Source organism: Solimonas aquatica (genome assembly GCF_900111015.1).
Taxonomy (GTDB): domain Bacteria; phylum Pseudomonadota; class Gammaproteobacteria; order Nevskiales; family Nevskiaceae; genus Solimonas; species Solimonas aquatica.
In genome coordinates, this window is the sequence record NZ_FOFS01000020.1 from 1 (window position 1) to 55,536 (window position 55,536).

Annotated in this window: 44 protein-coding genes and 1 tRNA gene; 15 read left to right on the forward strand and 30 right to left on the reverse strand. The window is 66.2% G+C overall.

The genetic code is table 11. The features are described 5' to 3' along the window. Positions 1-268: 268 nt before the first annotated feature. From cas2 to cas7g, 13 genes are all read right to left on the reverse strand, one after another. On the reverse strand, positions 269-568 hold the full coding sequence (cas2, locus tag BMY12_RS19100) for a CRISPR-associated endonuclease Cas2 (RefSeq protein WP_093289543.1): 300 nt from the start codon (positions 566-568) through the stop codon (positions 269-271). 7 nt (positions 569-575) lie between these two features. Continuing rightward, a complete protein-coding gene (locus BMY12_RS19105) occupies positions 576-2,297 on the reverse strand; it encodes a CRISPR-associated endonuclease Cas4/Cas1 (RefSeq protein WP_093289544.1) in 1,722 nt (573 codons plus the stop codon). A 230-nt stretch (positions 2,298-2,527) separates the two neighbouring features. Further along, positions 2,528-3,601, reverse strand: a complete 1,074-nt coding sequence (gene cmr6, locus BMY12_RS19110; protein WP_177189087.1) for a type III-B CRISPR module RAMP protein Cmr6 — start codon at positions 3,599-3,601, stop codon at positions 2,528-2,530. A 4-nt stretch (positions 3,602-3,605) separates the two neighbouring features. Continuing rightward, positions 3,606-3,995, reverse strand: coding sequence for a type III-B CRISPR module-associated protein Cmr5 (locus BMY12_RS19115; RefSeq protein ID WP_093289547.1), 390 nt, complete (start codon positions 3,993-3,995; stop codon positions 3,606-3,608). After that, complete coding sequence (gene cmr4 / locus BMY12_RS19120) at positions 3,992-4,939, reverse strand: type III-B CRISPR module RAMP protein Cmr4 (protein ID WP_093289549.1); 948 nt, start codon at positions 4,937-4,939, stop codon at positions 3,992-3,994. The genes BMY12_RS19115 and cmr4 overlap by 4 nt, the downstream gene beginning before the upstream one ends. Next, complete coding sequence (locus BMY12_RS19125; protein ID WP_093289550.1) at positions 4,936-6,165, reverse strand: type III-B CRISPR module-associated Cmr3 family protein; 1,230 nt, start codon at positions 6,163-6,165, stop codon at positions 4,936-4,938. The genes cmr4 and BMY12_RS19125 overlap by 4 nt, the downstream gene beginning before the upstream one ends. Then, positions 6,162-9,542, reverse strand: a complete 3,381-nt coding sequence (gene cas10, locus BMY12_RS19130) for a type III-B CRISPR-associated protein Cas10/Cmr2 (protein ID WP_093289551.1) — start codon at positions 9,540-9,542, stop codon at positions 6,162-6,164. Before cas10 ends, BMY12_RS19125 begins: the two co-directional genes overlap by 4 nt. Before the next feature lie 18 nt (positions 9,543-9,560). Then, positions 9,561-10,664: an RAMP superfamily CRISPR-associated protein gene (locus tag BMY12_RS19135; RefSeq protein ID WP_093289553.1), complete on the reverse strand. Its 1,104-nt coding sequence runs from the start codon at positions 10,662-10,664 to the stop codon at positions 9,561-9,563. Positions 10,665-10,678: 14 nt separating this feature from the next. Further along, the gene (locus BMY12_RS19140) at positions 10,679-11,278 is read right to left on the reverse strand and encodes a hypothetical protein (RefSeq protein ID WP_093289554.1); all 600 of its coding nucleotides are present in this window, start codon (positions 11,276-11,278) and stop codon (positions 10,679-10,681) included. A 149-nt stretch (positions 11,279-11,427) separates the two neighbouring features. Then, on the reverse strand, positions 11,428-12,390 hold the full coding sequence (locus BMY12_RS19145; RefSeq protein WP_143069019.1) for a type I-G CRISPR-associated protein, Cas3-extension family: 963 nt from the start codon (positions 12,388-12,390) through the stop codon (positions 11,428-11,430). Continuing rightward, complete coding sequence (gene cas3g / locus BMY12_RS19150) at positions 12,387-15,347, reverse strand: type I-G CRISPR-associated helicase/endonuclease Cas3g (RefSeq protein WP_093289557.1); 2,961 nt, start codon at positions 15,345-15,347, stop codon at positions 12,387-12,389. The genes BMY12_RS19145 and cas3g overlap by 4 nt, the downstream gene beginning before the upstream one ends. Beyond that, entirely contained in the window at positions 15,344-17,089 is a 1,746-nt protein-coding gene (gene csb2 / locus BMY12_RS19155) for a type I-G CRISPR-associated protein Csb2 (protein ID WP_093289559.1), read from the reverse strand. The genes cas3g and csb2 overlap by 4 nt, the downstream gene beginning before the upstream one ends. Then, positions 17,089-18,393: a type I-G CRISPR-associated RAMP protein Csb1/Cas7g gene (cas7g, locus tag BMY12_RS19160; protein ID WP_093289560.1), complete on the reverse strand. Its 1,305-nt coding sequence runs from the start codon at positions 18,391-18,393 to the stop codon at positions 17,089-17,091. The genes csb2 and cas7g overlap by 1 nt, the downstream gene beginning before the upstream one ends. 197 nt (positions 18,394-18,590) lie before the next feature. Between cas7g and BMY12_RS20095 the strand changes: the two genes are divergently transcribed. Beyond that, the gene (locus BMY12_RS20095) at positions 18,591-18,872 is read left to right on the forward strand and encodes a hypothetical protein (RefSeq protein WP_143069020.1); all 282 of its coding nucleotides are present in this window, start codon (positions 18,591-18,593) and stop codon (positions 18,870-18,872) included. A 73-nt stretch (positions 18,873-18,945) separates the two neighbouring features. On the opposite strand, the gene BMY12_RS19170 is transcribed toward BMY12_RS20095, so the two are convergent. Both BMY12_RS19170 and BMY12_RS19175 read right to left on the reverse strand, forming a co-directional pair. Beyond that, the gene (locus BMY12_RS19170; protein WP_218140268.1) at positions 18,946-19,335 is read right to left on the reverse strand and encodes an HIRAN domain-containing protein; all 390 of its coding nucleotides are present in this window, start codon (positions 19,333-19,335) and stop codon (positions 18,946-18,948) included. A gap of 48 nt (positions 19,336-19,383) precedes the next feature. Then, entirely contained in the window at positions 19,384-20,436 is a 1,053-nt protein-coding gene (locus tag BMY12_RS19175) for a helix-turn-helix transcriptional regulator (protein WP_093289565.1), read from the reverse strand. Between the two features lie 224 nt (positions 20,437-20,660). Between BMY12_RS19175 and BMY12_RS19180 the strand changes: the two genes are divergently transcribed. Together BMY12_RS19180 and BMY12_RS19185 are read left to right on the forward strand one after the other, a co-directional pair. Continuing rightward, the gene (locus BMY12_RS19180; RefSeq protein ID WP_093289566.1) at positions 20,661-20,990 is read left to right on the forward strand and encodes a BrnT family toxin; all 330 of its coding nucleotides are present in this window, start codon (positions 20,661-20,663) and stop codon (positions 20,988-20,990) included. Continuing rightward, the gene (locus BMY12_RS19185) at positions 20,914-21,189 is read left to right on the forward strand and encodes a BrnA antitoxin family protein (RefSeq protein WP_093289568.1); all 276 of its coding nucleotides are present in this window, start codon (positions 20,914-20,916) and stop codon (positions 21,187-21,189) included. Before BMY12_RS19180 ends, BMY12_RS19185 begins: the two co-directional genes overlap by 77 nt. Before the next feature lie 87 nt (positions 21,190-21,276). Here BMY12_RS19185 and BMY12_RS19190 read toward each other — a convergent pair. From BMY12_RS19190 to infC, 8 genes are all read right to left on the reverse strand, one after another. Continuing rightward, positions 21,277-21,353, reverse strand: a tRNA-Pro gene (locus BMY12_RS19190). 74 nt (positions 21,354-21,427) lie between these two features. After that, positions 21,428-21,841 carry a MerR family transcriptional regulator gene (locus tag BMY12_RS19195; protein WP_093289569.1) on the reverse strand — a complete coding sequence of 138 codons (414 nt, stop codon included), beginning with the start codon at positions 21,839-21,841 and terminating at the stop codon, positions 21,428-21,430. Beyond that, the gene (locus BMY12_RS19200) at positions 21,825-22,121 is read right to left on the reverse strand and encodes an integration host factor subunit alpha (RefSeq protein WP_093289571.1); all 297 of its coding nucleotides are present in this window, start codon (positions 22,119-22,121) and stop codon (positions 21,825-21,827) included. Before BMY12_RS19200 ends, BMY12_RS19195 begins: the two co-directional genes overlap by 17 nt. 15 nt (positions 22,122-22,136) lie before the next feature. Then, entirely contained in the window at positions 22,137-24,509 is a 2,373-nt protein-coding gene (pheT, locus tag BMY12_RS19205; RefSeq protein WP_093289572.1) for a phenylalanine--tRNA ligase subunit beta, read from the reverse strand. A gap of 21 nt (positions 24,510-24,530) precedes the next feature. Then, complete coding sequence (gene pheS, locus BMY12_RS19210; protein WP_093289574.1) at positions 24,531-25,532, reverse strand: phenylalanine--tRNA ligase subunit alpha; 1,002 nt, start codon at positions 25,530-25,532, stop codon at positions 24,531-24,533. 105 nt (positions 25,533-25,637) lie between these two features. Next, positions 25,638-26,000, reverse strand: coding sequence for a 50S ribosomal protein L20 (gene rplT, locus BMY12_RS19215; RefSeq protein WP_093289575.1), 363 nt, complete (start codon positions 25,998-26,000; stop codon positions 25,638-25,640). A 20-nt stretch (positions 26,001-26,020) separates the two neighbouring features. Then, complete coding sequence (gene rpmI / locus BMY12_RS19220) at positions 26,021-26,218, reverse strand: 50S ribosomal protein L35 (RefSeq protein ID WP_093289577.1); 198 nt, start codon at positions 26,216-26,218, stop codon at positions 26,021-26,023. A 138-nt stretch (positions 26,219-26,356) separates the two neighbouring features. Continuing rightward, positions 26,357-26,875 carry a translation initiation factor IF-3 gene (infC, locus tag BMY12_RS19225; RefSeq protein WP_093289578.1) on the reverse strand — a complete coding sequence of 173 codons (519 nt, stop codon included), beginning with the start codon at positions 26,873-26,875 and terminating at the stop codon, positions 26,357-26,359. A 247-nt stretch (positions 26,876-27,122) separates the two neighbouring features. Here infC and BMY12_RS19230 point away from each other — a divergent pair, with 247 nt between their 5' ends. Beyond that, entirely contained in the window at positions 27,123-27,911 is a 789-nt protein-coding gene (locus tag BMY12_RS19230) for a DODA-type extradiol aromatic ring-opening family dioxygenase (protein WP_093289580.1), read from the forward strand. Here the strand turns inward: BMY12_RS19230 and BMY12_RS19235 are convergent. Both BMY12_RS19235 and BMY12_RS19240 read right to left on the reverse strand, forming a co-directional pair. Further along, positions 27,895-30,285, reverse strand: coding sequence for a bifunctional acetate--CoA ligase family protein/GNAT family N-acetyltransferase (locus BMY12_RS19235; protein ID WP_093289581.1), 2,391 nt, complete (start codon positions 30,283-30,285; stop codon positions 27,895-27,897). The two genes, BMY12_RS19230 and BMY12_RS19235, sit on opposite strands and share 17 nt — an antisense overlap. Then, positions 30,282-31,232: a histone deacetylase family protein gene (locus BMY12_RS19240; protein ID WP_093289608.1), complete on the reverse strand. Its 951-nt coding sequence runs from the start codon at positions 31,230-31,232 to the stop codon at positions 30,282-30,284. The genes BMY12_RS19235 and BMY12_RS19240 overlap by 4 nt, the downstream gene beginning before the upstream one ends. A gap of 160 nt (positions 31,233-31,392) precedes the next feature. Between BMY12_RS19240 and BMY12_RS19245 the strand changes: the two genes are divergently transcribed. Beyond that, positions 31,393-36,216, forward strand: coding sequence for an NAD-glutamate dehydrogenase (locus BMY12_RS19245; protein ID WP_093289583.1), 4,824 nt, complete (start codon positions 31,393-31,395; stop codon positions 36,214-36,216). Positions 36,217-36,341: 125 nt separating this feature from the next. Here BMY12_RS19245 and BMY12_RS19250 read toward each other — a convergent pair whose 3' ends face one another. Beyond that, on the reverse strand, positions 36,342-37,229 hold the full coding sequence (locus BMY12_RS19250) for a fatty acid desaturase family protein (protein WP_093289584.1): 888 nt from the start codon (positions 37,227-37,229) through the stop codon (positions 36,342-36,344). Between the two features lie 137 nt (positions 37,230-37,366). Between BMY12_RS19250 and BMY12_RS19255 the strand changes: the two genes are divergently transcribed. After that, entirely contained in the window at positions 37,367-38,398 is a 1,032-nt protein-coding gene (locus BMY12_RS19255) for an AraC family transcriptional regulator (protein WP_093289586.1), read from the forward strand. A gap of 6 nt (positions 38,399-38,404) precedes the next feature. Here the strand turns inward: BMY12_RS19255 and BMY12_RS19260 are convergent, their stop codons facing one another. Together BMY12_RS19260 and BMY12_RS19265 are read right to left on the reverse strand one after the other, a co-directional pair. After that, positions 38,405-39,427: an AI-2E family transporter gene (locus BMY12_RS19260; RefSeq protein ID WP_093289588.1), complete on the reverse strand. Its 1,023-nt coding sequence runs from the start codon at positions 39,425-39,427 to the stop codon at positions 38,405-38,407. Between the two features lie 45 nt (positions 39,428-39,472). Beyond that, positions 39,473-41,335 (reverse strand): CocE/NonD family hydrolase, encoded by a 1,863-nt coding sequence (locus BMY12_RS19265; RefSeq protein WP_245732639.1) that lies wholly within the window; start codon positions 41,333-41,335, stop codon positions 39,473-39,475. Between the two features lie 99 nt (positions 41,336-41,434). On the opposite strand from BMY12_RS19265, the gene BMY12_RS19270 reads away from it, so the two are divergent. Together BMY12_RS19270 and cysS are read left to right on the forward strand one after the other, a co-directional pair. Continuing rightward, positions 41,435-42,469 (forward strand): aminopeptidase, encoded by a 1,035-nt coding sequence (locus BMY12_RS19270; protein WP_093289591.1) that lies wholly within the window; start codon positions 41,435-41,437, stop codon positions 42,467-42,469. An 89-nt stretch (positions 42,470-42,558) separates the two neighbouring features. Beyond that, on the forward strand, positions 42,559-43,935 hold the full coding sequence (gene cysS, locus BMY12_RS19275; RefSeq protein WP_093289592.1) for a cysteine--tRNA ligase: 1,377 nt from the start codon (positions 42,559-42,561) through the stop codon (positions 43,933-43,935). An 831-nt stretch (positions 43,936-44,766) separates the two neighbouring features. On the opposite strand, the gene BMY12_RS19280 is transcribed toward cysS, so the two are convergent. After that, on the reverse strand, positions 44,767-45,951 hold the full coding sequence (locus BMY12_RS19280; RefSeq protein WP_093289594.1) for an acetyl-CoA C-acyltransferase: 1,185 nt from the start codon (positions 45,949-45,951) through the stop codon (positions 44,767-44,769). A 145-nt stretch (positions 45,952-46,096) separates the two neighbouring features. On the opposite strand from BMY12_RS19280, the gene BMY12_RS19285 reads away from it, so the two are divergent. The 4 genes from BMY12_RS19285 (at position 46,097) to BMY12_RS19300 (ending at position 48,889) form a co-directional block, all read left to right on the forward strand. After that, the gene (locus BMY12_RS19285; RefSeq protein WP_093289595.1) at positions 46,097-46,582 is read left to right on the forward strand and encodes a CinA family protein; all 486 of its coding nucleotides are present in this window, start codon (positions 46,097-46,099) and stop codon (positions 46,580-46,582) included. Positions 46,583-46,585: 3 nt separating this feature from the next. Further along, positions 46,586-47,176 carry an RNA 2',3'-cyclic phosphodiesterase gene (thpR, locus tag BMY12_RS19290; protein WP_093289597.1) on the forward strand — a complete coding sequence of 197 codons (591 nt, stop codon included), beginning with the start codon at positions 46,586-46,588 and terminating at the stop codon, positions 47,174-47,176. Positions 47,177-47,370: 194 nt separating this feature from the next. Then, positions 47,371-48,393 (forward strand): recombinase RecA, encoded by a 1,023-nt coding sequence (recA, locus tag BMY12_RS19295; RefSeq protein WP_093289599.1) that lies wholly within the window; start codon positions 47,371-47,373, stop codon positions 48,391-48,393. Continuing rightward, a complete protein-coding gene (locus BMY12_RS19300) occupies positions 48,371-48,889 on the forward strand; it encodes a regulatory protein RecX (protein WP_245732641.1) in 519 nt (172 codons plus the stop codon). The genes recA and BMY12_RS19300 overlap by 23 nt, the downstream gene beginning before the upstream one ends. Before the next feature lie 371 nt (positions 48,890-49,260). On the opposite strand, the gene BMY12_RS19305 is transcribed toward BMY12_RS19300, so the two are convergent. Further along, complete coding sequence (locus tag BMY12_RS19305; protein ID WP_093289602.1) at positions 49,261-50,196, reverse strand: patatin-like phospholipase family protein; 936 nt, start codon at positions 50,194-50,196, stop codon at positions 49,261-49,263. A 107-nt stretch (positions 50,197-50,303) separates the two neighbouring features. Between BMY12_RS19305 and alaS the strand changes: the two genes are divergently transcribed. The 3 genes from alaS to BMY12_RS19320 all read left to right on the forward strand — a co-directional run bounded on the left by alaS (position 50,304) and on the right by BMY12_RS19320 (position 55,227). Next, on the forward strand, positions 50,304-52,958 hold the full coding sequence (alaS, locus tag BMY12_RS19310) for an alanine--tRNA ligase (protein WP_093289603.1): 2,655 nt from the start codon (positions 50,304-50,306) through the stop codon (positions 52,956-52,958). Positions 52,959-53,063: 105 nt separating this feature from the next. Next, a complete protein-coding gene (locus tag BMY12_RS19315; RefSeq protein ID WP_093289605.1) occupies positions 53,064-54,290 on the forward strand; it encodes an aspartate kinase in 1,227 nt (408 codons plus the stop codon). 151 nt (positions 54,291-54,441) lie between these two features. After that, entirely contained in the window at positions 54,442-55,227 is a 786-nt protein-coding gene (locus BMY12_RS19320) for an SH3 domain-containing protein (RefSeq protein WP_093289606.1), read from the forward strand. The last annotated feature ends 309 nt before the right edge of the window (positions 55,228-55,536 follow it).

The following is a 55,536-nucleotide window of genomic DNA, read 5'->3' on the forward strand; positions in this document are numbered from 1 at the left end:
GGCGCTTCAATGAGGCCGCAGCTCTTCGCTGCGGAAGACGGCCAACTCGCAACTCCATGTTTCACCAGGTGCGCTCATGAATCCTGCGAGCGCTGCCGATTATCGCGAGCGGGCCGGGGGCGGACAAGGGGGAGGCTGGCCTTGCCCGCCGATGTAACTGTCGGATTGTTAAAGAGCAACTGCTGTTGCGAGCGCTCACCGGCTTTTGGCGCGGTATAAGAGCGCTCGCGTGAGCGGGGCGGCGGTGGCCCTTGTCGCCGAGTCCACTTCAGACGATGGTCGGCTCCCGCTGCACCGGGTCGAAACGCTTGCCCAGACTGATCACCCGGGGCGTCACGGAGTCTGCAGGGCCAAGGTCCAGCATCACCACGTGATCGTGCCCGTTCAGAATGATGCCGTCCAGCAAGGACATCAGTTCTGCATGGCGGCGGGCGGAGAGCCGGCACTGGAATACCGATAGCTGCAGCCATTCTCCGTAGCCGTTCATGAGCTTGAATATCCGCCGCCAGCGCTTTGGGTCGGCAATGTCGTAGCTGATAACGTACAGATGCTCCACGTTGCTTTTCATCGCGGTCTCAGCGCGTGGTGAAATTGGGGTTCTCGCCCAGCTCGCCCAGCAGGAAGCGGCCGAGCAGGCGCAGCTGCAGCTCAATCAGGCGCCGGTAGCTCACCTTGTAGCCGAACAGCGGGTGCGTGATCTCGTGCGACAAGCGCCGTTCGAAGGTGGCGATGAATCGCTTGCGGCCTTCTTCGGAGAGGTTCACTCGGCCGGCCCCACCGATGAAATCAGTGGGACGGATCTCGCCGTTGTTGATCGCCTGGATGACGGCCGAGTCCGCGATCAGCGGCCGGAACGGCTCCATCATGTCCAGCGCCAGGGCGGGACGACCATAGCGGGGTTGATGATAGAAGCCGCGATGCGCGTCGAAGCCAACCGTGGCGGCCGCGATCGTGAAGCTGCGGGCCAGCATGCTGTAGGCGTAGGAGAGCAGGGCGTTGACCGGGTCCGCCGGCGGCCGCCGGTTGCGCTGCGTGAAATCAAACGAAAAGCTGCCCTCGTCGGCGCTGCGTTTCAGCAGCTTGCCGAAAGCGCCGAAGTAGATCGAGGCCCCGTTGCCCTCGATGCCCAGCAGCTCGGCCAGGTTCCGGGCGCGCGGCACGGTTTTGATGGCGTGCTCCAGCTGGTCCAGCAGCGGATCGGCGGAATCTTCCGCGCGCCAGTTACGCCGCAGCATCACGCGGGAGTTGATCAGCTTGGCCCGTACCCAGCCCTTGGCGAGCGTCAGACAAACCACCTCATCTTCCGCAGCCCGGTGCTGGGCGATGCGCAGCTCCACGTTCTTGTGCCCAAGGCCGGCCGTGTGCCCAAGATACCAGCCGCCGTAGGACTGCCAGACCACCGGAATCTCGCGCCGCATCAGCTCGTGCAGGGTCGGTGTGGTGACGTAAACATTCCCTTGCAACACCACTTGCGAGATCTCACCCAGGCGTGGCTTGGCGGCCAGCTTGTCGTCCACGGTGATTTCCAGGTTGTCGCCATCCTTGGCCACCTTGGCCTTGTTCGCCTGCACGTACAGCGGCAGCGCCTCGGCAATCCCCACGGCCAGCGGTCGCGGTGCCACCTCCTGGCGCTTGAGAAAATTCACCTCATCCGGCAGACAGATGCTCACCAGCGAGCAGCGCGGACACTTGGGCGAATCATCCAGCGGCGGCGGGATACGCCCGCCCAGCGCGATGCCGCGCAGGCCGTGGATGGCCGATAGCGTCAGGTCCCGCAGCTCCGCATCAAACACCACCGGCACCCGTTCTCGGGATTCGATGAAGTACAACACGCCGCCGTCGCAACGGTAGCCCTGATCTTCGAGCAACAAACCCTGCACGCAGAGCTGCACGCGCTCCGGATCATAAGCGCCGCGCGCCACATGCGGACGTTTGCCGCGCTTGTAATCCACTGGCTGCACGCGGCCATCCTCGATCTCCAGCAAGTCCATCTTCGCCACCAGGCCCAGGCGATTCGAGGAGAGCATGACCGAGCGCGCGTGGATGCGCGGCTGATCCTCTTCAAGCGCATCCGCCGGCGGCAACTCCGCACCCGGCTTATCCACGCGCCGATGCCCATGACGCCCCTCCACCGTATCCCCGGAATCCGCCCACTCACCCTGCACCCATTCCAGATACGCCAGGCGCGGGCAATACACGAACTCGTTGATCATCCGCGCTGGCAGCAGCGGCTGATCGCCGGTGAGCTCGGGGAAGGGCAGGGGGAGTTCGTGTTGGGAGGGGCCTTCTCCGTTCATGCGCTGCACCAATGGTCAGAGGTAGCGTGGAGGAGCGTCACCTACAGCATGAGTGACTGTCGGCGGCAACGCTGCAGTTGAACCCGTCCGATAGCGGGTGAGGTATCTCAGCCTTGACTGCCAGCCACCGCCTGATTTCATTCCGGCTGATGCCAAAAAGTGGAGCAAGACTCTTGCCGTCTGCATAGACAGCCATGCGCATGCGGAGCCATCTGTTATCGCACAGTCGGCTATGTGCCGGCGGCTCTGAGCTTGTCCAGCCACTTCTGGAGGTCCGAGGCCGTTAGTGTCTTGTGCATCTGGGCCTCGAAATAGCGAATCGCCACCTCTCTTTGGTCGACTACCAATCTGGCAAGCCGCTTGGGTATCTGGTCAAGCTCCCCTCTTTTCTGTCCCCTTGCATAGCCCTGCCCGTCGAACCACTTTCTGAATGTCTCGTAGCTGTCGCTCGTCTGGCTTTTTTGAACAGATACTACGGGTGAGCCAGGTGTTGAAGTGGCCTTGAATACCCCGTAGCCGACCGCTGTTTTGGCGCCGATGCCAAGCCGCCCCAATCCTTCCTGCAATAAGATCACCGCGGAATCCAGTTGCTCCTTTGAGTTAGCGCCAATCGAAAAAACAAAGGAAACGACGTCCTCTACCGCCCCGCCCTTTACGGTGAGAAAGAACGCCGGTCGAGGGCTGTCTGTTTCCCGAGGTACATTGCTTGTCCTTGCATAGTAGTCAGGATGATGGTTGTTGATCACGTCAACAGACAGTTTCGGCCATTGCCGTGGAAAGGCGTCGAAGAAGATCAGATCGCCCTGGCGAGCCGGCTCATTCGCGGTGATCCGATCAGGACCGAAGAGCTGTTCGATCTGCATGCTGGGCCAGCCAATGAAAGCGGCGGCTTGGCGGCACAAGCCTTTGACAGCAGAGCCGGCCAGATACGGTGCTCCCGTGAGCGTGTCGAATGCAAAGCCATTGCCTGTGGGGTGATCGTTGCCTAAACCGCAAGCTAGGCGCCACATCAGCTCAAACTCCCGCGTGACAAACAAGCGATATGGACGCTCAATGTGCCGGAGTGCGCGCTCGATGCGCTGCGCTCGTTCTGCCAAATGGTTTTCTGGATACGGAAACTGCTCTGCAAACGTAGTGAGTTCGGGCTGCAAAAAGTCGACACGCTGCGGCTGAACAGGCTGTTCGTCCCAGATTGGCAGATAGCGTTCCCAGACCAAACCCCGGTTGGCATGGTGCCGGCCCTTGCCTTGGAGCAAGGCGTTGACCGCGTTTCGAGCGGGTGCCAAGCAAAAAGTCTTAGCCATAAAGTCAGTCCTTTGCGCGGTGGAGTGCGTCAGCGAAAATCTTGAGCTGCTGCAAAAGCAGGATCGCTTCGCGCTGTGCGGCAGCATATTCCACGCGGGGCGCCTTGCTGCAAGCCTCCAGCAAAGTAAGTGCTGTCGCTCCACCCTCGCCGCGCAGGGCTCGATATGGCGCCGCTGTGAGCAGCCAGTTCGCAAGAAGATCGGCGAGGTGTCGGGTGTAGGTCTTGTCGTCTGCCATCAGCATCGCGAGTGTCACCACCAGTCCCTGCGTGCGGACCTGAACCGGCAGGCCTTTCACGCGCTGCGCGGCCTCCTGACGCCAGGGCTTGCCAGCCCATGCGGCGACCTCGTCATAGCAAAAGCGTGCGCGCGACGCGCGAAGATCGCGGCTCATGGCTGTTTCACCCGGTCAGATTGATGCAGGAGTGTGGTCAGGCAGAGTCCATTGCCGACGGTTTCGTTGCCGCCGATCTGCACCACAGAGAATGCGTCCTTGGCGCCTGCCAGTGTACCGAGAGTGACATCGGCCTCTTTATCTTTGCGGCGATCACGCCGCTCGCCGATCAGTGCGACGAACAGGCAGTCGGAGGGCAGGCGTTCTTCATACCAGAGGCTACCGCTTTCCATTTTGTTGGTGTCCGGGTTTTCCCATTTGTCGGTGGTTTTGCCCCCGGTGAGCTTGATGCGTGCCTGGACCGGAATGACGTATTCCATGAGTGCACCGAAATCCGCGTCCGGAATCACCACCAGGTTCTTGATAAACCGCGCCCGTGTGGCCGCCTCGGATGCAGGAATCAGCTCCTGCAGGTCGCTGGCAAGCTTGGCAACCGCCTCGGAGTACGAGATCTCGTTCGCAGCGTAAACCAGATCCTCCAGCACCACGGTGTCGTTGGCCAGCAGCTGATCGGATACCAACGCGGCAGCGCTGGGTGGCAGGTCCGCGACAGTCAGCAGAGCATCACCACCGACAGCGCGCAGATCACGTCTCAGGCTGTCCAGAATCAGTGGGCAGGTCACATGCAGAAACGGGCGGTTGAGGGAGCGTACGGGATAGGCCAGCAGGCGCGCTTCGGTGAACGCCAGCCGGCCGGCCTTCGGACCATCCGCCTGGCCGTGCTCGGCGAGATCCTTTCCGAAGAGCTGATCGATTTTTTCTTTGTCGAGTGCCGCGTAGTCGCGCAGCACGCCCTTGATGCCGGTAGCAGGCAACACCGGAAATCCGGTTGCTGCGTCGCGCGCGATCGGCAAGTCCACTGCGCCGTTGGTCTGGCCGGTGCCGACGTGGGTGGGCGTCAGCGTATAGACGCTCAGCAGTGCAGTTTCATTCCAGAGTTTCATGATCTCTCCATTTTGGTGAGCGGTCCGATGCCGACCAGGCAGTGCCCGAAGCCCATCGCCGCTTCGCGCTCAGGTCCAAGCGCATGGCGGTTGTGAAGATTGAATAAAGCGTCGCGCCGGCCTTCGGCGCTTCCGCCGTGCAGGCGGATCAACCAGGCGCTGCCCGCCGGCAGATACGCGCGGTTGTCACGCGGACGCCCGGTGGCGAGCTCAAAGCCGCCGACGGCAAAGCTGCGACCGGTCAAGGCCGCGAGGAAGTCGAGCCGCATGCCGTCTTTCAACAGCGCGTGATGTTCCGGCTGCAGTGGGTTGTCGATAAGTGCCGGCGTGATCGCTACCAGCCAAAAGCAAGCGCCATCGTCCACGCGCTGCGGTAAGTGCTCGCCTCGCAGGATGCTGTGCCAAGTGGGGTCCAAGTGCTCGGCAGGGCCGAACGCGACCAGCCGTCCCTTGCGTCCGGCCTGGCCAGCCCCTTGCGTCAGTGCCTGAGCTTGCAGGCGGTCATCCAGCGACGCGCGCAACTGGCCGAACAGACCGCTGTCATATTCAAAGCGTAGCGCTTCGACGAAGTACAACATGCCGTGCTGCGCGCTTGCGCTATCACGATCAATTGCGAGGCCGGGCTGATGCTCACGGCTGACGAACGGAGGCTGATCAGCCCGCCATTGGCCGTTGTTCCAGGAATACTTACCTTCGCCGCCGAGCGCGAAGCGCAGATTGTCCGGGCCGATCCAGCCGCCGCGCGGTTCCATTGCACCTGCCTCCGGACGACCCAATGCCGGGCCGGGCGTCGCGCTGTGCAGATCGCTGAGCGCTGCGTGGGTCGATATCACCTCGCGTGCATGCAGTGCGCCCGCCGCAGCCTTCAGGATGTATTGAGGCGTAGGCAGCCAGGGCCTGATGAACGGCAAGCTGTCCGCATCGTTTGTTGATGGACGGATCCGCTGCGCGGGGAAAGGACCCGTCAACTGCCAGCCGCGCGGCAGTTCCTGCGGCGTGCCGACCAGCTGCGCAATTTCAGATTTGGCGCGTGGTCCATTGAAGTCCAAAGCCGGTTCCGCGCCATGCAGCAGGCGGCTACGCACCAAGCCCTGGAAGGTCTGCGGCGAGGGCGGAAACTGCGTGCCGATTCGATGCGCCTCGCCAGCACTGGCGGACTTGGGAGGTCCGAAGCTGACGGGCTCGCATGGCTCCACCAGAAAGGGAACATCGATTTGCCGGCTCATTCTTCGTCCTCCCCCGAATCACCGCCGCGCGCGAGTTCGCGACACAACAGTAGACCGTCGGTATAGCGTTCCTCCCGGCGTTCGCCATCCCGCGCGGCGACAGCTTCTGGGCGGGCAGCTTGCGGCTGCTCATAAAGGCTCACGCCTCGCTCCCAGACCTGAAACGCTGCCTGAGCGCCCGGAGTTTTCGGCAGGTCGATGCAGCTTGCAAACAAGCCCCTGAGCAAATTCGTTCGTGCAGTGTCTATCTGCTCGGCGTGCTGGAGGGTCTGGATGCGTTCCAGCCCGTAGCGTGCAGATGGCGCCAGCTCGCGTAGCTTGTATGGCAGGCGCCCAGGCAATTCGCCGTTGCGGAATGCCTCAATGACGGTGTTCAGACTCAGATGAGCGACAGGCCGGCCCAGCGCGGCGTCACGCTCCCAGGGCATCGCGAAACGGGACTTGTTGCCCCCGCGCGAAGCGTGTCCGATCCCCACGGAACACCGGCCTGTATCTTTCGCAAACGTCAACAAGTCTTTGGAACGCCGGAGCAGCACGGATAGCGGTGTCTTGTAGTGGCCGATGGCGATGCCTGCCGACAGGGTAGCGCTGGAACCAAGCATCGGCAGCAGCGTGCCGTCGATCGCGCGGCGCGGTAACTCATCCGTCGGCCTCCATTTGTCGTCAGCAGCATGCAAGGCGATGCGCTGGCCGGGCTCGCAGAGCCGGATCGGCTCCGGCGCGCCCTTGCCATCGACGGGCAGCGGAATCGCAAAGCGCTGGCGCGCTTGGTCGTGATCGTAGTCACCTTTCCAGTCCCGACGGCGCCACGCCCATTGGTCGCGATTTTCGGGTGGCACGGTATCGACCACCCAGGCTGCCGAGAACAGCTGCTGCAGGCGCGCCGCCAGTGCCAGCGCCTCGTTCGCCGGGGCGATGCACAGCACGTCGTCGCCGCCGGAGTAAATCAGACGCCCGGAGAATTCCTGCTCGACGACCCAAGGCACGATGCGGTGGCCGAAGTGCCCCATCGCGCGGCTGACGAAGGCATGCAAGCACGGGCCCATCAGCCGCTTGCTGTCCAGAAGACCGGCCCAGCCGGCATCCAGCAGGTGCTGGTTTTCTAGCAGGCGTTCGAGCACGGTCGGATGCAGCACGTCGCGCCAACGGGTGGCAATCGCGCCCGGGTCGCCCGGCTCGCCCAGCAACAGTTTGCCGATGCGGTCGCCGTCGAGCCGGATCACTGCGATGCGCTTTCCTGGAGGCTTAATCCCGGCCTTGTTCGCCGCATCACGGAGGGCGACAACGGCATCCTTCAGTTCGCCGGCACGGCCGGCTTCTTTCGCTTCTCCACGCGCGCGCAATCCCTGCGCTTTGCCGTCGGCAACCTCCGGGAACAGCAGGTCCTCGGCCTCGTACTCCAGTAAATCCCGGATCGACGGGTCTGCGTTCCGGTAGCGTGTGGCCAGTCTTGGCAGCGCGCGTGGGAAGCTGGTGCGCGGTAGATGCCGCCCTGCCACGCCCAAGACACGGACTATTGGCGCTTGCAGACTGCTGTCTTTGAGGACTTTCTCGAAGAGTTCCGCAAGGAATTGCTGTGCGGCGATGGTCGCCGTCGATGGAAATGGCACACGCAGCTTGCCGTCCCGATCAACGATTTCCGCCACATCGATGCCCACCCAGAGTCGGTTGAACACCAGCTGATCACCTGGGCCTTGATCGGCCTTGACCAGAAAGCGCTTCAACGCGCAGACCGCGCACAGCCGCTCAGCGCCGGTTTGGTCGGGATCCAGTTTTTTGTCCTGCCAGAACTCGCGTGTGCTCTGGCGCATGTAGTCCAGGCTCGCCGCGCCGTTTACGCCGTGCAGCGCCTCGCGCTGGCCGCAGAGCGTGCACTTCTCGCCAGGCTCTGCGGCGGGCGCTGGCGCCGTGTTGCTGGCCTTGCGCAGGGCGTGCCGCAGGCCGAGCTGATGGTGAGTCAGCGCGTAGTCGAAGCCGCGCTCCATCTGGTGATAGTCGAGGTGGGAGCGTGCGTACACCTCACGCGCCAGCTCGTAGTGCGCCCAGCTTTGGGGGGGCAGCCAGGGCGCCAGACGTTGACGGCGTTGGTCAAGCGTGGCCTGATCGCGCTGCGCCTGTTGAGGGTCGGCCGGAGCCGGGCGATGTTGTGCCGGTAGCGCTTGCCCGCGCAGGTGGTCGACGTTCTCGATGTGGCCCATGTGGCGCCACGGCACCGCCACCCAGGTGCAGCGGACGGGCGAGTGCGCATGCTGGCGCGACCAGATGGCATCGCAATGCGAATCCCACTGATCGGTCTGCCTGAACCAGTTGAGCACGGTGCCTGCCAGCGTTTGCCAGCGCTGATCCACCGACTTCTGGGCGGTTTGCGCCAGCTCTTCGATTGTCTCCAGGTGCTGCGCGCCGCCGCGCGGCAGCAGCGCGACGAAGCTGCCGGGCAGCACTGCAGCAAACGTGATCGGATTGACATCCCCGAGTGCGTCCCGATGCTGCTCGAACAGCCAGCAGTCCGCGCGCGGGTTCGCACGCAGATCGGGGTACACGATGCAGTCCGGCCCGTAGTGCTCGACCAGTGGCTGCATCGCGTGCCAGGCGAGATCGGCCAGCAGCACGGAGCTGGTCCATAGGTCACGCGAAGTACGCGACTGCTCGATGAACGACTGGATGGGCCCGATTGCAAAACGCAGCATCCAGGGCTCCTGCGCGCCCTCGTCGCGCGGGGGCTCCTTGAACTTATGTGGTTTCATGAAGGCCAGAGCGGTCACCACTTTCAGGTGGTCCCAGATTGAATGATCCGGGCAGCGGGTTTCGGCGGGCATTTCTTCCCAGAGCGGGTTGCCGAACTGACTGCGGCCCTCGCCGCGACGTGCCGCGACCAGATCGTCGCGATAACGGCGCCACAGTGCGAAGAAGACCTGCTTGAGCTGTGCTGGATCGCGCCAATCGCCTGCAAGCCCGGCGAGCTTCATTGCCGCGTCGATCTGCTCTTGAAGTGGTACGAGGCGCGGGTCCGGCGCCTCGTCGTCGTTCTCAGGCCCATCTTCCGCTTCACTCAAGCCGGCTTCGATGTCGATTGCCAAGCGGCAGCCCGGCGACAAGGGGTGAGTGATCTCCGGATAATTGTGCCAGGTCAAAGTACCCAGGCCGGAAGTGCCACGCGGCGTGTATAACATCGGCCGATCCGCACCTGCCGCCGCCCAGTCCGCCGATTTGTACCAGTAGCGGAGCTTCCGTTCCTTGTTCGCTTGCTGAAAAGCGTCGAACAAGGCTACGGCCACTTTTTTCTGCGTGCCGGCTTTTGGGTTGCCAGAAAACGGCTTGGCCGGCGGATCGTGAAAAAACTGGATCAGCTTCTGCTGCCAGAAAGCGAGTTCGTCCATCGTCTACCTCGCACCGGATCAAAGGGAATCGAAGAATTCGTCCATCACGTTATGTTCCGTGCGCCGCAGGCCACGGCTGGCCTTGAGCAAGGCGGCGGGTGGATCGACGCCGGGTACGGCGCCGTCCATCCGCACGTAAAGCGGATAGAGCCGCGCGCCGATGCGGAGTAGCCGCAGCAGCAGCAGGCTGCCGTGACGCTCAGCGTCGAGCGGCGCTAGCGTCACCTGTCCCCGCTGCGAAGTGTAGCGAAAGCTCAGTGGCAGGCCGAAAGTCGCGCGTGGCGGCGTGGTCTGCAAGGGCCGCCCCTGCAAATGGTCCTTGACCATCTGATAGTCCGGCGGCCGACGCAGACGAAATGCCTGCATGCCGGCGCCCATCTCGGCCAGCGCCCTGTTCCACTGCTCAGCCGGATATGGCTTGTCGAGCAGCTTGAATCTGAACTCTGGTCCGAGATGAGGGGCCTGGGTTCGCTGCTGGTTCACATTTTCTACGGGCTTGAACCATGAGCGAATCGTGTCGATGCCGCTCTGTATCATTGCCCGCCCTTCTTCTGCGGACTTGGCCTCTGTTAGTAAAGGCAGCTGTGCGGCGTCGGGCCAATCCTCTGCGTTCCAGCTGCGTAAGCTGAGACTGCCAAAGCCGCGCCGCGAGCGCGTGCCTGCGCCACCGAGATGAGCGAACAGCCAGGCGGCGGCCAGCAGCGCTCGCCCTTGTTCCTGCGCGACGTCGCGCAAATAAGTGCAGCGCAGCACAAAGGCCTGACCGGGCGCAATTGCAGTCCGCGTCTCATTGCCTTTCATCTGAAACGGATAGCCCAGGTACACCAGCCCGTTGCGCGTGTTGCGGCCACTGCCCTGATTGAATTGGGCCGCGCGGAAGTCAGCCCACCCGGCGGTGCGGATCGAGACGCTCTCGACCCGCAGCAGAAAAGGGCTCTGTCCCTCCGCATTACTGGTGCCGCCGAAGAGGCACGCTTCTTTGTTGATGTCGTCTGGGCTCGCCGCGCGGTACCAATGACGCAGCAGCCCCTTGAACGCCGGTGCGCGCAGCTCGGCCGACTGCTCAGCGTCACCCAGAAACAGCGGCGTCAGCACCTGGAAGTCCAGCTTCAAGTCCCGCATGTGTCGATCCTCCCTCAAAACGCTTCGAGATCGCGGCCCAGCGCGCTGCGCTGGGCTTTCACACTGTTGTCGTCACCCGGTGAACCCATCGGCATCGCGCTGGCTGGGCGGCGGCTTTCGTCAAACGCCCACTCGATGCAGCAGTCGTAGTTGGTTGTGATGACCTCGCGAATCAGACCCTCGCGCGCCAGATAGGCCAGATAGGCCAGATAGCGATGCGAGTCTTGCGGGCGCAATTCTGCATAGTCCGCGATCTTCAGCACGTCACATACGGTTCGCGTGCCATGTGCCAAACCGACGAGCTCGGCGAGCAGCGCCAGGCTTTTGGGATTCGAGCGGCGGATCGTGCAGAAGCTGCGCGACTCCGGGCTGCAATGCGCCGCGCACTCAGGCGGCCATTGTTCTGAGCCGGCATCGGGTGAAGGCGCTGCGCGGCAGCCTTTCAGCGCCGTGCTCAAATACGCATTCAGCTGCATTGACATGCGGTCGTGCTGGGACTGTTCGCCATTCGGGAACCAGGCGCCATAGCTGAAACTCGCGCCGAGGAAAGGCACCACGCCTTCCTCCAGCACGCGCTCCACCAGTCTGGTAAAGCGTTGCTCCAGATCCTGCACGCTCCCCCCGTTCCCTGAGCCGAAAATGATTCGGCTACATCCCCAGTGCGCCGAGCAGTCCTCATGCGATATGGCGCATCAATCACCGCATCGTCAGCTCCACAAGGCGCATTTCGGCACTGAAGTCCCGCTGCCCACCGAGACGGATTTCACAGTACTCGCGCTGGCGAGAAGCTGCCATAGCCGCCTTGATCGCTGCGAAGAATGCTTGATTCGTAGATGGCCATAACGCCAGCCGGCATTAGTGCGGACAGTGCCACGGCGCTGCGCAGGGCTCTGGTGCTCAGCAGGCTGCGTATGGCGTTGACCGTGAGCGCCGGACTCCACACCGGCCAGCGCAGATTGCTGTCTTTCCAGCCGCCGGCGACGCAGGCGGTCTTCAGCTCGGCGCCACGGCTCGCGACCGGAAAGAAACGAAGACCGAGGTAGGCCAGCCAATCGGCGCCAGGGACACTGCCTCGCTTTTCACCGGACGGGTTGCTGGCGCGCAGGGCATAGATGCGCGGCGCCGAAGCATTCCACGACAGGCTGGGCAAAGTGGACAGGTTTTTCCATGGCCCTTGCAGCGCTTCGCGGAAGTCTTCCAGGCGGACGCCTTGCTGCAGGGTGCGGACCATGCCGAGAAAGGTTTGCTGGCCTGCGGTGAAATGCAGGGCCGTGGGTTTCAGATCGCCCTTGTTCGCGGCTACCAGCTCGCTGCCATAGGCGGCGACAGTGCGCACCGAGCGCAGAGAAGCGGGCCTGCAGAAATCTACAACTTCCGCCAGGTAGTCGGCGAAGGCGGCGGGCGCTGGTTTGAGATCGAAGGTGGCGGCTTCTGCGTCGGTGGGAACTCTCGCGCCGTTTTCCTTGTTGTAGGCGAGCTGCAGCGCCAGCTCCGATTCCCAGCTGCACCGCTGTTGTTCCAATCGGGCGAGGATGTCTTCAAAGTCAGAGCTTCCGTGCAGCACCGCAGCCCAATAGCCGACATCGCGCCACGATAGTCGCCAGTCGCGGGTGCCGGCACCCGGCCTGCCCGAATCGCTGAGTGACTGCAAAAGTCCAAGCGCCGCAAAAAAGCCAAGCGGATTTGATGCGTCGAGCCCGGGCAGCAGCAGTTGCTCATCACTCATTGCGGTTCTCCCTGTGCGCTGGCGCGGTGATCTGCCAAGCGGAGGATCGCCTCCAGCCACGCCAAGCCCCACCAGCCATAGCGTTCGGTGAGTGTCCAGAAGCGGTCGGTGACACCGGAGTCCAGCCTCGCAAGCTGATGCCGGGTGCCGGCGCTGAAGTTGGCGGTGATGCCCTCGGGACCATTCGGCAGCTTGAGTTCGACGCGCAGATCAGGATCGCGGTCGTGATTGATCAAAGGCGCGAAGGGCCGGCACCAGCCGTGATGCGCGCCGACCAGATGCAGGACCAGTTCGGTGTCTGTGGCCTGCTCACTGAGCCATTGCGATGACTGTTGAATAAGCGCCACGGACAGTAGCTCGTGGCGATAGCCCTCGGGATAGGCGGCCTGGCGGCGGGCGCGCTCAACGGCGCGCCAGTCGCGCGCGGTCTGGCCGGATTTGGCGAGTGGTGCATCTTGAAGCGCGAGCTTGATCGCGCTGCCGCCCGCCAGCCATTGCTGGAAGCGTGGATCGGCCTTGCCGGTATCGTGCAGCCATGCCGCCAGTACCAGATCGTTGCGTAACGCTGCCGGCAGGCCCAGTGAGATGCAGAAGTGTTCGGCCCAACGCCACACGTCCTTGCTATGTGCGGCCAGGGTGATTTCCTTGCCGATCAGCGAGGCGGAGTCGTCCTCGGTAGAAATGGTTTCTGCTGCGGACTTGCGCGCGATCAGGGTCAGTTCGCTGCTTTCATCTGCGCTGTCTTTGTCGTGAGTGACGATCCTGAAACCGGCCTGCAGATGGTTGATGATCTTGGCCCAGGGCTGCGGCAAACCCTGCGCGGCGACAGCTTTCAACCAGGCACCCGTTTGCTCGCGTAACTGCTTGAGCGGCGTCTCCTCATGAGCCTTGGGCAGCGCCAGGGTCTGCAACGCAGCCGGCAGGCTACGCGGATTCACCCGCAGGGTGGCTGGCCGGTACTGCGCTACCTGGACCAAGTCGCCCAGATCACTCACGGAGCCCTGACTCTCGGGATTCCAGTTGCCATCGCGCAAGCCGCCGTAGCTGGCGGGGACCACCAGAACCATGCCGGGCTTCAGCCGGGCATCGCGCGAGGCAAACCTCAGCACATTGCTGTCCGTATCTTCACCGTTCCAGACATAGGCCGCTTTGGGTTTAGCGATCTGGCTGCGCTCTTCGGCGCTGTCTGCGCTGGCGGATGGCGCGTCAGCCAGTTCTTCTGCGGCCTGTCCACGCAGCCAGCGCTGCGCAGCGGAGATGGGCAGTGATAGCGCCTCCTGCTGCACCGGCGGGCAGGCGCTGAGCCGCTCGAACCAGTCTTCGCGAGACCTCTTGGGAACATTGTGCTCCAGCGCGGCCGGGTCCAGGTCGGCGCGCCAGACGATCTGCACTTCCGGCTCACCGCGTTGCGGACCGTGCAGCCAAAGCGCGACATCGGGATCCGGCTCTGGCCGCGGGTGGGTTTGATTCCAAGCATCCAGATGCGCGGGCAACAGCACCGGCGCATGCAGGCGCGGTGCGATGAGCGTAAGCCGTTGTGCCGCATCGGGCAGAGCCAGGTGACGGATGCCGAAGTCGCAGTCCGGTTCTAGCGTCTGCAGCCAGCGCCAGGTGTTGCGCAGCGCTTCGCCATAAACCGGATCAGGGTCGGCGCTGTCGGCGATCTGGTCGCTGCGGGCGAGGATGATGGCAGGCGACGCGTGCCCGGCTTTCTGCCGATCTCCCAGGCGATCCAGCCGGCCAAAGCGTTGGCGCAGCGCGTCCAGGCTGGCGCATTCGGTGACCAGTGCATCGAAGTCGAAGTCGGCACCGGCCTCAATGCACTGTGTGGCGACGACGACGAGGGGCGTGGCGCTTTGCTCGCGATTGCGGCCGGCGCGAATGCGCGGCTCTATCTCGCTGAGTAGCTCATCACGGTCCAGGGGACGCATGCGGCCGGTGAGTAGGCGAACGTCCGCTGTGTCGCCCAACATCGACTTGAGATGGCTTGCGGTCTCGCGTGCGGTCGCCACGCGATTGACGATGACGCCGACGGTGCCTGCTGCGCCGACTGCGGCGAGCGCTTCCGGTTTGAGAAAAGCGGCGGCGGCTTCTGCGCAATGAGCGGCGAAGCTGCCGCGCTTCTTGTCCTCATCGCGACCGCTGACGGCAACGGCCTTGCAGCTGGCTGGCTTGCGCGCCTGCAGGCGCCAAGCCAGACGAGGGTCATGGTCATCTTCGCCGCGAGCTTTCAACTCAAATGCGTGGTCAGTGTCGCGCTGCATGCCAGGGGTGGCGGATAGCCGCACCACGCCCCAGCGATCCGGCAAGTCATTGGGCCAGAAGCCGCGCCAGCGCTCGCGCAGTGCCAGCAAGGTTTCTGCAAATGGAACGGAAAGATGAACCTCGTCCAGCAGAAACAGCGTGTCATGTCCCAACAAACCGGCATGCACACTGGCCATGCGCTCAGAGACGCCATAGCCGCGAAATAGCAGTCGCGAGCCCACCTGATCGACGGTGGACAGTGCCAGCACGGGGCGGTCGGGCCGATGCGCCCAGGCGTCGTCACGCGGCATGCCACCGCGCAGCACGGTGGTTTCGATGGGCGAGGCGTCTGCCTTGCCGTTCCAAAGCTTGCGCAGTTGGCCTGCCACTTCACGCGCGACCGGGTCGTTGCTGCTTTGGAGTTGCTGCGCAATGTGCTCGGCGTGGCGCGCGCCCTGGTCCACCACCACGCGCCGATCAATCACCATCACGATGCGGCGGGGAAAGCGCTGCGGCTGAGCGGCCAGCGCAAACAAGGCGATGTCGAGCGTGCTGGTCTTGCCGCAACCTGTGGGCACGGCAAGCACGTCCGGCCAGCCACCTTCGTCTCCCTCTGCCAATACCTGCCGGCAAAGACGGCTTTGCCAGGGGAATGGATCGCGGTCATGAACCGCGCGAAAGTAGTCCGGAAACTGATCGGCGCTCAGCGTCATGGCCTGATCTCCGCCGATATCGCGCCGTCATCGTCAGTCACGGGCTTGAACAGTCCCAAGCCATAGAAGCGGCCAGCGCCCAATAGCACCGGACCTGTCACGGGTTCCGCAAAGCGGATGCGCGCGTGAACCTTCATGCGACGCAATTTGCCGTCGCCAGGCGGGAAGGCCGGAAACCTGGCAGCCTTGGCACCGCCGGGCCAAGTGCCGGAGGGCAAGACCGTGACCGCCTCTGGCAGCGGAAGGCCGACGAGGCTGCAGGCGCGGGCGATGGTTTCTGCTGCCGCGCGCCAGGCTTCGGCACGCTTGGCGGGATCGCGATGAGCAAGATCACCGGGATTGCGGTCCAGCGCCACCGGCGTCACGGACACCCATTCGCGCGAACCTTGGCACCAACTCGATGCCTGCAAGGTGCGCAAGCGTGCTTCGCCCCACAGCTGGCGTTCGAGTTCGATTTCGATTCCGTCACCCAAGCCAAGCTTCAGCGGCGGAGTATCTTCGGCATCAAGGCCCTGCTGCTGGCGACTGCGTTGTTCCCAACGTCCCAAGGCGCGCAGCAGTGCCTGCTCCGACGCCTTGTCGGCCTGCTGTGGCAGCAACAACGCCAGGCCGCGCAGGCCGCCATCAGCATGCCGATTGCCAACGTGAGGCAGCGGCACGATGGCAACATGGGGCGATGTGGAGGGTGCGCCATCTTGCTTGTGCCCGCTGATCACCTCATGAGGGGGTTGATCGGCGCATTCCATCAGTGCCGCGCGCACTGCGCGCGCCACGTCCACGCCACGAGTGAGCGGTAGCAGCGGGCCACCGCAGCGCTGGAGAACGATCCAGTTGCGCCGACCAAAATGGCGCAAGTCATCGATCTTGCCCTTGGGTGCAGCATCCCTTGCCCGGTACCGCTGTGCGCGAAACGGCAGCACGCGCGGCTCCACGCCTTGGTGTTGTTCGTGAGCCGCCTGCAGGCGACTAAGTTGTCCCGGTCCTGGAACGCGCAAGAGCAACTCGCCCATTTCGTCCGGCACCCATTCGGCGGCGGGCGCCTCGCTGAGCCAGCGAGCGTGGACCAGCGAGGAGGAGTGGCCGATGCGCATCAGTCGCGCCGCCAGCCGCTCCAAGGCTGGACGATGCGTTTCATCCAGCGCGACTGGCCAGCACAGATGCACGAGTGGCTGCGGCAGGCCCAGCGATGGAAAGCTGCGGGGTTGGCGGCCTCGGCCCGCCGGCAATAGCTTGCCGGCGTCACCGGCCTGCGTGGCTGATGCTGGCTCCGAGTACACATCCGCAGCAGTGCTCAGAAATTTTTCCTGAGCCTTGGCGACCGCCTTTCGAGCTTTCTCCACCTCTTTCTGAGCCGCCTTCAGCGCCTTGGCATCACTCGGACTTGTGGCCAGCGCGGATTCGGCTTCCGCCAGCGCGGCGGCAGCCTCGTGCTGCTTGCCGGCAGCGCTGTCGAGCTTGGCCGGCAACAGGCTCACGTCATTGGTGGGTACGTAATGCGTCATCACTGTTCGCGCACAACCCTCGTCGCAAGCGATGGCTGGTGGCGGCAGGCTTTCGAGCCACGCCAGCGCGGCGTGCTCTGCGCGCGCCTCATCGCTGTCCAGCGACTCCTGTTCGGCCCAAGTGGCGACCAAGGCGGAGAACACACGCGCCGGATGCGGCGGCCATTCCGCGCCTTGCCGGTCGTTGTAAGCCGTGGCCACCGCCCGCCCGGTGAGATAGTCCAGGCACAGGGCAAACATCAGGCGGATCCTGCGGCTTCGGTTTCGGACTTGGCTGCGAGCTTGCGGCTTTCGCGGATCAGCGACACCAGCTTCGGCATCGGCTTGAGTGTCAGTGGTGCGCGCTGCCAGGCAAAACCCAGCTGTGCCGCCGCTGCGCTGGCCGCCTTGAACAGATCGAGAACCTGCTGCGTGGTGACGGTGTACGTGATCGGCTCGCCGCCCTCGCTGGAAATGAACTCGAAGGCCAGTGGCGTGGCCGATTCCGGCACCAGCAAGGAGCGCGAACGCAGGTCGTAACCCTGATTGCGCTGCAGTGCGATAGCCGCCAGTGCCAGCGCCGCCAGTGCGGTACGCGCGGCGGATTCTGCGGCAGCGCGCGATGCTGTCGGTATTGCTGAGCCGTCCACGCTGACCGGAAAACGCAGGCGGCGCAATGCCGGCAGCGACAGCACCGTGGTCTGCTGCGCGTAGTCGAAGGTGACGCCGCCGGCGGTGAAGTCCTTGCTGGGTCGGAAGTTACTGTGATTGATTGCAGAAGCTTTTCCCGTGCTCTGCTCTTTACTGCTCTTGTATAAAATCGGCTTGCCCTGCTTATCCTTCTCCGCTTCGACGGGGTCAAGTGTCCAGTCAGAGTCATCGCCGGCTAAGTGATAAATCGGAACTCCGGAAGATATTGCAGCTGAATCAATTCGGCTGGCCGTTTTGACGCCAGGACTGAAGTCGACGCCGATCACCTCAGACACTAAAGCTCTCTGAAACTTAGAACCCAAGCCTCCGCGCGGGCCGGTGGAGTCCCATACGCCGAACACAAGCGCCGTGGGGCAAAGCCGGTAAACGGCTGTGGCGTTCTTGAACGATGCCAGCGTGTAAGCCTCGCCATCCCGGCTATGGCGGAATGGAACCGGCGCTTGATCGGCAGACGGCTGCCAGAACGCATCGCGCAACAAGGCATCAGCGATGCGATGCGGCGTCTGCAAGGTGGTGAGCAGCCCCAGGTCTTCCAAGCCCGGCTCGCTGCCGAAGTCCACACCCACTACCGGAAAATCCAACTGCCCCGCCTCCCAGGCCGCGCGCAAGGCGTCTTCAAGCCGATTGGCCTGTGACGCCACCGAGTCCAGCAGCACCACTTTCACGTCCTGCCCGCCGATGCGGCGTGTCTCATGCGCGTACTTCAGCGGGTTCTGTTTGTCGTCCGCGACATAAGTCGGCGGAAACACCTTGTCCCCCGGGCCGCCGGCCGGTTGCAGCCGAACATTGCATCGGATTGCCGCAACGGCGCCCGACACAGCCTGGTTCAAGGTTTCGAGATTCAGAGTTGTCATGGATCGTCTCCTGCTGCTGTCGGGTCAATGGCGCTTCGATAATGCTGCAGTTTCTTGCTGCGGAAGATTAGTCAGGCTGAGTTCTAAGTTTAGTCTCGCCTCTAGGCGCGACGTGCTCCGCGACTTGGTCGTCGCAGTTGCGTACACTTACCGTGGCATCACCATCTGCGTCATCTCGATGCGCAAAGCCACGCCCTATGAGCGCAAAAAATTCTTCGAAAGGATCGGCCACTGACTGGCAGCGGCTCAAGCAGATGCCGGATGAGCAGATCGACGTGTCTGAAACTCCGGAAGCGGACGAGGCATTCTTCGCCAGCGCGCAACTGCGGTATGGTGGAAAACCGGGTTCCCCTGCAGAACTCGTGGTAATAAAGGCCGCGCCAGATGTCGCCGAATGGCTGCGAAATGCCGCCGACGATGAACTGGAAGAAGCATCCGCCGCGCTGCGCGAGCTTATGTTGCGGCATCGTAGGACTTGAATCTTCCGGGTTCTCCGGAATTCAGCTGCTCGGCCTCTTGCCGGGGTTCCTGCGTCTTCGTATCGCAGACACATCACGCCACCAACTCCACCGCCACGCTCACGCGCCGCCACGGATTGCGGCTCTCCTCCAGCGTCGCGACAGATGCGCTGAGCTTCTCGCCGCGGTCCAGGAGTTGGCTGATTGCGGTGTTTTCGATGCGCGGGATGTAGCCGATGCGTCGGCCCATGAAGAGAACGGCGACGGCGCGCGGGTCGTGGCGGTTGTCTGCTTCGCGACTCAGCTGCAGCGGGCTGCCGGTGCGCAGCAGCGGCCATAGGGCCTGGCCGTCGTGGTACTGAAAGCCGGCCAGGGGCGAGGTCTGCAGTAGGATGCGACGCGCGGGCGCTGCGATTGCGGCGGTTGGCAGTGCGGTGTGGGCTGCCGCACCCAGGAACATTCGGAGAAAGCTGCGACGGATCATGGCCGGTGTCGGGATTGGATTTGCGCATGACCCTAACCAGCCTCAGGTTCAAATAGCGGACCTGAGGCGCGCGGCCTGGCGTTCGGGGCTCGGCCGTTCCTCCTGGGTGTCGACGGCGTCGGCCGGGCCATAGCTGGCCAGGGCCGCGCGCAGGCGGGCGATGAGCGCTTGACGCAGTTCCGGCGGTTCCAGGATTTCCACGTCGGCGCCGTGGCGCAGCAAGTCCATGATCAGTTCCTCGCTGCGGTGATAGGGCAGGCGGCGGGTCAGGCCGCCGTCTTCATGCGGCGTGTCCTGCTGTTGCGGATGCCAGGTTTCGGCGGCGATCCAGCGGGCGGCGCGGGCGGAGAAGCGCAGCACGGCCAGGGCCGTGGGCTCGCCGGAGAAGATGCCGTAGCTGGTGGCCAGGCTCTGGTCGAGCTGCAGCTCGGGGATGTCTTGCGCCGGCTGGGCCACGGCCTCGGCGGCGATGATGCGGTCGAGTGCGAAGATGCGCAGGGCTTCGCGGGTATGGCACCAGGCATCGAGATACCAGTTGTCGCGGTAGAGCGTCAGCCTTTGCGGAGAGACGATGCGTGGCGCCATGCGGTCGTCGCTGCGCGCGTGGTAGTCGATGCGCAGCCGCTGCCGCCGGGCCAGCGCGGAAGCGACCACGGTGAACTGGCTGCCGATCGGGCGCGCCGCCATGCGGAGCAGACGCAGGCGTGAGCGCCAGCCGGGCAGGCCGGTGTCGGAGCGTTCGAGCAGGCGCTCGAGTTTGGCCCGAAATGGCGTGAGAGCTTCGGACAGCAGGCCGAGCGGATGGCGTTCGAGGACTTCCTGGAGAATCAGCAGGGCCGCCAGTTCCTGGGCGGTGAACCACAGGCCGGGCAGTTCATAGGCGGCCTCGCCGTCGTAGCGGTAGCCGCCGCGTTCGCGGTCGTGGACCAGCGGCGCCTGCAGGCGCTCGCGCATGTAGCGCAGCGTGCGCTTGAGGGTGGACGGCGTCTGTTTGTGATCGTGCTGGCGCAGGGTTTCCAGCAGGTCGTCAAAGCTGACGCCGGTGGCGCGCCGGCTGGCCAGCAGACGATGCAGCTGAAAGATTCGATCGAACTGATCCACGCGTCCCCGCCAGCTCTCACTTGCGCCTCCCCCGAGGCGCTGCGTCTGGAGTGTATCGCCGCCGGCTGTTGCGTCACGCGCACCAGATCACGCATTGCCGGATCAGCCAGTGGAAAGATTCCGCAAAGGCCGGGTGATCGGGGTGGCAAGTCGGGTGGGAAGAATCGGCTCCGCAATAAGTGTCGCGGGCGTAACGCTGATTTATTGGGGGCACATTAAATCTCATGCGGATTGAGCTCGACCCCGGAAAAAGCGAAGTCAATCGCATCAAGCATGGTGTCGCTTTGATCGCCGCCGAGGCTCTGGAATGGGATACGACCATCCGCTGGCCGGATACCCGCAAGGACTACGGCGAAGACCGGATGTGTGGCATGGGTTATGTCGGCCTGACGCTCCACTTCGGGGTCTTCGTTGGCCGTGGGCGGTCTCGCTGCATCATCTGCCTGCCTAAGGCCAATCGCAAAGGGGTGAAACGTTATGCCGAAACTGAAAGCCAGGACTGTCATCCCCACTGCCGCCAAAGACAGGGCTATCACCGCTGCGGCGCGCCGTGACCCGGATGCCAAGCCTCTGACCGAGGCACAGCGGAAGGTTGCGGCTCCGACGGTGCGCCTGGGCCGTCCGCGCAAAGCCGCACCGAAGCAGGCCGTGAAGCTGCGTCTCGATCCTGATGTGCTGGCGGTGCTGCGTGCGACCGGTGCGGGCTGGCAGACTCGCGTCAACGCGATACTGCGGGAGCGGTTTGCGCTGTAACGGGTCGCCCCGTCAGGCCCACAAAATCCGTAGGCCGAGTCCCGAGCCATGGCGGCCGGGGGCTTTTGGACTTTTTATGATTGAATTTGGTCGGGGCGAGAGGATTTGAACCTCCGACCACTTCCACCCCAAGGAAGTGCGCTACCAGGCTGCGCTACGCCCCGACGATACGGCTGGAAAAACTAAGGGGCGCGAAGTGTAGCGGACGCGGCCCCTGATTTGAAGGCTGTTGAGGCGCTTATTCCGGGAACAGCTTGAGCAGGGATTCGAGTTCGTCGCGCAGGCCCTTGATCTGCTGCGCGCGCGGGGGCAGGCCGGGCAGGCGTGGTTTGAGGGCGGCGGCCGGCGGCGGCACGGCGCGCAGCAGGGGTTCGCTGCGCGGCATTTCCTTGAGGCGCTGGCGGGCGCCGCCGATGGTGAAGCCCTGTTCGTAGAGCAGGCTGCGGATGCGCCGCACCATCTGCACGTCTTCGTGCTGGTAGTAGCGGCGGTTGCCGCGACGCTTCACCGGCTTGAGCTGCGGGAACTCCTGCTCCCAGTAACGCAGCACGTGCGGCTTCACATCGCAAAGCTCGCTGACTTCGCCAATGGCGAAGTAGCGCTTGCGCGGAATCTCCGGCAGCTCGGCCAGAGGCTTATCGGCGGGTCGCATCGGCTTCCACGCGCAGACGCAGTTTCTGGCCCGGACGGAAGGTGACGACGCGGCGCGCGGAGATCGGAATCTCTTCGCCGGTCTTGGGATTGCGGCCGGGGCGTTGATTCTTGGAACGCAGCTCGAAGTTGCCGAAGCCGGAGAGCTTCACTTCCTTGCCGGATTCCAGGCGGCCGCGGATTTCCTCGAAGAACAGATCGACGAATTCCTTGGCCTCACGCTTGTTCAAACCGAGGTCCTCGAACAGCGCCTCGGCGAGTTCTGCCTTTGTCAACGCCATGCTAGAGATCCCTGCTTACTGTCTGATCGTTGCCCCGAACTCGCGGCTCAGTGCTTGCGCAATGGCGGAGCTGGCGGCATCGATTTCTTCCAAAGTAAGGGTGCGCGAGGCGTCATTGAAATGCAAGCCCAAAGCCACGCTCTTGCTGTTCTCAGCAAGACCCTTGCCGCGATACACGTCGAACACGCGCGCCTCACGCAGCAGCGCGCCGCCGCTTTGTCTTGCGCATTGCAGGAGCGCTTCGGCGCTGATCTCTTCGCCCACCACCAGCGCCAGATCGCGGCGCGAGGAGGGGAACTCGGACAGCGGCGCGGGCTTGGGCACGGCCACCTCGCGCAGCGCGGCGAGCTCCAGTTCGAAGACGATGGCGCCGGACGGCAGGTCCAGGCTCTGACGCAGCTGCGGATGCAGCTCGCCAAGATGGCCCAGTGTCTTGCCCGCACGTTCCAGGCGCGCGCAGCGGCCGGGATGCAGGGCCGGATGCGCGTCGGCGATGAAGCGGCAGTCGGCCAGCGCGCTGCCCAGCAGCGCTTCCAGGTCGGCCTTCACGTCGTAGAAGTCCACCTCGCGCGCGGCGCTGCCCCATTGCTCGGGCAGCACGCGGCCGGCGGCCAGGCCGGCGATGCGCGCGGTTTCGATCACGCCGCCCTGTTCATCGCGTTCGAAGCACACGCCCAGCTCGAACAGGCGCAGGCGCTCCTGCTGGCGCGCGCGGTTGTAGAGCCAGGTGGGAATCAGGCCGGCCAGCAGGCTGGCGCGCATCTGCGACTGCGTGTCGGCGATGGGATTGTCCACCGCAATCGTGCGCGCCTGCGGTGCGACGGCCTGCTGGATGCGCGGCTCCACGAAGGCCAGGTTCACCACTTCCTGCCAGCCGCGTGCGGCCAGCGCCAGACGCAGATCATCGCTGCTGCGCTGCGCTTCCTGTGAAGGCTGACGCGCCAGCTGCGCGGCGTAGGGCTTGGCGGCGATGCGGTCGTAACCGTAAAGGCGGCCCACTTCCTCGATCAGATCGGCTTCGATGCGCAGGTCGTAGCGATGGCTCGGCACGCGCACCGCCCAGCTGTCGCCGATCTCGGCGCGCAGCAGCAGGCCCAGGCGCGTGAGCAGGGCCTCGATCTCCTTGGCGGGAATCTCCAGGCCCAGCACCTGGGTCACGCGCGAGCGGCGCAGGTTGATGCTGATGACATCCGGCTGGTTGCGGCCGGCCTGGGTGATGGGCTGCACGATGCCGCCGCAGATCTGCACGATCAGCTGCGTGGCGCGATCCAGGGCCTGACGCTGCAAGCCCGGATCCACGCCGCGCTCGAAGCGGTAGGCGGCATCGGAGAACACCTTGTGACGACGGCCGGTGCCGGCCACCGCATTGGGTGCGAAGCAGGCCGACTCCAGGAACACGCGCGTGCTGCTCTCGCTCACGCCGCTGGCGGCGCCACCCATCACGCCGGCCAGCGCGACGGCGCTCTTGTCGTCGCAGATCAGCAGCTCGCGGTTTTCGCAGACGAGGGTCTGCTCGTTGAGCAGGGTGACGGACTCGCCGGCACGGGCACGGCGCACGTGCACGCTGCCCACCAGCTTGTCGGCGTCGAAAGCGTGCAGGGGCTGGCCCAGCTCCAGCATCACGTAGTTGGTGATGTCCACCACCGGGTGGATGCAGCGGATGCCGCTGCGGCGCAGGCGCTCGCGCATCCAGTCCGGCGTGCGCGCTTTGGGACTCACGCGGTCGACGATGCGGCCGGCGTAGGACGGGCAGTCCTCCAGGCTCTCGATCTCGACTTTCAGCGTCTGATGGCCTTCCACCACCACCGGCGCGCTGGCGCTGCGCTTGAGGTTCACGCCGAACAGCGCCGCCACATCACGCGCCAGCCCGAGCACGGACAGGCAGTCGCCGCGATTGGGCGTGATTTCCAGATTGAGGATGTTGTCGGCGAAGTTCAGATACTGGTCGATGGCCTGGCCGGGCTTGGCCTCGGCATCGAGTTCCAGCAGGCCTTCGGACTTCTCCGCCAGCGCCAGTTCCTTGGCCGAGCAGAGCATGCCGGAGGAGTCCACGCCGCGCAGCTTGGCCTGGGTGATGGCCAGGCCGCCCGGCAGGCGGGCGCCGATCTTGGCGCAGGGCGCCTTGAGGCCCACGCGGGCATTGGCCGCGCCGCAGACGATCTGCAGCTTCTGCGCTTCGCCCACGTCCACTTCGCAGACCTGCAGGCGATCAGCCTGCGGATGACGCTCGGCCTTGGTGATATGGCCCACCACCACGCCGATGGCGGGTTCGCTCACCGCCGGTTCCACTTCCAGTTCCAGGCCACCCATCACCAGACGCTGGGCGATCTGTTCGATCGTCGCCGGCGGGTTGACCCATTCGCGCAGCCAGGCTTCGCTGAGTTTCATGTGTGTTCGTCTCCCCTGGGCTTAGCGGAACTGCTCAAGGAAACGCAGATCGTTGTTGAAGAACAGGCGCAGGTCGTCCACGCCGTAACGCAGCATGGCCATGCGCTCCACGCCCATGCCGAAGGCGTAACCCGAATAGCGCTCCGGATCGATGCCAACGTTTTCCAGTACCTTGGGATGCACCACGCCGCAGCCCATCACTTCCAGCCAGCGCGAGCTGCCGTCGGGCAGATGCCAGCGGATGTGCACGTCCGCGCCCGGTTCCACGAAGGGGAAGTAGGAGGGACGGAACAGCGCCTCGATCTCGCGCTCGAAGAAGCGCGAGAGGAAGGTCTGGATGTCGTACTTCAGGTCCGCCAGCGAAACCTTGTCGGCCACGTACAGGCCTTCGATCTGGTGGAACATCGGGCTGTGCGTGCGATCCGAGTCCACGCGGTAGACGCGGCCGGGGCAGATGATGCGGATCGGCGGCTGGCGCGACTGCATGGTGCGGATCTGCACCGGGCTGGTGTGCGTGCGCAGCAGGCGCTCGCCGCCGAACACGTAGAAGGTGTCCTGCATGGCGCGCGCCGGATGCAGCTCGGGAATGTTCAGCGCGCCGAAGTTGTGGAAGTCGTCCTCGATCTCCGGGCCTTCCACCACTTCGAAGCCGATCTCGCCGAACAGCTGGCTGATGCGGCGGATGGTGCGGCTGATCGGATGCAGGCCGCCCACGCTCTCGCCGCGACCCGGCAGGCTCACGTCGATGCGCTCGGAAGACAGGCGGGCATTGAGCTCGGCCTGCGCCAGGGTCTGGCTGCGCGCGTCCAGCGCCGCGCTCAAGGCTTCCTTGACGCGGTTGACGCGCTCACCAAAAGCCTTGCGCTGCTCCGGCGCCATGCCGCCCAGCTGCTTGAGCAGCTCGGTGACGCGGCCCTTCTTGCCCAGCAGCTCCACGCGCAGCGTCTCCAGCGCGCGCAGCTCGGCGCAGGCGGCGATGTCGGCCAGGGCCGACTGCTGCAGTTGTTCGAGTTCGTCGCTCATCTTGTTTGCCGAAAGATTCCGAGGCCTGAAACGACAAAGGGGCGGCTGTGCTGCCGCCCCTTTGGTACCGCTCGTACCGCGTGCTTGCCTGGCAGGGCGGGGCGCTTAGGCCACGCCCAGCTGGGCCTTGGCCTGCGAAACCAGTGCTGCAAACGCCGCCTTGTCCTGCAGGGCGAGGTCGGCCAGCACCTTGCGGTCCAGGGCCACGCCGGCCTTGGACAGGCCGTTGATGAAGCGGTTGTAGGACAGGCCCAGTTCCTTGGCGGCGGCGCCGATGCGCACGATCCACAGCGAGCGGAACTCGCGCTTTTTGGTGCGGCGGTCGCGGTAGGCGTACTGACCGGACTTGATCACCTGCTCCTTGGCGGAGCGGAACTGGCGCGATTTGGCGCCGTAATAGCCCTTGGCCTTCTTGAGGACTTTCTTGTGCTTGGCGCGGGCGGTAACACCACGTTTGACGCGTGCCATGTGTCGTTCTCCTTATTCGATTAAGCGTAGGGCAGCATCTGCTTCACTTCGCGGACGTCGGACGCATGAATCTGCGCCTCGCCACGGAGCTGACGGATGCGCTTACCCGACTTCTTGGTCAGGATGTGGCGCTTGTGCGAGTGGGAACGCTTGAAGCCGCCTTTGCCAGTCTTGGCAAAGCGCTTCGCCGCGCTTTTCACGGTTTTCAGCTTTGGCATGGAAACACTCCTTATACAAACCACGTTGCCGGTGTCGCAGCCCCTTGCCGTGGGGCGCTGGCCGGGCCCGGCACGAGTGGCGCCGGGACTTCTTCTCAGTGCCGGACGCTTGCGCGTCCTGCCGGAAAACTTTGCCGCTTACTTCTTGCGGGCCGCCAGTACCATCACGGACTGACGCCCTTCCATCTTCGGGTGCTGCTCAATGTTGGCCAGTTCGGCCAGCTCGCCTTTCAGGCGGTTCATGATTTCCATGCCCAGTTCCTGATGCGCCAGCTCGCGGCCGCGGAAGCGGACCACGATCTTCACCTTGTCGCCTTCTTCCAGGAAGCCCTTGATGAAGCGGAGCTTGGTCTGGTAATCGCCGTCCTCGGTGGTGGGACGGAACTTGATCTCCTTGACCTGGATCTGCTTCTGCTTGCGCTTGGCGGCATGGGCGGCCTTGTCCTTTTGGTAAAGGTACTTGCCGTAATCCATGATCTTGCAGACCGGCGGATCCGCGTTCGGCGACACTTCCACCAGATCGAGCCCAGCCTCTTCGGCCTTGGCCACCGCGTCGCGGGTGAGCATGATGCCCAGCTGAGCGCCGTCGTCGGCGATCACACGCACACGGGGCGCCGTGATCTGGAAGTTGCGCCGATCTTCACGTTCGAAAGCGATACGACATCTCCTGCAAACCGCCTGCTGTCCTCAGGCGAAAAAGTCATGCGGCAGGCACAAGACGCCGGGCCGATGGCGGACAGGGCCGCGCATTCTACGTGGCCGCCGGGTGCATCTCAAGGGGAATCAAGCGCTTTGGCGCCAGCTTTCGAGCCGGGCGAACGATCCTTTCAGTATTTTGCGTTTGGTTGTGGCCGGTGCCGTCTCCACAATATGTGTTCAAGCTCGTTGCCGCGAAGTACACGCCATGTCCGCCATGTCCACGCTGTTCATCTCCCACGGCTCGCCGATGCTGGCGCTGCAGGATCACGCCACCACCCGCGCCTGGAGCGCGATGGCCGCTGCGCAGCCCAGGCCGCGCGCGGTGCTGGTGGCCAGCGCGCACTACCTGACGGCGGCGCCGGCGGTGGGGGCGGCCGAGCGCCCGGCCACGGGGCACGACTTCGGCGGCTTTCCCGCGCCGCTGTACCAGCTCCAGTATCCGGCGCCGGGGGCGCCGGCGCTCGCGGCACGCGTCGCCGAGCTGCTCGCGGCGGCCGGTCTGCCGGCGCAGCTGGAGCCGCAGCGCGGTCTGGATCACGGCATCTGGGTGCCGCTGCGCCGCTTCTGGCCGCAGGCCGAGGTGCCGGTGATTCCGCTGGCGCTGCAGCCGCGTCGCGATGCGGCCTATCACCTGCAGCTGGGACGCGCGCTGCGGCCGCTGCTCGACGAGGAGGTGCTGATCATCGGCTCGGGCAATCTCACCCACAATCTCTATGAGCTGCAGATTGGCGAGGACGAGCACACCGCTTCTTACGCGCGCGAGTTCAGCGACTGGATGGCGCAGCGCCTGCACGCGCACGATGACGCGGCCCTGGCCGAATACCGCAGCCGCGCGCCGCAGGCCGCGCGTGCGCATCCCAGCGATGAGCATCTGCTGCCCTTGTTCGTGGCCTATGGCGCGGCCGGCACCGAGGCGCAGGTGGAGCGTGTCTACGACGCGGTCACCGACGGCGTGCTGGCCATGGACTGCTACCGCTTCACGCCTGCGCACTGATCAGGGATTTCACCGCCGCCGCCCAGGTGCTGCGGCGTTCGCCGGGATTGATCACCACGCGCACGCAGCCCGGATCATCGGGATGGCGCTGGCGCGTGAAGCCCAGGCTCTGCGCCAGTCCCAGCATCGCGCTGTTCTCCAGCAGCACATCGCCGTGCACGCGGCCCACGCGGGTCTGTTCGGCGTAGCGCAGCACGTCCTGCATCAGGAGCCGGCCCAGGCCCTTGTGGCCGCAGCCTTCCCGCACCAGCACCGCGAACTCGGCATCGGCGCCGGTGGGATCGCTGGCCAGGGTCGCCACGCCCGCCACCTCGCCGGGTTGCTCGTCGGTGACCGCCACGAAACTCATCTCGCGGTCATAGTCGATCTGCGTCATGCGCGCCGCCATCGCGTGCGTGAACTGGCGGATGTAGCGGAAGAAGCGCAGGCGCACGGTTTCCGGATCCAGCTGCGAGAGCATGCGGATCAGCGTCGGTTCGTCGGTGGGACGGATCGGGCGGATGATGCCGCTGCTGCCATCGCGCATCTGGATGCGGTGCTGCAGATGCAGCGGGTACGGCGTGAGCGCCAGGCGCGCGCGCTCGACCGGCGGATGCGCGCTGGCCGTGATGCGCGCGTAGCCCACCTCGGCCATGCCCTCGGCCGGCAGCAGGCGCAGCTCGGCCTCGTGCAGGCGCGGCTGCTCCACGGCCAGCTGCGCCAGACGCGCCACGGCGGTGGCGTAGTCGGCGGCGCGCAGACCCGGCGGCGCCTGTGTGCGATCGCCCAGGCCCAGATCGCGCAGCAGCTGCGCGGCCAGCACATCGTCCAGCGGCGGCAGGGCGTAGGCGGTGGGCGCGGCGGTGGAGGCGGGATCCAGACGCGCGGTGAGATAAATGCCCATCTGCGGATGCATCTTCAGGCGCACGCGCAGACCGCGACCGGCGGCCTCGGCCCAGGGCGCCGGCTGCAGGCCGTAGGCGGCGAGCAGTTCCTGCGCCTCGGCGGCGGGCAGCACCCAGTGCGTCTTGAGCTTGGCCGGCACGGCCAGCTGCGGCGGCTGCTGGCCGTGCGCGAGCGGGTCCAGCGTGGGCGTCTGCATCAGCATTTCCTGGGTGCGGCGATGATCGCGCCGGTAACGCAGGGCGCGCGCCGCCTGTTCCACCGAGGCAAAGGCGGCGATGCCGCCTTCGCTGCAGATGCGCAGCGCCGGTGCCGCGCGCGCCTGTCCGAGAAACACCACGGCCAGACGTTCACGCAGGCGCGCTGCCACCAGCTTGCGGGCAAAGGCTTCGTCGTCCTGCCCCGGCGCCGGACTGCGCACGAACAGCGCCACGTCCAGGGCGCGCGACTCCAGGGCCAGACGCAGCACGGTGAGCGTGTCCTCGTCGCTGGCCAGACCGATGTCCAGCCACTGGCCGCCGCTGTAGAGCTTGGGCAGCTGTGCCTGAATCGCCTGGCGCGTGGTCTCGTCCAGGGCCACCGGCTGCAGCTGCTCGCGCCATAGCGAGGCGCGCGCCAGCTGGCAGATGCCGCCGCCGGTGCCCAGCACCGCGATGCGCGCCTGGCCGGCGTCACCGACGCGATCCAGCGCCGCGAGCGCCGAGAACAGCGCGGTGACACGATCCACCTCCACCAGACCGGCGCGACGAAACGCCGCCGACAGCACCGGATCGGCCGGCTGCTGGTTTTCATCCTCGGCATCGGGCGTCTGCAGCACCACCACCGGCTTGGCGCGCGCGCAGGCACGCGCCGCCGACATGAACTTGCGCGGACTTCTGATGCGCGAGAGCTGCAGCACCACGGCCTGCGTGCCCGGGTCCACGGCCGCGTAGTCGAGCAGATCGGCGACATCGACATCGGCCTCGTTGCCGGTGGCCGCCACCCAGGAGAAGCCCAGGGCATGACCCGCCGCCCAGTCCAGGGCGGCGGCGGCGATCGAGCGCGACTGTGCGATCAGCGCGGTATTGCCCGGTGCCGGCGGACTCCAGGACGACAGGCACAGACCGCGCGCCTGCGCGGTGCCGGCGCTGCCGGGGCCGAGCACGCGCAGGGTTTCATTGCGACCGGCGCGCAGCACCGCTTCCGGCACCGGCACATCGCTGGTCCAGAGCAGGGCGTGGCAGCCGGCCTGCGCCAGCGTGCGCACCAGGGCCGGCGTCATCAGTGAGGCGTCGAACACCACCGCCAGTTCGAACGGTGGCTCCTGCCTGGGCGCCTTGTGAAGGCGCTGCAGCGTGCGCCAGCCGGCCCGCTCCAGATGCAGCAGCGCACGCTGCGGCTCGGGCAGCAGGGCCAGGCGCTGCAGCAATTCCTCGGCCGGCGCGTCGGCCGGCGCGCCGATCGCCAGCACGGCGGCTGGCCGGAACAGCGATTCGATGTGGCGGATGGTCATACGGGCAGATCCTCGCCGCCGGCAAAGGGCAGCAGGAAGTTCTCCACGCTGCGCGCCAGCGCGGTCAGGTCATAGCCGCCTTCCAGCGTGGCCAGCACGCGCTGCTGGGCGCTGACGGCGGCAGCGTCGCGCAGCACCCCGGCAATCCAGCGGAAGTCCTCGTACTGCAGGCGCAGATCGCCGAGCGGATCGGCGGCATGTGCGTCAAAACCGGCGGAGACCAGAATCATCTCCGGCTGGTGCGCGGCCAGCGCCGGCAGCCAGTGCTCGCGCACCGCGGCGCGAAACACCGCGCCATCGCTGTAGGGCCTGAGCGGCACGTCGATCAGGTTCGGCGCATGTGCCGCGCCCGGCCAGTAGGGATAGAGCGGATGCTGGTAAGTGGACAGCAGCTGCACGCGCGCATCTTCCAGAAAGCAGTCGGCGGTGCCGTTGCCGTAGTGCAGATCGAAGTCCACGATGGTCACGCGCTTGAGGCCCTGCGCCAGCGCATAGGCCGCCGCCACCGCCACGTTGTTGAAGTAGCAGAAGCCCATGGCGCGGGCGCGCTCGGCATGATGGCCCGGCGGGCGCACCGCGCAGAACGCCAGATGCGTCTGGCCTTGCAGCAGAAGGTCCACGCCCAGCACGCCGGCACCGGCGGCGCGCAGCGCGGCGCTGACCGTGTGCTCGGTGAAGGCGGTGTCGCCGTCGATCTCCACGCGGCGCGGGCCGATCTTGCGATGTGCCAGCACATGGCCCACGTAGTCGGCGGCGTGCACGCGGTCCAGATCTGCGCGTGCGGCTTCCGGGGCTTCGTGACGGCGCATGAAGTCGGCGAGGCCCGAGGCGATCATGCGGTCCTCGATGGCGGCGAGCCGGCGCGGCGACTCCGGATGCTCCTCGGCGATCTCGTGCCGGCGGCATTCGGCATGGCTGATCCAGGCGATTGGCAGGCTGGCGGTCATGGTCATCGCGTCCTCATGCGGGCAGCTGATTCTGCGCCGGCGCACCGCCCGGCGGCTTGTCCTGAGTCATGGTCGGCTGTGTCTGCGCGCAGCGCAATCGCCCTTGCCTATACTGCCCGCCAGGCGTCGTCCTTCCCCAGACGGCGCAACAGGAGAGAGCATGCGATCCGAATCCGAAGCGGAACGTCTGCAGCTGCTGGATGAAGTGCTGCCTCTGGCCCTGCCGCAGCTGGCGGCCACTGCCAGAACCGCCTTCACTCAGTTCCTGCGCGCTTACTTTGCCCAGGCGGCGCTCGACACCCTGCGCCTGCGCAGTTCGGCGGAGCTGGCCGAGATCGCGCTGCGTCACTTTCAGTTCGCGCAGCGCCGCGCGCCCGGCGAACTGCTGGTGCGGGTGCTGGCGCCGGTGGCGGGCGCGGTCACCAACCGCCACGGTCTGCTGCGTCTGGAAACGGTGGTGGACGACATGCCGTTTCTGGTGGACTCCCTGTCGATTGCGATCCGTGACGCCGGCGGTGCGCTGGACTACCTGGTGCACCCGATCCTGCACGTGCTGCGCGACGAGCAGGGCCAGTGGCAGGAGCTGGCCGATGACGGCGATGCCGAATCGCTGATTCACATCGAGTTCGATGCCGCACTCAGCGGCCGTGCCGCCGTGGCGCTGGAAGACGCCGCGCGCGAACTGTGCGCCGACATCCGCTGCGCGGTGGACGATTACTCGCAGATGCGCACGCAGGCCGTGCAGCAGGCCGAGAGCCTGCGCGGCCTGGTCTCGCGCCAGGACGAACACGCCGACCGCGCCGAGGCCGCCGATCTGCTCGACTGGCTGGTGGACGGGCATTTCACCTTTCTCGCCTACAGCCAGACCGAGCTGCAAAGCTCGCCCGAGGGTCATGCGCGTTTCGTCGCGCAGCTGGACGAGTCCCTGGGGCTGGCGCGCGAGGCACGCCGCTACGCCGATGCCGAGCAGCTGATTGCGCCGCAGGAAGAGCTGGACAAGTACCGCGATTCGCAGCGCCTGGTGGTGATCACCAAGGCGGCGGTGCGCTCGCACATCCATCGCGCCGAGCCGCTGGACGTGATCTCGGTGAAGCGTCTGCGTGCCGACGGCAGCGTCGCCGGCACCGGCCGCTACATCGGCCTGTTTTCATCGGATGCGTATCTGGAGCGCCCGACGCAGATTCCGCTGGTGCGGCGTAAGGTGGAGGAAGTGCTGCGCCGCTCGGCGCTGCCGCCGGCCTCGCACGCCGGCAAGCAGCTGCGCGACATCATCCAGCAGCTGCCGCGTGATGAGCTGTTCCAGTCCAGCGAGGACGAGCTGTTTTCCGCCTGCATGGGCATCCGCGCGCTGCGCGAGCGTGCACAGCTCAAGCTGTTCCAGCGCCGCGACCGTTACGGACGCTTCTACGCTTTCATGGTCTATGTGCCGCGCGAGCGTTACTCGCGCGAGCTGGGCGAGCGCATCGCCCGCGAGCTGCTGGCGATCTGTCGCGGACAGGACGTGGAGCGCAACACCGAGTTCCTGCGCGAAGGCATGGCGCGTCTGTACCTGATCGTGCGCACGCCGCCGGGCACCACGCTGAGCGTCTCGGCCGCCGCCATCGAGGCGCGGCTGAGCGCCGCCGTACGCGGCTGGCGCGATCAGCTGCTGGAGCTGCTGCGCCACGATCAGCCGCGCCACAGCCCGGCCACGGTGCAGCGCTTCCGCGATGCCTTCCCGCTCTCGTATCAGGAGACCCACACGCCCGAACAGGCCGCCGCCGACATCCGCGAGCTGGAACGCCTGAGCGAGAAGCTGCCGCTGATCCCGCGCCTGCACATCGACGCCGAGGCGCCGGCCAGCAGCCGGCTCAAGCTCTATGTGCGCCAGCGGGCGCTGCCCTTGTCCGATGTGCTGCCGATGCTGGAGAACTTCGGTCTGCGCGTGCTCTGGGAAGATCCCATCGAAATCCGTGCCGGCGCCGAGGCGCTGTGGCTGCAGCAGTTCGGCGTGCAGCTGGCGCCGCTGCAGGCGCCGCACAGCATCGCGCAGCTGCAGAGTGATTTTGAAGAAGCGTTCGTGGAAGTCTGGCGTGGCCGCATCGAGAACGATGGCCTGCAGCGCCTGGTGCTGCTGGCGGGTCTGTCGGCGCGGCAGATCACGGTGCTGCGCACGCTCACGCGCTATCTGCTGCAGACGCAGCTGCCCTACAGCCAGGACTATCAGGAGCGCCTGCTCGCGGACAATCCGCGGATCGCGCGTCTGCTGGTGGAGGCGTTCGAGCTGCGCTTCGATCCGTCCCTGAGCGAGGCACAGCGCCGCGACGGCGGCATCAGCCATGCCCAGGCCCTGGACGATGCCCTGGACAAGCTCAGCACCCAGGACGCCGACCGCGTGCTGCGTGCCTACACCGCCGTGCTGCGCGCCAGTCTGCGCAGCAATTATTTCCAGCGCGATGCGCAGGGTGCGGCCAAGACCTACGTTTCGATCAAGTTCGACTCGCAGCTTCTGCCGGAACTGCCGATGCCGCGGCCGCTGTATGAAATCTTCGTCTACGCGCCGGAGGTGGAAGGCATCCATCTGCGCGGCGGACGCGTGGCGCGCGGCGGTCTGCGCTGGTCGGACCGTCGTCAGGATTTCCGCACCGAGGTGCTGGGCCTGATGAAGGCGCAGACGGTGAAGAACGCGATCATCGTGCCGGTCGGCGCCAAGGGCGGCTTCGTGGTGAAGAACGGTACGCCCGCGGATCGCGAAGCCTGGCAGCGCCAGGGTGTGGCCGCGTATCAGACCTTCCTGCGCGGCCTGCTCGATCTCACCGACAACCGCGTCGGCGATGCCGTGCTGCCGCCGCCGCAGCTGGTGCGTCACGATGGTGATGATCCGTATCTGGTGGTGGCGGCCGACAAGGGCACCGCGACGTTTTCCGATATCGCCAATGCACTCGCCGCCGAATACGGCTTCTGGCTGGGTGATGCTTTCGCCTCCGGCGGCAGCGCGGGTTATGACCACAAGAAAATGGGCATCACCGCGCGCGGCGCCTGGGAAAGCGTCAAGCGCCATTTCCGCGAGCTGGGCCAGGACATCGAGCAGCACGGCTTCACGGTGGTGGGCGTCGGCGACATGTCCGGCGATGTGTTCGGCAACGGCATGCTGCTCTCGCGGCAGCTGCGCCTGCTCGCCGCATTCGATCATCGCCACATCTTCATCGACCCCGATCCCGATCCGGCCGCGAGCTTCGCCGAACGCGCGCGCCTGTTCGCGCTGCCGCGTTCGTCCTGGGACGACTATGACCGCACGCAGCTCTCCGCCGGCGGCGGTGTGTATGCGCGCAGCGCCAAGCTGATCGAGATCAGTCCCGAAGCGCAGCGCGCCCTGGGGCTTGCGCAGCGCCGCTACACGCCGCAGGAGCTGATCCGCGCGCTGCTCTGCGCGCCGGTGGATCTGCTGTTCAACGGCGGCATCGGCACCTATGTGAAGAGTCATCTGCAGGCGCATCAGGACTGCGGCGACCGCAGCAATGACGCGGTGCGCGTCAACGGCCGCGAGCTGCGCTGCAAGGTGGTGGGCGAGGGCGGCAATCTGGGCTTCACGCAGCTGGGCCGCATCGAGTACGCGCTGTCCGGCTGCGGCGGCGCGGGCGGCCGGATCAATACCGACTTCATCGACAATGCCGCCGGCGTGCACACCTCCGACCGCGAGGTGAACATCAAGATCCCGCTCAATGGTCTGATGCTGGCCGGCACGCTGACGCGCGAGCAGCGCGATCCGCTGCTGGCCTCGCTCACCGAGGACATCGCCGGCGCGGTGCTGCACGACAACTATGTGCAGGCGCTGGCCCTGAGCCTGATCGAACAGGACGCCGCCGCGCGTCTGGGCGAGCACCAGGATCTGATGACGCAGCTGGAGCGCGACTCGGGCCTGAACCGCGCGGTGGAGTTTCTGCCCGACGAGGAAACACTCAAGCAGCGCCGCGCCCAGCATCGCGGCCTGAGCCGGCCGGAACTCGCGGTGCTGCTGTCCTACGCCAAGATCGCGCTGTACAACGCGGTGCTGGATTCAGAAGTGCCGGATGATGAATTCCATGCGCGCGATCTGCTGGCGTATTTCCCCCCGCCCCTGCAGGCGGCGCATCGCGAGCCGCTGCGTCAGCACCGTCTGCGGCGCGAGATCGTCGCCACCATCCTGGCCAATGCCGTGATCAACCGCATGGGCTTTGCCTTCGCGCACCGCTTCGCCGAGGACCATGGCTTCGCGCTGGCCAGCGTGGTGCAGGCCTATGCCATGGCCCATGAGATGTTCGACGGTGACCGCTACTGGCTGCCGGTGCAGGCCCTGGATGGCCAGCTGCCGGCGGCGCTGCAGCTGAGTCTGTTCCGGCGCCCCGCCGGCCTGCTCAAGCATGCCACCGCCTGGCTGCTCGACAACGGCTGGGCGGGCAAGCGCATGGCGGAGGTCCTGAGTGCGTTTGCACCGGACATCCGCACGCTGAGCGCGGCGCTGCCGGGGCTGCTGTCGCCGGCCTATCGCGCCGACTGGGATGCAGCGGTGGCGCAGCTGCGCGGCGAGGGCGTGCCGGAAGCGCTGGCGCAGCAACTTGCCAATACCCGCGCCCTGGGCAGTGCGCCGGACATCGTCGAGCTGGCGCGCGCGGCGCTGCGGCCGCCGCTCGAAGTGGCGCAGCTGTACTTCATGGTGGGCGAGCGCCTGGGCCTGAACTGGCTGCTGGCAGCGATCGTGGCGCTGCCGGTGAGCAGCCGCTGGCAGGCGCTGGCGCGCGACAATCTGCGCAGTGACTGCTATCGCCTGCATCGCCTGCTGACCGCCAAGGCGCTGGACGCGTCCGGCGAGAATCTGGCGCAGCGCCTGGAGAATTATCTCGCGCGCCATGCGCAGCGCACGCACTTCGGCCTGCAGCGCCTGCAGCAGGTGCAGGCCGCCGAGGGCCGCGACTTCATGACGCTCGCCGTGGCGGTACGCGAGCTGCGCCTGCTCGCGCAGGCCTGAGCCGCCCCCGGGCTCTCGTCATTCCCGCCTGCGCGGGAATGACGGCGAGCGTTTTCCTTCGAAAGCAGCGGCGCCCGATCTTTGGTTCGGGGTTTGCTCGCCAGGCCCGCGGCGAAGATGCAGGCTCAGGTGGAGAGCAGCCGGTGCGTGAAGACGTCCACCCTGCGGTTGCCGTGCGCGCGCAGTACCGGTTCGATCTCGCGGTAGACACGGTGATAACGATAAAACGGGACACGCGGGAAAGCGTGATGGATGGAGTGCAGATTCTGGCCCAGCCAGATCCATTCGAAGGGCTTGGCCCAGAACGGAACGATCATGCTGCAGGTGTCGACATAGCGACCCTTGCGGTCGTAGGGGTAGTGCGGGCGGTAGGCGAACCAGTACACCGTGAAGTAGGCGCCCAGGGCGTAGCCGCCCAGCACCACCGCCAGGCCCGGCAGCAGCGGCACCTGCGTCAGAAACAGCGCGCGCCAGCCCAGGGCCAGACCCACTTCGCCGAAGTAGGTCAGCTTCTCGCGGCGCGAGGCCTGCGTGTGCCAGTGGCGGCGGAAGATGTAGCTGATGTGGATGCCCAGCAGGCGCCACGGCGCCAGCAGCGCCGGCAGCAGGCCCTCGGCCATGGCGCGGATGTGGTAGTCCGGATCGCGCTGCGCGTCATTGGTGTAGCGGTGATGGTCGATGTGCTCGATGCGGTGCGTGGTGTGCGGCAGAAAGATCAGCGGCGCGCACAGATGCCCGCAGAGATCGCCGAACCAGGCCAGATGCGAGTTGCGGCCATGGATGTTGCCGTGCGCGGCTTCGTGCACCGGCGTGTAGGACGCGTAGGTGAACGCGCCCATCAGCAGGATCGCCGCCCACAGGGGCAGCATGCCGTGTGCGAAGGCCACCAGCGTGGCAATGGCGCCGCTGACCACGACCGCGACCAGCAGCACCGTGGTCCAGGCAAACGCGCCGGTTTGCCGCTGCGCGGCAATCAGCGCCTGGCGATTGAGTTGTTCCAGACCCGGTTCCATAAAAGTATGTCCTCTCCCGATGAATTTATGCTTCGGCCGCTATGGCCGGCGGTGCTCAGTAAAACCGCCGCAGCCGGCGCTGGCCTGTCATTAGCGGACGCTGACCTGTCATTTGCGGACAGCGGCAGGAGACGGCGATGAGACAGACGCCAAGTCTGCCGGCGCGCTATTTCGTGCGGCTGCTGGACATGCTGCGCGAGTCGGGCGTGGACGTGAGCCTGCTGCTGCGCCAGGCCCGCGTCTCGCGTGCGCTGCTGGAGCGCAATGACGGCATGTTGCCGCTGGATCAGGTGGACCGCCTGCTGGCGCAGGCGGCGCAACTCAGCGGGCGTGACGATCTGGGCTTCGAGCTGGGCCGTTCACTGCGCATCAGCTCGCACAGCGTGGTGGGCTACGGCATGCTGACCAGCTCCTCGGTGGACGAGGGCCTGCGCTTCCTGGCGCGCTATTTCCGCCTGATCACGCCGGTGCTGCAGCTGCGTTATCAGCGCAGCCGCGAGCAGCTGCGCCTGCGCTTCACCCCCGCGCTGCCGCTGCGCCACGAGAGCCTGATGGTGCATCTGGAGGCGACGCTGCTGGGTGTGCACGGCATCATCCGCGAGCTGCTGGGTGGCAGCCTGCCGCCGCACCGCGTGTACCTGGGCTATCCGGCGCCGCCGCATGCGGCGCGCTATCGCGAGATCGAGAACGCACAGTGCCAGTTCGGGCACAGCGGTGACGCCGGCTTTCTCATGGTGTTTCCCGCCGCCGGCTTTGCGCGGGTGCCGGCGCTGGCCGATGCCATTGCCTTCCGCGTGGTGGAGAGCCGCTGCGCGAGCATGCTGCAGAATCTGGTGATCGGGGATCGCATCGCCGACTGGGTGCGGATGATGCTGCGTGAAGCCAGTGAAGGCCTGCCTTCGCTCAAGGCCCTGGCGCAGATGCTCAATCTGAGCACGCGCACGCTCAGCCGCCACCTCAAGCGCGAGGGGCTGGTGTTCCGCGAACTGGTGCGCGAGATCGCGCACGAGAAAGCCTGCCGCCAGCTGGCCGCCGGCCATGCCTCGATCACGCAGATCGCGCTCGACCTGGGCTATAGCGATGTGGCGAACTTCGCACGCGCGTTTCGCCGCCGCAGCGGCATGAGCCCGAGCCGCTACCGTCGCGGCGCGCCCTCGTCAGAGGCCTGAGCGTGCTCAGACCAGGCCTTTGGCGCGCAGCTCTTCCTTGAAGTAGGCGTAGAAGATCGGCGCCGCGATCAGGCCCGACAGGCCGAAGGCCGCTTCCATCACCAGCATCGCGATCAGCAGCTCCCAGGCGCGGGCATTGATGTGCGAGCCGATGATGCGGGCGTTGAGGAAGTATTCCAGCTTGTGGATGGTCACCAGATACAGCAGCGAGATCGAGGCGACCGGCAGCCCCTGGCTGAGGCTGACGATGACGATGGCGGTGTTGGAGATCAGATTGCCGAGAATCGGCAGCAGGCCGAACACGAAGGTGATGGCCACCAGGGTCTTGGCCAGCGGCAGATCGATGCCGAACAGCGGCAGCGCCACGTCCAGATACAGCCAGGTGAAGAAGGTGTTGATCGACGAGATGGTGAACTGTGCGAACACCACGCGGCGGAAGGACTGCGAGAGGCGCAGGGCATGGGCTTCGAGCAGCGAGGCCAGCGGCCGGTGCAGGCGCCGGCCGCTGGCTTTCTGCAGCGAGAGCAGGGCGCCGACGATCATGCCCATCAGCACGTGCACGAAGGAGCGCCCGAAGTCGCGTCCGGCCAGCTGCAGCGAGCCGGCGTGCGTGCGCAGCCAGTCCACCAGCCGCGCCTGCAGCTCGGTGGCATCTTCCGGCACATAGGCCAGCAGGCCTTGCGGCAGGCGTGCGCGGGCGGTCTCGATGATTTCCGCCATGCGCTGCAACAGCAGCGGGAAGCTCTCGCTGCTGTTGCGCAGGAAGGACACCAGGCCCAGCCCCAAGCCGACCAGCGCGGCGATCACCGCGGCGGCGATCAGGCTCACGGCCAGCAGTCGCGGCCAGTCGTGATCGATCACGCCCAGACGCAGGCGGGGGGTGAGCACATTGACCAGTTCGAACACCAGCAGTCCCGCCAGCAGCGCGGACAGCAGGCGCAGTTCCAGCACCAGCACTGCAGCGATGATGGCGACGAGCCAGGGCAGCAGCTCGCGCGCACCGAGTTGGGGAAAAGTGTCGTCGTTCATGGCCGCACATCATAAGGCCGGCGAGGCCCGTGCCGCCGGCCCTGCTCAGACACCGTCGGCGAGAATCTCCCCGGGAGACAGCAGCGGCAGCTGCACGTTGCCGGAAAGCTTGAGTGCCGGCAGCAGCACGTCGCGCGACCAGGTGACGGGATACTGCAGGTGGAAGGCGTAGATCAGCAGCGCCACCTGCTCGCCCGGCGCCAGGCGCTCGGCGATGCCGGTCATGTCCAGATCATGCTGACCGAAGCCGCGCACCGGCGTGAGCTGGTCATCGACGATGTCCCAGCGCGTCTGCCCCGGCGGGCGGTGGCCGATGGCGAAGAACAGGATCGGATCGCAGCCCAGCTGCACGGTGGTGCTGGCGCAGTTGTCCTGGGTCAGGCTGCTCAGGGCCTGCAGATCGACGCTCAGCTTGGGGATGCCGGCCAGCACCGCGCCGGATTCGGGCACGGTGTACAGCGTCTGGTCGGCGAGCAGCAGGCTGTCGCGCACGCCATTGCCCAGCAGTGAACCCACCACGCCCAGCAGGCTGTTGAGCTGCGGTGTGCTGGCGTCGATGGCGAAGCTGCTGCCGCCCTCCTTGATGCTGGCGGTGCGGATGGCATCGCCCTCGGCCAGGCTCAGGCAGAAGTCGTTGCCGGTACTCAGCGCGGCCGCGATGGCGCCGCTGCGGCCCTGCAGCTTCTCCTCGAACCAGGCGAACTGCACCTGATCCAGATCCAGGCTGCCGCAGCTGCGCGAGCCGCTGGCGTCCTGAAAGCCGGGCACGGTGAGCGCGGCGTAGAAGGGGTCGAGCGCGTGCTCCAGGCCCAGGGTCTCCACCGACAGCGGCAGGATGTGGCCGGACTGGTGCGTGAGCAGGCGCACGTCGCCGCCCAGGGCCTTCAGGCACTGGTAGTTGTGATAGCCATCATTGAAGTTGAACAGGGTGTCGCGAAAGCCCTGCGTGAGCAGCACGTCGGCGGCGGGCGGCAGGTTCGGCGCAAAGTCCAGGGTGTCGGGCGTGGCGAAGCGGAAATCCTGCGCCGCCACGTTCTGTCCCTCGCAGAAGTAGCGCAGGCTGTGATAGGCCATGAAGCTCTTGCCGCTGTCGCTGAAGTGATTGCCGATGACGGCATCGAGCAGAATCTCGTACAGCGCCGGGTCCTGCCGCAGCTGGCCGCGCTGCACCAGCTCCAGAACCTTGCCCACCGCCTGCAGCGGCGAGGTGCTGCCGGTGAGCAGGCCGATCAGCGGCAGCTCGCCGCCCGCGATCAGGGCCAGTCCCCAGCCGGACTTGACCACGTCATTGGGGTCCAGCGAGTAGTTGAGATCATGCGGCGTGATGTCCGGCGCCAGCACCCGCAGACGGTGCCGGGGATCGGCGGCGTAGAGCAGCAGCTGATACATGCCGCCATAGGAGCCGCCGTAGGAGCCGACCATCATCTCGCCATTGCCGCGGCGGCGCAGGCCCGGCAGGTTTTCCGCCCAGTCCAGCACCGCGATCAGATCGTAGCCATCGTAATCGGGGTCCATCACCCGCACCGTGCCGCTGGATTCGCCGAACCCGCGCTCATCGATGGAGATGACGTAGTAGCCGGCGTCGATCAGCTTCTGGATGAAGGCATCAGGCGTGGTCTTGCGCGAGCCGCCGTAACCATGACCCTGCAGCACCAGCGGATAGGTCTTGCCGGCTTCGAGCCGGGTCGGCTCGAAGACCTGCACCACGATGGTGTCGCCGGTCCTGGCGACCGGAATCTCCTGGCGGTAGATGGTGCCGGCGCGGGTCTGGGTGAGGGCCACGCGCGGCGCGCTGGCGCCGTCCACGGGCGCGCTGCTGTTGCCGAGCCCGCAGGCCGACAGCAGCAGCACGCCGCACAGCAGAACCGCGCGGGCGCCGAGCCTGCACATCGCCTGAGATGATTTCATGACGCTTTCCCCATCGCTCTGGCACCATCGCGGTGCAGTTTTCATTGTCCGGACATTATCGCAGGGAGCCTGTCGGGCTTGATACGCAAAGCGCTGGTAATGATCACTCTGAGCCTGGGCCTGGGCGGCTGTGCCAGCGCCGCGTACTACGCGCAGGCCGTGGCCGGGCAGTGGCAGGTGCTGCGCGACCGCCAGGATCTGGCCACGCTGATCGCCAGTCCCGACACCGGGCCGCGCCTGAAGCAGCGGCTGCAGGCGGTGCTTGAGGCGCGCGACTGGGTGGTGCAGGCCCTGGACCTGCCGGACAACGGCAGCTATCGCCGCTATGTGGACCTGCACCGCGACTATGTGGTCTGGAATGTCTACGCCACGCCCGAGTTGTCCTTGTCACCGCTGCAGCACTGTTTCCCCGTCGCCGGCTGCGTGGCTTATCAGGGCTGGTATCAGGAGCCGGCCGCGCGGGCCCAGGCGCGGGCGCTGGCGGCGCAGGGTTACGACGTGGCGCTGGGCGGCGTGCCGGCGTATTCGACGCTGGGCTGGTTCGATGATCCGCTGATGAGCCCGATGCTGCGCTGGGACGACGCGACCCTGATCGAGACGCTGATCCACGAGCTGGCGCATCAGAAGCTCTACGTGCCGGGCGACACGGCCTTCAACGAGAGCTTCGCCGAATTCGTCGGACAGGAAGGCCTGCGTCAGTACCGCCGGCTGCATCCGGACTTGCCCGGCAATGCGTCTCTGGAGCGGCGACGCCGCGAGTTCACGCAGCGGGTGCTGGCGCGCCGCGCGCAGCTGGCAACGCTCTATGCCTCGGCGCTGAGTGAGCCCCTGCAGCGCGTGCTCAAGGCCGAGACCCTGCAGGGCCTGCAGCGCGACTATCAGCAGCTGCGTGAGGGTGACTGGCAGGGGCAGGGACCTTACGACGCCTGGTTTGCCGAGGCGCCGCTGAACAATGCGCGCCTGCTGCCTTTCGGTCTCTACGACGCCGGCGTGCCGGCCTTCGCGGCGCTGTACGCGCAGAGCGGGGGCGAATGGCCGCGCTTCTACGCGCGCGCCGCGCAGCTGGCCCGCCTGCCGGCGGCGCAGCGCGCGCAGGCCCTGCGCCAGCTCGCGGCAGGCGCCGGATTGCCCTGAGCGCGGCGGGCGCCGCCGGCCAGCCGGTGCCTCGCGGTTTTCGGTATCCTTCGCCGGTTTCAGCGAGCCCCAAGGCGCAGTCACCGATCATGCAGCTTCATAACACTCTCACCGGCAGCAAGCAGGAATTCGTACCGCTGGATGCGCAGCGCATCACCATGTATGTCTGCGGGCCCACGGTCTACAGCTACGCGCACATCGGCAATGCGCGCCCGGCGGTGGTGTTCGACGTGCTGGCGCGCCTGCTGCGCCGCCGTTATCCGCAGGTGGTGTACGTACGCAACATCACCGACATCGACGACAAGATCAACGCCGCCGCCGCCAAGGAAGGCGTGGACATCCGCGTGATCACCGACCGCTATGCCGCGATCTATCACGAGGACATGGCGGCGCTGGGCGTGCTGCCGCCGGATCATGCGCCGCGCGTCACCGAGCATCTGCCGCAGATCATCGCCATGATCGAGCGTCTGATCGCCAGCGGCCACGCCTACGAGGCGCAGGGCCATGTGCTGTTCCATACCCAGAGCTTCAAGGACTACGGCCAGCTCTCCGGCCGCGACGAGCAGGCACTGATGGCCGGCGCGCGCGTGGAAGTGGCGCCGTACAAGAAGCACGCCGGCGACTTCGTGCTGTGGAAGCCGTCCAGCGCGGATCAGCCCGGCTGGGATTCGCCCTGGGGGCGCGGCCGTCCCGGCTGGCACATCGAATGCTCGGCGATGGCCGAGGCGCTGCTGGGCGAGACCATCGACATCCACGGCGGCGGCCACGATCTGATCTTCCCGCACCACGAAAACGAAATTGCGCAGAGCACCTGCGCGCACGGCGGCAAGACCTTCGCGCGCTACTGGCTGCACAACGGCTTTCTCAACGTGGACAGCCAGAAGATGTCCAAGTCCATCGGCAATGTGCTGCTGGTGCATGAGCTGCTCAAGCAGATGCCGGGCGAGGTGATCCGTCTGGTGCTGCTCACCGGCCATTACCGCCAGCCCATCGACTGGACCGAGGAAGTGATCGGCGAGTCGCGCAAGAAGCTGGACCGTCTCTACGGCGCGCTGCGCGAGCTGGGCGATGTCGCGCCCGCCGCCGGCGTGCGCGCGCCGGCATCCTTCATCGCGGCGCTGGAAGACGATCTCAACACGCCGATGGCGCTGGCCGAGCTGTTCGAGCTGGCGCGCGCGGCGAACAAGGCCAGCGATGCCGCCGAGAAGGCGCGGCTCAAGGCGCAGATGCTGGATGCCGGCGCGCTGCTGGGCCTGCTGCAGAGCACGCCGCAGGACTGGTTCGCGCAGGCGCCGGCGGCTGCCGGTGCGCCGGAGGCCGCCGAGATCGAAGCGCAGCTGGCCGCGCGCGCCGATGCCCGCAAGAACAAGCAGTGGGCGGAATCCGACCGCATCCGCGATGAACTCAAGGCGCGCGGCGTGCTGGTGGAAGATTCCAAGGATGGCCAGCGCTGGCGGTATCTCTGAGCGTTCGCGCACGTCCATCGCAGGACGGGTTAGGCGCGTGAGTGCCGTGGCCCGCCAGGGCCTTGCTGGTTGTTGCTTGGTTTGTTTGCTGATCTGGCCTTGGTTTCGTGCGCCCTCCGGCGCCCGAGGTACTTCTCTTTGCTCGTGCAAAGAGAAGTACCCAAGAGAAAGCACGCCCTACGCCTCGCATCCGTCGCCGCTGTCGCGGCGGCGGAAGCCTGCGCTGCTCACGTGCTCGGGGCCGTCGCATACAGGCCCTCCATGGCCTGTATGCAACTGAATCGAACATCCTGTTCGATTCTCCCCTGCGCTCGCTGCGCTGCTCGGTGCGAGGCAAAGGGGGGTAGGGCAAAAGCAACAGCGCAGCGACGCTTCGCGCGCGAAGCTGCTGTGGCTTTTGACTTTGGGGTCCCCGTCTCTGGCGCTGAGCTGTGCGGCGAGCGCAGGGGAGAGCTGCCCAGGAAGGGCAGCTCAGTTGCAGCCGCGCCATGGATGGCGCGTCTGCAACGGCCCCGAGCACGTTGCACAGCGAAGGCACCGGCGCAGCCGGCGCCAGAGCCGGGGTGTGCTTTCTCTTGCTTACTTCTCTTTGCACAAGCAAAGAGAAGTGAGTCGGCCGCCGGAGGGCGGACGAACGAGGCAATAGATCGAGAGATACCCCAAGCAACAAACGGTAAAGCTCTGGCGGGTTACGGCGCTATCGCGCCTAACCCGCCCTACGAGTGAGTGCGCGTGGCAGGCAGCAGCCACATGACTGCACGAGATGCAGCCCAAGAAAAAGGCCGCGCTCCTGCGAGTGCGGCCTTGCGTCCGTCTTCAGCGCGGCGCGCCTCAGATCATTTCCACCGCCAGCGCCACCGCTTCACCGCCACCGATGCACAGCGAGGCGATGCCGCGCTTGCCGCCGGTCTTGCGCAGCGCGCCGATCAGGGTGGTGAGGATGCGCGCGCCGGAGGCGCCGATGGGGTGGCCCAGGGCGCAGGCGCCGCCGTGCACATTGACGCGCTCGGCCGGCAGCTTGTGGTCCACCATCGAAGCCATGGTCACGCAGGCGAAGGCTTCATTGATTTCCCAGAGATCCACGCCGGCCGCGGTCCAGCCGATCTTGCCGAGCAGATTGCTGATCGCATACACCGGCGCGATGGTGAATTCCGAAGGCAGACGCGAATGCGTGGCATGGCCGACCACGCGCGCCAGCGGCTTGATGCCGCGCTTCTCGGCCTGCGACAGCCGCATCAGCAGCAGCGCCGAGGCGCCGTCGGAGATGGAGCTGGCATTGGCGGCGGTCACCGTGCCGTCCTTCTTGAAGGCGGGCTTGAGCGAGGGAATCTTCTCGGGGCTGGCCTTGAACGGCTGCTCGTCGCGGCTGATGGTTTCCGAGCCCTTGCGGCCCTGCACTTCCACCGGCACCACTTCGAAGTCGAAGCTGCCGTCCTCGTTGGCCTTCTTGGCGCGCGACAGCGAGCTCAGCGCGAACTCATCCTGCATCTGACGGGTGAAGCCGTAGCGCTCCACGCAGCGCTCCGCGAACAGGCCCATGGGCGTGCGCTTCTCGTAGGCGTCTTCCAGGCCGTCGAGCGCCATGTGGTCCAGCACCTCGCCGTGGCCGAAGCGGTAGCCGCCGCGCGCCTTGGGCAGCAGGTAAGGCGCGTTGCTCATGCTCTCCATGCCGCCGGCCAGCACGATCTCGGCCGATTCGGCCTTGATCAGGTCATTGGCCAGCATCACGGCCTTCAGGCCCGAGCCGCAGACCTTGTTGATGGTGGTGGCGCCTGCGGCATCCGGCAGGCCGGCGCCGCGCACGGCCTGACGCGCCGGCGCCTGGCCCAGACCGGCCGGCAGCACGCAGCCCATGATCACTTCCTGCACGTCTTCGGGCTTGACGCCACCGCGCTGCACGGCGGCCGCCAGCGCGATGCTGCCCAGCTGCGTGCCCGGGATGCCGGCGAACATGCCCTGCAGGCCGCCGATGGGGGTGCGCACGGCGGAAGTGATGACAATGGGATCCTGGCTCATGATGTCTGGTCCGAAAGTAATGAGGGGCACCTGCCATTATCGCATCCTCGGGCATCGGTAAAATCAGCGGCATGAAACCTCATGCGCACACAGTCTGTTTCGTATCCGTATGCAAGGCCCGTCGGCGACGCGGGAGCTGCGGCCCATGAGCGATGAACTGATCGCCGCCTTGGCGCAGGCGCTGCAGACGCGCGGCGAATGGCTGGCCACCGCCGAGTCCTGCACCGGCGGCATGATCGCCGCGCAGATCACGGACCGCGCCGGGTCTTCGGCCTGGTTCGAGCGCGGTCTGGTCACTTATTCGAATCTGGCCAAGACCGAGTTGCTGGGTGTGGAGCCGGTGCTGCTGGCCGAGCACGGTGCGGTCAGCCAGGCCTGCGCCGAGGCCATGGCCCGCGGTCTGCTGCGCGCCTGCCCGGTGGACTGGGGTGTCGCGGTCACCGGCATCGCCGGGCCCGGCGGCGGCACGCCGGACAAGCCGGTGGGCACGGTGTGGATCGCCTGGATTCAGCGCGGGCAAAGGCCGCAGGCGCATCGCTTCGGCTTCGAGGGCGACCGCGCCAGCGTGCGCGCGCAGGCCGCGCAGGCGGCGCTGGAAGGCCTGCTCTACCGCATCGGCGAGGCCGGCTGAGTCATGCAGCTCAACCGCCTGTTTTTCGCGCTGTGGCCGGATGAGGCCGCGCGCAGCGCCAGCCGCGAGGCGGCCCGGCAGCTGCAGTTGCGTCTGCAGCCCGGCGGCTATCTGAGCAGCCCCGAGCGCTATCACCTGACCCTGTTGTTTCTCGGTGATCAGGTCCGGCCCGAGCACGAGCAGGCGGCCCTGCGTGCCGCCGAGGGCCTGCGCGCCGCGCCCTTCGAGCTGTGTCTGGATCAGGCCGGCAGCTTCCGCAACAAATCCGTGCCCTGGTGGCTGGGGCCGCGCCAGCCGCCGGAGGCACTCACGCAGCTGCACGAGCGCCTGCGCGAAGCCATGGCGCGCGCGCAGGTGCCGGTGGAGCGCATGCGCTTCGTGCCGCACCTGACCATCGCCCGCGATGCGCGGCGCGTGCTGCCGCCCACGCCGGTGACGCCCATCCGCTGGGCCGTGCAGGACTTCGTGCTGATCCGCAGCCGGCTGGACCGTCAGCCCCTGGAGTACGAAATTCTCGGGCGCTGGCCCTTGACCGGTGCCGCCGCAACGGCGCCGCCCAGTTCGCCGCCGCCGCAACTCGATCTGGGCTTCTGAGCGCGGGCTGCGCCCGGCCTGTGCGGCATTTGGCAGTCGCGGGCCGGCCGGCGCGAACATTTGCGGGCGTATCTGTGTAAAAATACAGTATCCGCAGTGGCCACCCTGGCTCAGCTTCTGAGCCAGGGGCTGCCGACAATGCGGGCCTGGACACTTTCAACTCGTATTTATTTCTTCGAAGGACGCACATCGCTATGGACGAGAATCGCCGCAAAGCCCTGGAAGCCGCGCTGTCGCAGATCGAAAAGCAGTTCGGCAAGGGCGCGATCATGAAAATGGCCCCCGGCGAGCAGCTGCGCGACGTCGAGGTGATCTCCACCGGTTCACTGACCCTGGACGCCGCCCTGGGCATCGGCGGTCTGCCGCGCGGCCGTGTGGTGGAGATCTACGGCCCGGAATCCTCGGGCAAGACCACGCTCACCCTGCACGCGGTGGCCGAGTGCCAGAAGGCCGGCGGCGTGGCCGCCTTCATCGACGCCGAGCATGCGCTGGACGTCAACTACGCCCAGAAGCTGGGCGTGAAGGTCGAGGACCTGGTGATTTCCCAGCCCGACACCGGCGAACAGGCGCTGGAAATCGTCGACATGCTGGTGCGTTCCAACAGCGTGGACATCATCGTCATCGACTCGGTTGCGGCCCTGGTGCCGAAGGCGGAAATCGAAGGCGAGATGGGTGATTCCATCGTTGGCGTGCAGGCGCGCCTGATGTCGCAGGCCCTGCGCAAGCTCACCGGCAATATTTCGCGCTCCAAGTGCCTGGTGGTGTTCATCAACCAGATCCGCATGAAGATCGGCGTGATGTACGGCTCGCCGGAAACCACCACCGGCGGCAACGCGCTGAAGTTCTACGCCTCCGTGCGCCTGGACATCCGCCGCACCGGCTCGATCAAGAAGGGCGACGAGGTGGTGGGCAACGAGACCCGGGTCAAGGTCGCCAAGAACAAGCTGGCGCCGCCGTTCCGGGAAGCGGAGTTCGAAATCCTCTTCAACGAAGGCATCTCCAAGCTGGGCGAGCTGATCGACCTGGGCGTCGAGCACAAGCTGGTCGAAAAATCCGGCGCCTGGTTCTCCTACAAGGGCGAGAAGATCGGCCAGGGCAAGGACAACGCCCGCAGCTATCTCAAGGAGCATGCGGAAGTGGCCGACGAAATCGAGCAGGCCATCCGCGTCAAGCTCAATCCGGAACGCGCTGCGCGTGCGGAAGCGGCCCTCAAGTAAAGGCGGCAAGCGCGCGCCGCTGGATGCCGGCGCCGCGCGGGGTCGTGCGCTGAAACTGCTCGGCCGGCGCGAACACGGCGCCGCCGAGCTGGCGCACAAGCTGCAGCAACGCGGCGCCGAGCGCGAAGTCGCCGAACAGGCGGTGCAGGCGATGCGCGAGGCGGGCTGGCAGTCCGACGCCCGCTACGCCGAGATGCTGCTGCGCAACCGCGCCGAGCAGGGCTATGGCCCGCGGCGCATCCGCGCCGAGCTGGAAGCCGCACGCGTGCCGGCGGCGCAGATCCGCGAGATTTTCGAGCGCAGCGAGGACGACTGGGCGGCGCTCTGCGCGCAGGCCTGGCGGCGCAAATTCAAGACGCAGGCCCGCGACGCGGCCGACTGGCAGAAGCAGTACCGCTTCCTGAGCACGCGCGGTTTCGAGGCCGAGAGCATCCGCGCCGTGCTAAAACGGCCGCGCGGTGTGGAAGAGGATCTGCCGGAAGCGTCCGAGGACTAGGGCCTGTCAACCATCACTTTGCCCGCTGCGTTGCTGCCAGAAATCGCGCCAGGCAGGGCGCGAAACGCGGGCCTTGGTGCTTCCAAGGCCAAGTTTCGCAACGCCGCATGGCGCGATTTCTGGCGCAACCCGAAGGGACGGGGCTGTTTTGGCGCAGGGCGGCGTTGGCAGCCGCTGGCTTGGAATCACCAAGCCGCGCGTCTGCCGCCTTGCCCTGCGCCAAAGCAGCCTCCGCCGCAGCGCGCAAAGTGATGGTCAACAGGCCCTAGAGCCGCTTCCGTTTTTTCAAGAATCAGGCAGAGGCGCAAAACCGCTTTTCCGAGACTGGCTAGCGCCTGGACCTGATTCTTTTCGCCTCACGCTCCTTACTTTCAGCGCAGCATCGCGGTCGGCACCGCATCGCGATTCAGGGGTGGCGGCAGCCGTGCGCCCAGCTTCTCGCGAATCTTCGGCATGGCCGCCAGCGCCGCGCGCTCGCCCTGCAGGATGGCCAGCTGGCGCGAGTCGAAGTCCGTGGAGGCGATCTTGCTCAGGTCCGGGCGGATGATCACATCGGCCTGTGGCAGCTCGGCCTCGCGGATCGACTGACCCATGATTTCGAAGGTGCGCATCAGCACATCGAGCTTGCCGGTGGTGGCGCTGCTGTTGGGCGGCGTGGAGACGTCCACGGCAATGACGATGTCGGCGCCCATCTGCCGCGCGTAACGGATCGGCACCGGGCTGACCAGGCCGCCGTCCACGTATTCGACGCCATTGATCACGGTGGGCTGGAACACGCCGGGCACCGAGGACGAGGCGCGCACCGCCTGACCCAGGTTGCCGCGCTGGAACAGCACCGCCTGGCCGGTGTCCACGCGCGTGGCCACGCAGGCAAAGGGAATCGCCAGCTGCTCGATGGGTTTGTTGTGCACCAGCTGGTTGACGAAGGCCTGCAGGGCGTCGCCGCGGATCAGACCCTTGCCGAACATCGACCAGTCGGTGATGGTCGCGCGTTCCAGCTCGAAAGCCATCTGCTGCAGGTCGAAGCCGTTGATGCCGGAGGCATAGAGCGCGCCGGCCACGCTGCCGGCGCTGGTGCCGACGATGAAATCCGGTTTCAGGCCCTGGATGTCCAGCAGCTTGAGCACGCCCACGTGCGCAAAGCCACGCGCACCACCGCCGCCCAGCACCAGGGCGATTTTCGGTGGCGGCGGCGGGACCGGCGCGGCGATCGGAGGCAGCTCGGCGGGTGGCGGCGCGCTCTGTGGCGTGGCGCAGGCGGCGAGCAGGGCGAGCAGCAGCAGGCAGGCAAGTTTGAGTCGGGTCATGGCGCGGGCATTCTAGCGGTCGTCGCGGGCGGCGCGGATTGGCGATAAGTCAATGGCTTGGCTACCATAACGCCCCTTTTTGCGTTCCTATCCAAATCCCTCACGCCATGACCAGCAACGAGTTGCGCGCCAAGTTCCTGGAATTCTTCCGGAGCAAGGGCCACACCATCGTGCCCTCGTCCTCGCTGGTGCCGGGCAATGACCCGACCCTGCTGTTCACCAATGCCGGCATGGTGCAGTTCAAGGACGTGTTCACCGGCCAGGACAAGCGCCCTTACACGCGCGCCGCCAGCAGCCAGAAATGCGTGCGTGCCGGCGGCAAGCACAACGACCTGGAAAACGTCGGCTACACCGCGCGGCATCACACCTTCTTCGAGATGCTGGGCAATTTCAGCTTCGGCGACTACTTCAAGCAGGACGCCATCGCCTACGCCTGGGAATTCATCACCTCGCCGGCCTGGCTGGGCATCGACAGGAACCGCCTGCTGGTGACGGTCTACGAGAGCGACGACGAGGCCTACGCGATCTGGAACCAGTCCGTGGGCGTGCCGGCCGAGCGCATCGTGCGCATCGGCGACAACAAGGGCGCCAAGTACGCCTCCGACAATTTCTGGGCGATGGGCGATACCGGCCCCTGCGGCCCCTGCACGGAAATCTTCTACGACCACGATCCGGATGGCAGCAAGGGCATCTGGGGCGGCCCGCCGGGCTCGCCCGAGGAAGACGGCGACCGCTGGATCGAAATCTGGAACGTGGTGTTCATGCAGTTCGAGCGCAGTGCCGATGGCCAGCTCACGCCGCTGCCGGCGCCCAGCGTGGACACCGGCATGGGCCTGGAGCGCATCAGCGCGCTGATGCAGGGCTATCACGACAACTACCAGACCGACACCTTCCGGCATCTGATCGGCGCGGTGGCGCGGCTCGCCAGGCAGGAGCCCTATGCCAATGCCTCGCAGAAGGTCATCGCCGATCACATCCGCGCCACGTCCTTCCTGATTGCCGACGGCGTGCTGCCGTCCAATGAAGGTCGCGGCTACGTCCTGCGCCGCATCATGCGCCGCGCCATCCGCCACGGTTACAAGCTGGGTCTGGCCGAAGGTTTCTTCTCGCAGCTGGTCGCGCCGCTGGCCGAGGTGATGGGCGAGGCCTATCCGCAGCTGCGCGCGCAGCAGGCGCAGATTGAGAAGACCATCCGTGTCGAGGAAGACAGCTTCGCGGTGACCCTGGGCAATGGCATGAAGCTGCTGGACGAAGCCATCGCCAGGCTCGAGGGCAAGACCATCCCCGGCGCGGTGGTGTTCAAGCTCTATGACACCTACGGTTTTCCGGTGGACCTCACCGCCGACATCGCGCGCGAGCGGGAACTGGCCATCGACGAGGCCGGCTACGAGCGCGAGATGGAAGCGCAGCGCGAGCGCGCCCGCGCCGCCAGCAGCTTCAAGGCCAGCGGCACGCTGGCCTACGAAGGCGCCGAAACCTGCTTCATCGGTTACGACAAGCTCTGGGACGATGTGCAGGTGCTGGCCCTGTATCGCGACAGCCAGCCGGTGCAGAGCCTGAACGCGGGCGAGGCGGGCGTGGTGGTGCTGGATCGCACGCCCTTCTACGCCGAGAGCGGCGGCCAGGTGGGGGATCAGGGCTCGCTGCGTCCGCCGCCGGCCTGCGGCGGCGAGAACGGTCTGCGCTTCGAAGTGCGTGACACCCAGAAGATCAAGGGCCAGGTGTTCGGCCATCACGGTGTGCTGAGCCAGGGCAGGCTGAAAGTCGGCGACAGCGTGCGCGCCGAGGTGAAGGCCAGCGTGCGTCGCGCCAGCATGCGCAATCACTCCGCCACGCATCTGCTGCATCGCGCGCTGCGCGAGGTGCTGGGCACCCATGTCGCGCAGAAGGGTTCGCTGGTGGACGATCAGCGCACGCGCTTCGACTTCTCGCACAACGCAGCCGTCACCGCCGAGCAGATCATCGAGATCGAAGACCGTGTGAACCGTGCGATTCTGGCCAATGTGCCGGTCAGCGCGCAGCTCATGAAGTACGACGAGGCCATCGCCAGCGGCGCCATGGCCCTGTTCGGCGAGAAGTACGGCGATGAGGTGCGCGTGCTCAGCATGGGCGAGTTCTCCACGGAGCTGTGTGGCGGCACGCATGTGACGCGTACCGGCGACATCGGCCTGTTCAAGATCGTCTCCGAAGGCGGCGTCGCGGCCGGCATCCGCCGCGTGGAGGGCATCACCGGTGAGAACGCGCTGGCCTATCTGCGCGCCACCGAGAACAAGCTCAAGTCCGCCGCCGAGCTGCTGCGCGGCAATGCCGACGACGTGAATGCCAAGATCGAGCAGCTGCTCGAACGCGGCAAGCAGCTGGAAAAGGAAGTGGCGGCGCTCAAGGGCAAGCTGGCCTCCAGCGCCGGCAACGATCTGCTCGCGCAGGCGCGCGAGATCAAGGGCGTGAAGCTGCTGGCCGCGCGCGTCGATGGCGTGGACGGCAATGATCTGCGCACCCTGATGGATCAGCTCAAGAACAAGCTGGGTTCCGGCGTGCTGCTGCTGGGCAGCGCCAAGGACGGCAAGGTGAGCCTGATTGCCGGTGTCACCAACGATCTCACCGCCAGGCTCAAGGCCGGCGATGTGGTGAAGTTCGCGGCCGAGCAGGTGGGCGGCAAGGGCGGCGGGCGTCCCGACATGGCGCAGGCCGGCGGCACGCAGCCGGAAAACCTCGATACGGCGATCGCCTCGATTGCCGGCTGGATCGAAACGAAGTTGTAGGGTGGGTCAGCGCGCAGCGCGTAACCCACCGGTTCATACGGCGGGTTACAGCGATCAGCGCAACCCGTCTTACCCAAGGGCAGCAGCAAGCACCAAGAAGCAGACATGGCACTTATCGTTCAGAAGTACGGCGGCACCTCGATGGGCTCGGTGGAGCGCATCGAGCATGTCGCGCGCAAGGTGGCGTCCTTCCATCAGCAAGGGCATCAGGTGGTGGTGGTGGTGTCGGCGATGTCGGGCGAGACCGATCGCCTGCTCAAGCTCGCCAAGGCCATCGATCCGAAGGGCAGCGCCCGCGAGTTCGACCAGATCGCCGCCACCGGCGAGCAGGTGACGATTGCGCTGCTGGCCATCGCCCTGCAGAAGATGGGCGTGCCCAGCCGCTCCTTCACGGGCTGGCAGGTGCCGATCCGCACCGACGACGCGCACATGAAGGCGCGCATCCAGAAGATCGAGCCCGAGGCGCTGCTCGCCGCCTGCCGTGCCGGCATCGTGCCGGTGGTGGCGGGCTTCCAGGGCATCACCGAGGACGGCAGCGTGTCGACGCTGGGCCGCGGCGGTTCGGACACCACGGGCGTGGCGCTGGCGGCGGCCTTGAAGGCCGACGAATGCCAGATCTACACCGATGTGGACGGCGTCTACACCACCGATCCGCGCGTCGAGCCCAAGGCCCGCCGCCTGAATCAGATCACCTTCGAGGAAATGCTGGAGATGGCGAGCCTGGGCTCGAAAGTCCTGCAGATCCGTTCCGTTGAATTCGCGGGCAAGTACAAGGTCCCGCTGCGCGTGCTGTCCACCTTCGTGGACGGCCCGGGCACCCTGATCACGCTTGAGGACAGCAAGATGGAAGAACCGCTCATCTCCGGCATCGCGTTCAGCCGCGACGAATCGCAGATCACCGTCACCGGCGTGCCGGACAAGCCCGGCGTGGCCGCGGCCATCCTGGGCCCCGTGGGTGACGCCAACATCGAAGTCGACATGATCGTGCAGAACGTCGGCGCCGACGGCACCACCGACTTCACCTTCACCGTCTCGCGCGGCGACCACGACAAGGCCCTGGCCGTGATCAAGAAGGTGGCGGGCGAGCTGGGCGCCAAGGGCGTGGCCGGCGCCACCGACATCGTCAAGGTCTCCGTGGTGGGCGTGGGCATGCGCAGCCATGCCGGCATCGCCTCGCAGATGTTCAAGGCCCTGGCGGCTGCGGGCGTCAACATCCGCATGATCTCCACCTCCGAGATCAAGATCTCGGTGGTGATCGACGAGATGTATCTGGAACTGGCGGTGCGCACCCTGCACAAGGCTTTCGGGCTGGAGGAAGCCAGGACCGCCTGAGGCCTGGCGGCGCCGATCTTGCGTATCGGTCGGGGATTGCGGCAGGAATCAGTTGCGATTCAGACTCCGGGTCTATAAAGGGCGTCGCCCCGCGACGCCCTTTTGTTGACGGGTTGATCGCGCCTGCCGCCCAACCAGATGGAGTCCCCCCGTGAAGCGAAATCCGCTTGCCGCCATCGTCGTTTTTGCCGCAGTTCTGCTGCCTTGGTCCCTCGCGCAGGCCGCCGAGGATGCGCCAGCGGGCGATGAAGTCGCCGATCTGCGCCAGCAACTGGCCAAGCAGATCGAGCAATGCAACACCCTGGCCTCGTCCACGCGGCGCACCATCGAATCCTCGGACCATGAGCTGGCCGCGCAGCGGCAGCGCTATGCCGATCTGGCCGAGCGCTACAACCAGCTGCGCAGCGAGAACAGCGAGCTGGGCCAGCGCCTGAAGAGCACCAGCGGCGCGCTGGATTACAACTATCAGCAGTCGCTGGTCTACAAGCAGGGCCAGGAGAAAGTTGCCGGCGAACTGGGGGCGGTCAGGCAGACCAGCCTGCAGCTGCAGGCCAAGCTGGAGGCGCTGCAGCAGGAACTGCAGGCGGCGCACCAGAAAAATCTCGAGCAGGCCATGGCCCTGGCCAGCGAGCGTCAGCACGCCAAGGACGCGCAGGAGCAGCTCGCGCAGCTGCAGCAGCGCGTGACCGCGCTCAGCGAGGTCAACAGCCGCCAGGCCGAGAGCCTGGCCAAGGCCGCGCTGCCCAGCGTGGGTATCGGCGAGCGCCTGCGTCTGCCCGCAGCCACCCTGTTCACCAGCGAGACCGACGGCAAGCCCAGCTCGCAGATGCTGCCGGAGGGCAGCACCGTGACCGTGGTCGGCACCCCGCGCGGCACCACCGGCTTTTACGCGGTGACCACGGAGCAGGGCAGCACCGGCTGGATCAGCCTGCGCTGAGTCCGCAGGGCGCGAGGGCGGAGCTGAGGCGTCTTCGCAGTCGCGGCGCCTGCCAACGAAAAAAGCCCCGCGTTTAGCGAGGCTTCGTTCTATATCAAATGGCGCGCCCGGAAGGATGACTCGGCCCATCCGGGCCTCGCCCTTCGGGTGCCGCCGCAGCGCGGCGGCATGCGAGCCGGCTGCGCCGTCTCGCCGAACCATGTTGACTTGTCGGAGCTTCGAATCCTTCCCTCCAGCCTTTGCGCCAACGAAAAAAGCCCCGCGTTTAGCGAGGCTTCGTTCTATATCAAATGGCGCGCCCGGAAGGAT

What these genes read in the sequence shown, in the direction of transcription:
- cas2 (WP_093289543.1), bottom strand. Translation starts at nt 568, where the DNA reads ATGAAAAGCAACGTGGAGCATCTGTACGTTATCAGCTACGACATTGCC.
- BMY12_RS19105 (WP_093289544.1), bottom strand. Translation starts at nt 2,297, where the DNA reads ATGAACGGAGAAGGCCCCTCCCAACACGAACTCCCCCTGCCCTTCCCC.
- cmr6 (WP_177189087.1), bottom strand. Translation starts at nt 3,601, where the DNA reads ATGGCTAAGACTTTTTGCTTGGCACCCGCTCGAAACGCGGTCAACGCC.
- BMY12_RS19115 (WP_093289547.1), bottom strand. Translation starts at nt 3,995, where the DNA reads ATGAGCCGCGATCTTCGCGCGTCGCGCGCACGCTTTTGCTATGACGAG.
- cmr4 (WP_093289549.1), bottom strand. Translation starts at nt 4,939, where the DNA reads ATGAAACTCTGGAATGAAACTGCACTGCTGAGCGTCTATACGCTGACG.
- BMY12_RS19125 (WP_093289550.1), bottom strand. Translation starts at nt 6,165, where the DNA reads ATGAGCCGGCAAATCGATGTTCCCTTTCTGGTGGAGCCATGCGAGCCC.
- cas10 (WP_093289551.1), bottom strand. Translation starts at nt 9,542, where the DNA reads ATGGACGAACTCGCTTTCTGGCAGCAGAAGCTGATCCAGTTTTTTCAC.
- BMY12_RS19135 (WP_093289553.1), bottom strand. Translation starts at nt 10,664, where the DNA reads ATGCGGGACTTGAAGCTGGACTTCCAGGTGCTGACGCCGCTGTTTCTG.
- BMY12_RS19145 (WP_143069019.1), bottom strand. Translation starts at nt 12,390, where the DNA reads ATGAGTGATGAGCAACTGCTGCTGCCCGGGCTCGACGCATCAAATCCG.
- cas3g (WP_093289557.1), bottom strand. Translation starts at nt 15,347, where the DNA reads ATGACGCTGAGCGCCGATCAGTTTCCGGACTACTTTCGCGCGGTTCAT.
- csb2 (WP_093289559.1), bottom strand. Translation starts at nt 17,089, where the DNA reads ATGTTTGCCCTGTGCCTGGACTATCTCACCGGGCGGGCGGTGGCCACG.
- cas7g (WP_093289560.1), bottom strand. Translation starts at nt 18,393, where the DNA reads ATGACAACTCTGAATCTCGAAACCTTGAACCAGGCTGTGTCGGGCGCC.
- BMY12_RS20095 (WP_143069020.1), top strand. Translation starts at nt 18,591, where the DNA reads ATGAGCGCAAAAAATTCTTCGAAAGGATCGGCCACTGACTGGCAGCGG.
- BMY12_RS19170 (WP_218140268.1), bottom strand. Translation starts at nt 19,335, where the DNA reads ATGATCCGTCGCAGCTTTCTCCGAATGTTCCTGGGTGCGGCAGCCCAC.
- BMY12_RS19180 (WP_093289566.1), top strand. Translation starts at nt 20,661, where the DNA reads ATGCGGATTGAGCTCGACCCCGGAAAAAGCGAAGTCAATCGCATCAAG.
- BMY12_RS19185 (WP_093289568.1), top strand. Translation starts at nt 20,914, where the DNA reads ATGCCGAAACTGAAAGCCAGGACTGTCATCCCCACTGCCGCCAAAGAC.
- BMY12_RS19195 (WP_093289569.1), bottom strand. Translation starts at nt 21,841, where the DNA reads ATGCGACCCGCCGATAAGCCTCTGGCCGAGCTGCCGGAGATTCCGCGC.
- BMY12_RS19200 (WP_093289571.1), bottom strand. Translation starts at nt 22,121, where the DNA reads ATGGCGTTGACAAAGGCAGAACTCGCCGAGGCGCTGTTCGAGGACCTC.
- pheT (WP_093289572.1), bottom strand. Translation starts at nt 24,509, where the DNA reads ATGAAACTCAGCGAAGCCTGGCTGCGCGAATGGGTCAACCCGCCGGCG.
- pheS (WP_093289574.1), bottom strand. Translation starts at nt 25,532, where the DNA reads ATGAGCGACGAACTCGAACAACTGCAGCAGTCGGCCCTGGCCGACATC.
- rplT (WP_093289575.1), bottom strand. Translation starts at nt 26,000, where the DNA reads ATGGCACGCGTCAAACGTGGTGTTACCGCCCGCGCCAAGCACAAGAAA.
- rpmI (WP_093289577.1), bottom strand. Translation starts at nt 26,218, where the DNA reads ATGCCAAAGCTGAAAACCGTGAAAAGCGCGGCGAAGCGCTTTGCCAAG.
- BMY12_RS19230 (WP_093289580.1), top strand. Translation starts at nt 27,123, where the DNA reads ATGTCCGCCATGTCCACGCTGTTCATCTCCCACGGCTCGCCGATGCTG.
- BMY12_RS19235 (WP_093289581.1), bottom strand. Translation starts at nt 30,285, where the DNA reads ATGACCATCCGCCACATCGAATCGCTGTTCCGGCCAGCCGCCGTGCTG.
- BMY12_RS19240 (WP_093289608.1), bottom strand. Translation starts at nt 31,232, where the DNA reads ATGACCGCCAGCCTGCCAATCGCCTGGATCAGCCATGCCGAATGCCGC.
- BMY12_RS19245 (WP_093289583.1), top strand. Translation starts at nt 31,393, where the DNA reads ATGCGATCCGAATCCGAAGCGGAACGTCTGCAGCTGCTGGATGAAGTG.
- BMY12_RS19250 (WP_093289584.1), bottom strand. Translation starts at nt 37,229, where the DNA reads ATGGAACCGGGTCTGGAACAACTCAATCGCCAGGCGCTGATTGCCGCG.
- BMY12_RS19255 (WP_093289586.1), top strand. Translation starts at nt 37,367, where the DNA reads ATGAGACAGACGCCAAGTCTGCCGGCGCGCTATTTCGTGCGGCTGCTG.
- BMY12_RS19260 (WP_093289588.1), bottom strand. Translation starts at nt 39,427, where the DNA reads ATGAACGACGACACTTTTCCCCAACTCGGTGCGCGCGAGCTGCTGCCC.
- BMY12_RS19265 (WP_245732639.1), bottom strand. Translation starts at nt 41,335, where the DNA reads ATGAAATCATCTCAGGCGATGTGCAGGCTCGGCGCCCGCGCGGTTCTG.
- BMY12_RS19270 (WP_093289591.1), top strand. Translation starts at nt 41,435, where the DNA reads ATGATCACTCTGAGCCTGGGCCTGGGCGGCTGTGCCAGCGCCGCGTAC.
- cysS (WP_093289592.1), top strand. Translation starts at nt 42,559, where the DNA reads ATGCAGCTTCATAACACTCTCACCGGCAGCAAGCAGGAATTCGTACCG.
- BMY12_RS19280 (WP_093289594.1), bottom strand. Translation starts at nt 45,951, where the DNA reads ATGAGCCAGGATCCCATTGTCATCACTTCCGCCGTGCGCACCCCCATC.
- BMY12_RS19285 (WP_093289595.1), top strand. Translation starts at nt 46,097, where the DNA reads ATGAGCGATGAACTGATCGCCGCCTTGGCGCAGGCGCTGCAGACGCGC.
- thpR (WP_093289597.1), top strand. Translation starts at nt 46,586, where the DNA reads ATGCAGCTCAACCGCCTGTTTTTCGCGCTGTGGCCGGATGAGGCCGCG.
- recA (WP_093289599.1), top strand. Translation starts at nt 47,371, where the DNA reads ATGGACGAGAATCGCCGCAAAGCCCTGGAAGCCGCGCTGTCGCAGATC.
- BMY12_RS19305 (WP_093289602.1), bottom strand. Translation starts at nt 50,196, where the DNA reads ATGACCCGACTCAAACTTGCCTGCCTGCTGCTGCTCGCCCTGCTCGCC.
- alaS (WP_093289603.1), top strand. Translation starts at nt 50,304, where the DNA reads ATGACCAGCAACGAGTTGCGCGCCAAGTTCCTGGAATTCTTCCGGAGC.
- BMY12_RS19315 (WP_093289605.1), top strand. Translation starts at nt 53,064, where the DNA reads ATGGCACTTATCGTTCAGAAGTACGGCGGCACCTCGATGGGCTCGGTG.